General features: G+C 71.0%; 56 protein-coding genes (2 of these 56 running past the window's edge). 36 read left to right on the forward strand and 20 right to left on the reverse strand.

All coding sequences use genetic code 11. The annotated features are described in order from the left end of the window. The 5 genes from kdpA to ACICHK_RS22700 all read left to right on the forward strand — a co-directional run. On the forward strand, positions 1–507 hold the 3' end of the coding sequence (gene kdpA, locus ACICHK_RS22680) for a potassium-transporting ATPase subunit KdpA (RefSeq protein WP_406838329.1). 1173 nt of this gene lie to the left of the window's left edge; the window shows 507 of its 1680 coding nt (coding positions 1174–1680); its start codon lies beyond the left edge, outside the window; the stop codon is at positions 505–507. After that, on the forward strand, positions 504–2642 hold the full coding sequence (kdpB, locus tag ACICHK_RS22685; RefSeq protein ID WP_406838330.1) for a potassium-transporting ATPase subunit KdpB: 2139 nt from the start codon (positions 504–506) through the stop codon (positions 2640–2642). The genes kdpA and kdpB overlap by 4 nt, the downstream gene beginning before the upstream one ends. A 24-nt stretch (positions 2643–2666) precedes the next feature. Continuing rightward, on the forward strand, positions 2667–3335 hold the full coding sequence (locus tag ACICHK_RS22690; protein ID WP_406838331.1) for a potassium-transporting ATPase subunit C: 669 nt from the start codon (positions 2667–2669) through the stop codon (positions 3333–3335). A 140-nt stretch (positions 3336–3475) separates the two neighbouring features. Next, a complete protein-coding gene (locus ACICHK_RS22695) occupies positions 3476–4345 on the forward strand; it encodes a peptidase inhibitor family I36 protein (RefSeq protein WP_406838332.1) in 870 nt (289 codons plus the stop codon). Between the two features lie 77 nt (positions 4346–4422). Further along, positions 4423–4815 carry a hypothetical protein gene (locus ACICHK_RS22700; protein ID WP_406838333.1) on the forward strand — a complete coding sequence of 131 codons (393 nt, stop codon included), beginning with the start codon at positions 4423–4425 and terminating at the stop codon, positions 4813–4815. Between the two features lie 17 nt (positions 4816–4832). On the opposite strand, the gene ACICHK_RS22705 is transcribed toward ACICHK_RS22700, so the two are convergent. Beyond that, a complete protein-coding gene (locus ACICHK_RS22705; RefSeq protein ID WP_406838334.1) occupies positions 4833–5537 on the reverse strand; it encodes a class F sortase in 705 nt (234 codons plus the stop codon). A 274-nt stretch (positions 5538–5811) separates the two neighbouring features. Then, the gene (locus ACICHK_RS22710) at positions 5812–6594 is read right to left on the reverse strand and encodes a hypothetical protein (RefSeq protein WP_406838335.1); all 783 of its coding nucleotides are present in this window, start codon (positions 6592–6594) and stop codon (positions 5812–5814) included. A 474-nt stretch (positions 6595–7068) separates the two neighbouring features. Here ACICHK_RS22710 and ACICHK_RS22715 point away from each other — a divergent pair, with 474 nt between their 5' ends. Next, positions 7069–7806: an SDR family NAD(P)-dependent oxidoreductase gene (locus ACICHK_RS22715; RefSeq protein WP_406838336.1), complete on the forward strand. Its 738-nt coding sequence runs from the start codon at positions 7069–7071 to the stop codon at positions 7804–7806. Between the two features lie 116 nt (positions 7807–7922). On the opposite strand, the gene ACICHK_RS22720 is transcribed toward ACICHK_RS22715, so the two are convergent. After that, positions 7923–8360 carry a hypothetical protein gene (locus ACICHK_RS22720; RefSeq protein WP_103548255.1) on the reverse strand — a complete coding sequence of 146 codons (438 nt, stop codon included), beginning with the start codon at positions 8358–8360 and terminating at the stop codon, positions 7923–7925. Between the two features lie 577 nt (positions 8361–8937). Between ACICHK_RS22720 and hemL the strand changes: the two genes are divergently transcribed. The 7 genes from hemL (at position 8938) to ccsB (ending at position 16788) form a co-directional block, all read left to right on the forward strand. After that, positions 8938–10254 carry a glutamate-1-semialdehyde 2,1-aminomutase gene (gene hemL / locus ACICHK_RS22725; RefSeq protein ID WP_406838337.1) on the forward strand — a complete coding sequence of 439 codons (1317 nt, stop codon included), beginning with the start codon at positions 8938–8940 and terminating at the stop codon, positions 10252–10254. Continuing rightward, on the forward strand, positions 10251–10952 hold the full coding sequence (locus ACICHK_RS22730) for a histidine phosphatase family protein (RefSeq protein WP_406838338.1): 702 nt from the start codon (positions 10251–10253) through the stop codon (positions 10950–10952). The genes hemL and ACICHK_RS22730 overlap by 4 nt, the downstream gene beginning before the upstream one ends. A gap of 150 nt (positions 10953–11102) precedes the next feature. Then, positions 11103–12374 (forward strand): hypothetical protein, encoded by a 1272-nt coding sequence (locus ACICHK_RS22735; RefSeq protein WP_406838339.1) that lies wholly within the window; start codon positions 11103–11105, stop codon positions 12372–12374. 66 nt (positions 12375–12440) lie between these two features. Beyond that, positions 12441–13058 (forward strand): TlpA family protein disulfide reductase, encoded by a 618-nt coding sequence (locus tag ACICHK_RS22740; protein ID WP_406838340.1) that lies wholly within the window; start codon positions 12441–12443, stop codon positions 13056–13058. Positions 13059–13108: 50 nt separating this feature from the next. After that, positions 13109–13846, forward strand: coding sequence for a cytochrome c biogenesis CcdA family protein (locus ACICHK_RS22745; RefSeq protein WP_151470796.1), 738 nt, complete (start codon positions 13109–13111; stop codon positions 13844–13846). 3 nt (positions 13847–13849) lie between these two features. After that, on the forward strand, positions 13850–15670 hold the full coding sequence (locus tag ACICHK_RS22750; protein WP_406838341.1) for a cytochrome c biogenesis protein ResB: 1821 nt from the start codon (positions 13850–13852) through the stop codon (positions 15668–15670). Then, a complete protein-coding gene (gene ccsB, locus ACICHK_RS22755) occupies positions 15667–16788 on the forward strand; it encodes a c-type cytochrome biogenesis protein CcsB (RefSeq protein ID WP_192582488.1) in 1122 nt (373 codons plus the stop codon). The genes ACICHK_RS22750 and ccsB overlap by 4 nt, the downstream gene beginning before the upstream one ends. Before the next feature lie 78 nt (positions 16789–16866). On the opposite strand, the gene ACICHK_RS22760 is transcribed toward ccsB, so the two are convergent. The 5 genes from ACICHK_RS22760 to ACICHK_RS22780 all read right to left on the reverse strand — a co-directional run bounded on the left by ACICHK_RS22760 (position 16867) and on the right by ACICHK_RS22780 (position 21370). Then, the gene (locus ACICHK_RS22760; RefSeq protein WP_406838342.1) at positions 16867–17970 is read right to left on the reverse strand and encodes a hypothetical protein; all 1104 of its coding nucleotides are present in this window, start codon (positions 17968–17970) and stop codon (positions 16867–16869) included. A gap of 128 nt (positions 17971–18098) precedes the next feature. Then, positions 18099–19163 (reverse strand): isopenicillin N synthase family dioxygenase, encoded by a 1065-nt coding sequence (locus ACICHK_RS22765; RefSeq protein WP_406838343.1) that lies wholly within the window; start codon positions 19161–19163, stop codon positions 18099–18101. Continuing rightward, a complete protein-coding gene (locus ACICHK_RS22770) occupies positions 19156–19614 on the reverse strand; it encodes a nucleoside deaminase (RefSeq protein ID WP_406838344.1) in 459 nt (152 codons plus the stop codon). The genes ACICHK_RS22765 and ACICHK_RS22770 overlap by 8 nt, the downstream gene beginning before the upstream one ends. Positions 19615–19677: 63 nt before the next feature. After that, positions 19678–20346 carry a class I SAM-dependent DNA methyltransferase gene (locus ACICHK_RS22775; protein WP_406838345.1) on the reverse strand — a complete coding sequence of 223 codons (669 nt, stop codon included), beginning with the start codon at positions 20344–20346 and terminating at the stop codon, positions 19678–19680. Positions 20347–20386: 40 nt separating this feature from the next. Beyond that, entirely contained in the window at positions 20387–21370 is a 984-nt protein-coding gene (locus ACICHK_RS22780) for a zinc-binding alcohol dehydrogenase family protein (RefSeq protein ID WP_406838346.1), read from the reverse strand. A 141-nt stretch (positions 21371–21511) separates the two neighbouring features. Here ACICHK_RS22780 and ACICHK_RS22785 point away from each other — a divergent pair, with 141 nt between their 5' ends. Continuing rightward, positions 21512–21847 carry an ArsR/SmtB family transcription factor gene (locus ACICHK_RS22785; RefSeq protein ID WP_406838347.1) on the forward strand — a complete coding sequence of 112 codons (336 nt, stop codon included), beginning with the start codon at positions 21512–21514 and terminating at the stop codon, positions 21845–21847. A 112-nt stretch (positions 21848–21959) separates the two neighbouring features. Beyond that, positions 21960–23000: a DMT family transporter gene (locus ACICHK_RS22790; RefSeq protein ID WP_406838348.1), complete on the forward strand. Its 1041-nt coding sequence runs from the start codon at positions 21960–21962 to the stop codon at positions 22998–23000. Here ACICHK_RS22790 and ACICHK_RS22795 read toward each other — a convergent pair. Together ACICHK_RS22795 and ACICHK_RS22800 are read right to left on the reverse strand one after the other, a co-directional pair. Further along, the gene (locus tag ACICHK_RS22795) at positions 22885–23790 is read right to left on the reverse strand and encodes a LysR family transcriptional regulator (protein ID WP_406838349.1); all 906 of its coding nucleotides are present in this window, start codon (positions 23788–23790) and stop codon (positions 22885–22887) included. The genes ACICHK_RS22790 and ACICHK_RS22795 overlap by 116 nt on opposite strands. A 1-nt stretch (position 23791) precedes the next feature. Then, the gene (locus tag ACICHK_RS22800; protein WP_406838350.1) at positions 23792–24190 is read right to left on the reverse strand and encodes a PLD nuclease N-terminal domain-containing protein; all 399 of its coding nucleotides are present in this window, start codon (positions 24188–24190) and stop codon (positions 23792–23794) included. A gap of 89 nt (positions 24191–24279) precedes the next feature. Between ACICHK_RS22800 and ACICHK_RS22805 the strand changes: the two genes are divergently transcribed. The 8 genes from ACICHK_RS22805 (at position 24280) to ACICHK_RS22840 (ending at position 30748) form a co-directional block, all read left to right on the forward strand. Next, positions 24280–25731: a menaquinone biosynthesis decarboxylase gene (locus ACICHK_RS22805; protein WP_406838351.1), complete on the forward strand. Its 1452-nt coding sequence runs from the start codon at positions 24280–24282 to the stop codon at positions 25729–25731. After that, a complete protein-coding gene (mqnP, locus tag ACICHK_RS22810; protein WP_406838352.1) occupies positions 25728–26630 on the forward strand; it encodes a menaquinone biosynthesis prenyltransferase MqnP in 903 nt (300 codons plus the stop codon). The genes ACICHK_RS22805 and mqnP overlap by 4 nt, the downstream gene beginning before the upstream one ends. 31 nt (positions 26631–26661) lie before the next feature. Beyond that, positions 26662–27351, forward strand: coding sequence for a UbiX family flavin prenyltransferase (locus ACICHK_RS22815; protein ID WP_151470721.1), 690 nt, complete (start codon positions 26662–26664; stop codon positions 27349–27351). 54 nt (positions 27352–27405) lie between these two features. Beyond that, entirely contained in the window at positions 27406–27861 is a 456-nt protein-coding gene (locus tag ACICHK_RS22820; RefSeq protein WP_037627278.1) for an Lrp/AsnC family transcriptional regulator, read from the forward strand. 95 nt (positions 27862–27956) lie between these two features. Continuing rightward, complete coding sequence (mqnE, locus tag ACICHK_RS22825) at positions 27957–29120, forward strand: aminofutalosine synthase MqnE (protein ID WP_406838353.1); 1164 nt, start codon at positions 27957–27959, stop codon at positions 29118–29120. A gap of 1 nt (position 29121) precedes the next feature. Then, the gene (locus tag ACICHK_RS22830) at positions 29122–29655 is read left to right on the forward strand and encodes an N-acetyltransferase family protein (RefSeq protein WP_406838354.1); all 534 of its coding nucleotides are present in this window, start codon (positions 29122–29124) and stop codon (positions 29653–29655) included. 83 nt (positions 29656–29738) lie between these two features. Then, the gene (locus ACICHK_RS22835) at positions 29739–30044 is read left to right on the forward strand and encodes a DUF4229 domain-containing protein (RefSeq protein WP_406838355.1); all 306 of its coding nucleotides are present in this window, start codon (positions 29739–29741) and stop codon (positions 30042–30044) included. 47 nt (positions 30045–30091) lie between these two features. Continuing rightward, complete coding sequence (locus ACICHK_RS22840) at positions 30092–30748, forward strand: TetR/AcrR family transcriptional regulator (protein WP_151470717.1); 657 nt, start codon at positions 30092–30094, stop codon at positions 30746–30748. A 39-nt stretch (positions 30749–30787) separates the two neighbouring features. On the opposite strand, the gene ACICHK_RS22845 is transcribed toward ACICHK_RS22840, so the two are convergent. Together ACICHK_RS22845 and ACICHK_RS22850 are read right to left on the reverse strand one after the other, a co-directional pair. After that, the gene (locus tag ACICHK_RS22845; RefSeq protein ID WP_406838356.1) at positions 30788–32143 is read right to left on the reverse strand and encodes a DUF6716 putative glycosyltransferase; all 1356 of its coding nucleotides are present in this window, start codon (positions 32141–32143) and stop codon (positions 30788–30790) included. A 217-nt stretch (positions 32144–32360) separates the two neighbouring features. Then, positions 32361–33311: a MaoC/PaaZ C-terminal domain-containing protein gene (locus ACICHK_RS22850; protein WP_406838357.1), complete on the reverse strand. Its 951-nt coding sequence runs from the start codon at positions 33309–33311 to the stop codon at positions 32361–32363. Between the two features lie 434 nt (positions 33312–33745). On the opposite strand from ACICHK_RS22850, the gene ACICHK_RS22855 reads away from it, so the two are divergent. Continuing rightward, complete coding sequence (locus ACICHK_RS22855; RefSeq protein WP_406838358.1) at positions 33746–35650, forward strand: AMP-dependent synthetase/ligase; 1905 nt, start codon at positions 33746–33748, stop codon at positions 35648–35650. Between the two features lie 14 nt (positions 35651–35664). Here the strand turns inward: ACICHK_RS22855 and ACICHK_RS22860 are convergent, their stop codons facing one another. Together ACICHK_RS22860 and ACICHK_RS22865 are read right to left on the reverse strand one after the other, a co-directional pair. Beyond that, positions 35665–35988: an AzlD domain-containing protein gene (locus ACICHK_RS22860; protein WP_406838359.1), complete on the reverse strand. Its 324-nt coding sequence runs from the start codon at positions 35986–35988 to the stop codon at positions 35665–35667. Beyond that, complete coding sequence (locus ACICHK_RS22865; protein ID WP_406838360.1) at positions 35985–36674, reverse strand: AzlC family ABC transporter permease; 690 nt, start codon at positions 36672–36674, stop codon at positions 35985–35987. Before ACICHK_RS22865 ends, ACICHK_RS22860 begins: the two co-directional genes overlap by 4 nt. Before the next feature lie 104 nt (positions 36675–36778). Between ACICHK_RS22865 and ACICHK_RS22870 the strand changes: the two genes are divergently transcribed. Next, positions 36779–37357: a helix-turn-helix domain-containing protein gene (locus tag ACICHK_RS22870; protein ID WP_151470712.1), complete on the forward strand. Its 579-nt coding sequence runs from the start codon at positions 36779–36781 to the stop codon at positions 37355–37357. A 148-nt stretch (positions 37358–37505) separates the two neighbouring features. On the opposite strand, the gene ACICHK_RS22875 is transcribed toward ACICHK_RS22870, so the two are convergent. Then, on the reverse strand, positions 37506–37709 hold the full coding sequence (locus ACICHK_RS22875; RefSeq protein ID WP_067282429.1) for a cold-shock protein: 204 nt from the start codon (positions 37707–37709) through the stop codon (positions 37506–37508). Between the two features lie 343 nt (positions 37710–38052). Between ACICHK_RS22875 and ACICHK_RS22880 the strand changes: the two genes are divergently transcribed. Both ACICHK_RS22880 and ACICHK_RS22885 read left to right on the forward strand, forming a co-directional pair. Continuing rightward, complete coding sequence (locus ACICHK_RS22880; protein ID WP_406838361.1) at positions 38053–38901, forward strand: menaquinone biosynthetic enzyme MqnA/MqnD family protein; 849 nt, start codon at positions 38053–38055, stop codon at positions 38899–38901. 100 nt (positions 38902–39001) lie between these two features. Beyond that, entirely contained in the window at positions 39002–40915 is a 1914-nt protein-coding gene (locus ACICHK_RS22885; RefSeq protein ID WP_406841290.1) for a serine/threonine-protein kinase, read from the forward strand. Between the two features lie 186 nt (positions 40916–41101). Here the strand turns inward: ACICHK_RS22885 and ACICHK_RS22890 are convergent, their stop codons facing one another. From ACICHK_RS22890 to ACICHK_RS22905, 4 genes are all read right to left on the reverse strand, one after another. Then, complete coding sequence (locus ACICHK_RS22890; protein WP_406838362.1) at positions 41102–42220, reverse strand: CU044_5270 family protein; 1119 nt, start codon at positions 42218–42220, stop codon at positions 41102–41104. Next, positions 42217–42927 (reverse strand): RNA polymerase sigma factor, encoded by a 711-nt coding sequence (locus ACICHK_RS22895; protein ID WP_406838363.1) that lies wholly within the window; start codon positions 42925–42927, stop codon positions 42217–42219. The genes ACICHK_RS22890 and ACICHK_RS22895 overlap by 4 nt, the downstream gene beginning before the upstream one ends. Before the next feature lie 131 nt (positions 42928–43058). Next, positions 43059–43661: a hypothetical protein gene (locus ACICHK_RS22900; protein WP_406838364.1), complete on the reverse strand. Its 603-nt coding sequence runs from the start codon at positions 43659–43661 to the stop codon at positions 43059–43061. Positions 43662–43725: 64 nt separating this feature from the next. Beyond that, the gene (locus ACICHK_RS22905; RefSeq protein ID WP_406838365.1) at positions 43726–48291 is read right to left on the reverse strand and encodes an FtsK/SpoIIIE domain-containing protein; all 4566 of its coding nucleotides are present in this window, start codon (positions 48289–48291) and stop codon (positions 43726–43728) included. Positions 48292–48568: 277 nt separating this feature from the next. On the opposite strand from ACICHK_RS22905, the gene ACICHK_RS22910 reads away from it, so the two are divergent. Next, positions 48569–48874, forward strand: a complete 306-nt coding sequence (locus ACICHK_RS22910; protein WP_103548283.1) for a WXG100 family type VII secretion target — start codon at positions 48569–48571, stop codon at positions 48872–48874. 68 nt (positions 48875–48942) lie between these two features. Here ACICHK_RS22910 and ACICHK_RS22915 read toward each other — a convergent pair whose 3' ends face one another. Further along, positions 48943–49635, reverse strand: coding sequence for a hypothetical protein (locus ACICHK_RS22915; RefSeq protein ID WP_406838366.1), 693 nt, complete (start codon positions 49633–49635; stop codon positions 48943–48945). A gap of 77 nt (positions 49636–49712) precedes the next feature. Here ACICHK_RS22915 and ACICHK_RS22920 point away from each other — a divergent pair, with 77 nt between their 5' ends. From ACICHK_RS22920 to ACICHK_RS22955, 8 genes are all read left to right on the forward strand, one after another. Then, the gene (locus ACICHK_RS22920) at positions 49713–50018 is read left to right on the forward strand and encodes a hypothetical protein (protein WP_151470706.1); all 306 of its coding nucleotides are present in this window, start codon (positions 49713–49715) and stop codon (positions 50016–50018) included. After that, positions 50015–51292, forward strand: a complete 1278-nt coding sequence (locus ACICHK_RS22925; protein ID WP_406838367.1) for a putative T7SS-secreted protein — start codon at positions 50015–50017, stop codon at positions 51290–51292. Before ACICHK_RS22920 ends, ACICHK_RS22925 begins: the two co-directional genes overlap by 4 nt. A gap of 42 nt (positions 51293–51334) precedes the next feature. Continuing rightward, the gene (locus tag ACICHK_RS22930; RefSeq protein WP_406838368.1) at positions 51335–51913 is read left to right on the forward strand and encodes a hypothetical protein; all 579 of its coding nucleotides are present in this window, start codon (positions 51335–51337) and stop codon (positions 51911–51913) included. After that, complete coding sequence (locus tag ACICHK_RS22935) at positions 51910–52578, forward strand: hypothetical protein (protein ID WP_151470703.1); 669 nt, start codon at positions 51910–51912, stop codon at positions 52576–52578. The genes ACICHK_RS22930 and ACICHK_RS22935 overlap by 4 nt, the downstream gene beginning before the upstream one ends. Continuing rightward, a complete protein-coding gene (locus ACICHK_RS22940) occupies positions 52575–53138 on the forward strand; it encodes a hypothetical protein (protein ID WP_151470702.1) in 564 nt (187 codons plus the stop codon). Before ACICHK_RS22935 ends, ACICHK_RS22940 begins: the two co-directional genes overlap by 4 nt. Positions 53139–53296: 158 nt before the next feature. Next, the gene (locus ACICHK_RS22945; RefSeq protein WP_151470701.1) at positions 53297–53875 is read left to right on the forward strand and encodes a hypothetical protein; all 579 of its coding nucleotides are present in this window, start codon (positions 53297–53299) and stop codon (positions 53873–53875) included. Between the two features lie 146 nt (positions 53876–54021). Then, positions 54022–54342: a hypothetical protein gene (locus ACICHK_RS22950; protein ID WP_406838369.1), complete on the forward strand. Its 321-nt coding sequence runs from the start codon at positions 54022–54024 to the stop codon at positions 54340–54342. Next, on the forward strand, positions 54339–55404 hold the 5' portion of the coding sequence (locus ACICHK_RS22955; RefSeq protein WP_406838370.1) for a hypothetical protein. Its footprint extends 323 nt past the window's final position; only the first 1066 of its 1389 coding nucleotides appear in the window; it begins with the start codon at positions 54339–54341; its stop codon lies off the right edge, out of view. The genes ACICHK_RS22950 and ACICHK_RS22955 overlap by 4 nt, the downstream gene beginning before the upstream one ends.

The raw sequence follows: 55404 nt of genomic DNA on the forward strand, positions 1-55404 counted from the left end.
GTGTTCATCGCCGGTCTGATGGTCGGCCGCACCCCCGAGTACCTGGGCAAGAAGATCGGCACCCGCGAGATGAAGCTCGCCGCCTGCTACATCCTCGTCACCCCGGCCCTGGTGCTGGTCCTCACCGCCGCCTCCATGGCGCTGCCGACCCCGCCGCACTCGGTGCTCAACCCCGGCGCGCACGGGTTCTCCGAGGTGCTGTACGCCTTCACCTCGGCGGCCAACAACAACGGCTCGGCCTTCGCCGGTCTGAACGCGAACACCGACTGGTTCAACACGACGACCGGGCTCGCCATGCTGCTGGGCCGCTTCCTGCCGATGGTGTTCGTCCTCGCGCTGGCCGGCTCGCTCGCCGGGCAGCGGCCCGTCCCGGCGACGGCGGGCACCCTGCGCACCGAGAAGCCGCTGTTCGCCGGTCTGCTCGTGGGCGCGGTCCTGATCATCACCGGTCTGACCTACTTCCCGGCCCTCGCCCTGGGCCCGCTGGCCGAGGGGCTGGCGTCATGACGACCCGTACAGAGAACCCAGAGGACTCCATGTCCACAGCCACTCCCACCCGGGCGCCCCACAGCGACGTCCCCGTCCCGCACAAGCCCGCCGGGGGCCGGGCCGGCGCGGGCCTGTTCGACCCCGAGCAGCTGATCACGTCGTTGCCCGAGGCGTTCCGCAAGCTCGACCCGCGGGTGATGGTCAAGTCGCCCGTCATGTTCGTCGTCCTCGTCGGCTCGGTGCTGACGACCGCCTTCTCCTTCGAGGACCCGGGGGACTGGTTCGGCTGGACGATCAGTGCCTGGCTGTGGCTCACCGTCGTCTTCGCCAACCTGGCGGAGGCGGTGGCCGAGGGGCGCGGCAAGGCGCAGGCGGACACCCTGCGCAGGGCCAGGACCGACACGGTCGCCCGGCGGCTGCTGAAGGACGGTTCCGGTTGCGAGGAGCGGGTGTCCGGCACGGATCTGACGATCGGTGACCTGGTGGTCTGCGAGGCGGGCGACGTCATACCCGGCGACGGCGATGTCGTCGAGGGCGTCGCGTCCGTCGACGAGTCGGCGATCACCGGCGAGTCGGCGCCCGTCATCCGGGAGTCCGGCGGTGACCGCTCGGCCGTCACCGGCGGCACGAAGGTCCTCTCCGACCGGATCGTCATCAAGATCACGACCAGGCCCGGCGAGACCTTCATCGACCGGATGATCGGCCTGGTCGAGGGCGCGGCCCGGCAGAAGACGCCCAACGAGGTCGCGCTCAACATCCTGCTGGCCTCGCTGACGATCGTCTTCCTGCTGGCCTGCGCCACGCTGCCGCCGCTCGCGGACCACGCGGGCACCCATCTGACGACGGTCGTGCTGGTGGCCCTGCTGGTCTGTCTGATCCCGACCACCATCGGCGCCCTGCTCTCCGCGATCGGCATCGCCGGCATGGACCGCCTCGTGCAGCGCAACGTGCTCGCCATGTCCGGACGGGCGGTCGAGGCCGCCGGCGACGTGTCGACGCTGCTGCTGGACAAGACCGGCACCATCACGCTCGGCAACCGGCAGGCCGCCGAGTTCGTGCCGGTGGCGGGGACGACCGGGGCCGAGGTCGCCGACGCCGCCCAGCTCTCCTCCCTGGCGGACGAGACCCCCGAGGGCCGCTCGATCGTCGTCCTGGCCAAGGAGCGGTACGGACTGCGCGAGCGCCACCAGGGCGAGCTGAGCGGTGCCGAGTGGATCGCCTTCACGGCGCAGACCCGCATGTCGGGTGTCGACCTCGAGGGGCGCAAGGTCCGCAAGGGCGCGGCCGGTTCGGTCATCGCCTGGGTCGGGGAGCGGGGCGGCACGGTCTCCGGGGACGCCGGCCCCCTCGCCGACCGGATCTCCGGGGCGGGCGGCACCCCGCTGCTCGTGGCCGTCGAGGACACCGACGGCGCGCGCGTCCTCGGTGTCATCCACCTCAAGGACGTCGTCAAGAACGGCATGCGCGAGCGGTTCGACGAGCTGCGCCGCATGGGCATCAAGACCGTCATGATCACGGGCGACAACCCGCTGACCGCCAAAGCCATCGCGGAGGAGGCGGGCGTCGACGACTTCCTCGCCGAGGCCACCCCCGAGGACAAGATGGCCCTCATCAAGCGGGAGCAGGCGGGCGGCAAGCTCGTCGCGATGACCGGCGACGGCACCAACGACGCCCCCGCGCTGGCCCAGGCCGACGTCGGCGTGGCCATGAACACCGGGACCTCGGCCGCCAAGGAGGCCGGGAACATGGTGGACCTGGACTCCGACCCGACCAAGCTCATCGAGATCGTCGAGATCGGCAAGCAACTGCTGATCACCCGGGGCGCGCTCACGACGTTCTCCATCGCCAACGACGTCGCCAAGTACTTCGCGATCATCCCGGCGCTGTTCGCAGCGGTCTATCCGGGCCTGGACGAACTCAACATCATGCGCCTGTCCTCGCCCGACTCCGCGATCCTCTCCGCCGTCGTCTTCAACGCGCTGGTCATCGTCGCGCTGGTGCCGCTCGCCCTGAGGGGGGTGCGCTACCGCCCGATGAGCGCCGACAGGATGCTCCGCCGCAACCTCGGGATCTACGGCCTCGGCGGCCTGATCGCGCCGTTCGTCGGCATCAAGATCATCGACCTGATCGTCTCCCTCGTCCCCGGGCTGTAACTCCTCGAAAGCGTGCTGATCCCCATGAACAACTCCGTAACCAACACAGCCCGGTTGCTCGGGGCGTCCCTGCGCGCGCTGCTGGTCCTGACCGTCGTGTGCGGTGTGCTGTACCCGCTCGCCGTCACCGGCGTGGCTCAGGGGCTGTTCAACGGCAAGGCGAACGGCTCGGAGATCAAGGCGGACGGCAAGGTCGTCGGCTCCTCGCTCATCGGGCAGCGGGGGTACACCCTGGACTACTTCCAGCCGCGCCCCGCGAACGGGCTCGGCGAGAACTCCGTCAACACCCGCTACGAGCTGCTCCTGTCCGGCGCCACCAACCTCGCCGCGGACAACAAGGACCTCGTCCGGCAGGTCGAGGACGCCAGGGCGGCCGTCGTCGAGGACAACTCGGTGCCCGGCCACCCGGTCAGGCCCTCGGACGTCCCCGCCGACGCCGTCACCTCCTCCGGCTCCGGCCTCGACCCGGACATCTCCCCGCGGTACGCGGAACTCCAGGTCTACCGGGTCGCCGAACGCAACCACCTCTCCGTCGCCCGGGTGCGGAAGCTGGTCGACGAGCACACCGAGGGACGCACCCTCGGCTTCATCGGCGAACCCAGGGTCAACGTCCTCGAACTCAACATCGCGCTCAGGGGACTTGTGACGCACGAAGTGACGAACGGTGACTCAACTCACATGTCCCGCAAGTGACCTGACGTCCCGTCTGCCCGTCTTGGGGGAGTGGCCGGATGGCTCTCCGGCAGGGGGCGGGCACCCGGGGTGACGATGATCACCCGGCGTTGCGCACTTTCCGCGAAAAGAGTCATGTTCATGACCATATAGTCGGACACATGCGCAAAATGATCTATGTCGGAATCGCCGCCGTGACCGCGGCCATGATGTCCACGCCGGCCACCGCCGCCACCCTCGGCCACGGCACCTCGTCGTCCACCGGAACCAAGCCGATATCCGGCCTGCCGACCACGCGTGGGGAAACCCGGCCGCACGCCTCCCCCGCGGACGAGGACACGCACGGCGGCGTCATCGCCGACTACAACGGGAAGAAGATCAACCTCGCCGAGGGCTGGCAGGGTGCCGAGGTCTGCGGGGAGGACCCGGTCACGGGCGAGGCCAAGTGCTGGGACTCCGTCGAGGAGTCCAACCGGGACGCGGCCGGGTCCGGTTCGGCGCACGCCTCGTCGGCGCGCGGGAGCGGCGAGAAGGCCGGACGGAACACGAAGTCCGGGATGACCGCCGCGGCCCGTCCCGCCGCGGCCCCGGCCGACGACGACACGGGCGGCGACGACTACACCGACGACGCCACCGGTGACGGCGGCAGCACCACGGCGACCCCCGACCCGGCCGAGGAGAACGGCCCCGGTTCCGGTGTCATCTCCAAGCTGTACACGGCCTGCCCGGCGGGCAACGTGTGCCTGTGGGCGGACGCCGGCTACAAGGGCCGCATGTTGAAGTTCCCGACCCACGACACCGCCAAGACGCGCCACCTCTCCGAGTGGGGCTTCCGGGACAAGACGTCGAGCGCCTACGTCAACCGCCCGCAGCGGGGCGTCGAGTGCTACGACATCCGCACCGGAATGCCGGATCCGCGCCTGTTCCTGGGGGCCGGATACTCCCTCTACAAGAACTTCAAGGGGTACGACTACCCCTGGCTCGCGGGCGGCGGCAACTGGAACGACAAGGTCGACGCCATCAAGTACTGACCCGACCCCGACGGTCCACCCCTGAGGGCGGGGGCCCGACCGGGCCCCCGCCCTCATCCCCCCACAAGGAGACGATCGTGATCATCCGCCGTGCCGCCGCCCTCATGGCCCTTCCCGTCCTCACCGTGTGCCTGCTGGCCACGGCCTGCACCAGCGAGGCCCCCGAGGAGTCGGCGGTCCCGGAGAAGTTCCCCGCGGCCGGTGACAGCGCGGACATGAAGTCCGACGCGAAGGCGCTGCGCGACTACGGCAAGGCCCACAGGCTCGCGCGGGTCACCGAGGACGTCGAGCGCATCCAGGAACGCACCGACGGCCACGCCCTGATCTCCACCGACATCGGGGCCGAGGACGACGCCCTCGGCAAGGCGGAGAAGGTCGCCGCGGCCTACCGCGCCTACGCGAAGGACAGGGGCAAGACGGTCTCGGTGACCGTCTACAACGTCTACGGCGACTCGCTCGTGACGCGGTAGCCGGACCGCCCGCCCGGTCAGACGAGATGGGCGAAGACCACCAGGTTGTCGGTGTAGTCCATGACGGTGTGGTCGTAGGTGCCGGCACAGGTGATGAGGCGCACCTCGGCGTCGGGGGCGTCGGCGTACACCCGGTCGTCGGGGAAGGCGTTCTTCGCGAAGGTCTCCGCGCTGTCGACGACGAAGGACGCCGTCCGGCCGTCGGACCGTTCGACGCTGAACCTGTCGCCCTTCTTCAGGTCTCCGAGACCGGCGAACACGGCGGCGGAGGTCTTCGTGTCGACGTGCCCGGCGATGATCGCCGTACCCGTCTCACCGGGGGAGACGCCCTTGGCGTACCAGCCGACCAGGTTCGTGTCGTTCGCGGGCGGGGGCTGGAGCTTGCCCGTGTCGTCGATGGCGAGTTCGGTGAAGGGCGCGTCCACCGAGATCTTCGGGATGAGCAGCCGGGTCGGCTCGGCCCGCGGGAGGTGCTTCCCGGCCGGGCGGTCGTTCGAGGCGGAGGCCGATGCCGAGGACACGGGCGGGTGCGAGTGGGCCGGGGCCGCCGCGGCGCGGGAGGCGGGGGAGGGGCCGGACGGCCCGTCCTGGAGGTGGAGCACGTTCGTGGCCAGCAGGACCGCGACACCGGCGCACCACACGACCCACATCGCACGGCGTCTGAAGGTCCGCTCGGGCGACGTGTACGGGGTCTCGGCGGGAGAGGACAACCGGGCTGCCATCGGGTACCACCTCATCGGGTCGGGGCAGCGGAGCGGATCGGTAGGGAGCGGCAGGGAGAGGAGGGGACAGCGGGACCGGTGGCAGAGGCGGGGGCGGTGGAGGGAGGACGAGCGGCAAGAGCAGTACGAGCGGCTGAGGCAGCAGAGGCAGCAGAGGCAGTAGAGGCGGTAGAGGCGGCAGTGGTGGAAGGGGCGGGGGAAGCGGAAGCAGGGACCGGGCGGGCCGCCACGGGGTGAGGGGTGGCGGCCCGGACCGCTATGTCGTCAGGCATGGTCAGGACGCACCACCCTCGGTGTTCCTACGGCGCAGCATGTACACGCCCGCCGCTGCGAGGCCCAGGACCCCGACTCCGCCGGCCGTGATACCGGACGACGTGGCGAGACCGCCGCCACCGGTGTGGACGCCGCCGTGCGGCTTGCCCTCGGAGTCCTTGCTGCCCGAGTCCCACGAGCCCTTGCTGCCCGAGTCCCACGAGCCCTTGCTGCTCGAGTCCGACGAGCCCTTGTCCGTTCCGGAGCCCCAGGAACCGCTGCCGCTGTCGGAGCCGGCGGAGTCCTTGTCCTTGTAGGTCTCCGGGTCGTACTTCTTGTCGTACTTGGCGGAGTCGTCCGTCGTGACGGACGTCAGCGCGCCGCCGCCGGTGTGCACGCCCCCTTCCGGCTTCTGGTGGTGCCAGCTGGGCTTGCCGTGGCCGCTGTCGCTGGGCTTGCCGGGCTCCTCCTTGCCCGGCTCCTCCTTGCCGTAACCGGAGTCCTCGTGCTCCTTGCCGTAACCGGAGTCGGACTGCTCCTTGCCGTAGCCCGAGTCGGAGTGCTCCTTGCCGTATCCGGAGTCGGACTGCTCCTTGGAGGAGCCGGAGTCGGAGTGCTCCTTGCCGTATCCCGAGTCGGACTGCTCCTTGGAGGACGAAGAGGAGGAGGAGGACGAGGGTGAGGAGGAGGAAGAGGAGTCGCTGTGGTCCCAGTCGCCGGCCGTCGCGGCGTACGCGCCGGGAGCGCCGATCGCGAGAGCGGCGGTGGCCGTCGCGGCGGCCAGGAGCATGCGGGCAGATCGCATTGTCGGAGTCCTTCCGTCAGAACCAGGTAGCTGACCTCGTGTCAGCAGGCGAAAACCCGGTGCGACGTGATCAACCGTCAATCCGATGTGCGAAGCGCACCACCCGGGGAGCTCACCCGGCCCACGGCCGAGGCCCTGCCCGTCGGCTTCCCCGGCGATCGCCCGGAGGTGGACCGACCTCTCTGACCTGCCCATTCACCGTTTTTCCCGGGAGTCCGGGCCCCTTGAGCAGCGTTTTGCGCATGACCCGATCGGCGGCGACACGTCTGCTTCGCCGGATGCGCCGTGCGAGGTGCCGACCGTCAGATTCCTTTGCCCCGGCGGCTCTTGTCCCGGGACGCCCGTGTGCGGGGGGAGGGGGAGCCACGGGCGGGTCATGCCCTTACGGCGGCCGGGGCGTCCGGCGGCGTGGGAGAACACGGGCGGAACCTTTCTCCGGCACACTGATCGTCCGCGGTGCGGAGAGGAGCGGCCATGGGGAGCGGGCGGAAGGTCACGGTGGTGACCGGCGGCGGCCGCGGTATCGGCGCCGCCGTCTGCAGGCGGCTGGCCCTGGAGGGCCACGACGTCGTCATCGGCTACCGGTCCGACCGCGAGTCGGCCGAGGAGGTGGCGCACGCCGTCGTGGAGGCGGGCCGGCGCTGTCTGCCGGTGGCCGTGGACACCTCCGACGCCGCCGCGGTCGACGGACTCTTCGACGCGGCGGCCGCCGGACTCGGTCCGGTCACCGGGCTGGTGAACAACGCGGGCGTCAGCGGCCCCAACGGACCGCTGGCCGACGCCGACCCCGACGGCATGCGGGAGGCCCTGGCGGTCAACGTCCTCGGCTACCTGCTCTGCGCGCGCCGTGCCGTACGGGAGATGACCGCGTCCGGCGGGGGCGCGATCGTCAACGTCTCGTCCGCCGCGGCGACCCTCGGCAGCCCGGGGCAGTACGTCCACTACGCGGCGGCGAAGGCAGCCGTCGACACGCTGACCATGGGCCTGTCCAAGGAGGTGGCGGCCGTCGGCATCCGTGTGAACTGTGTCGCCCCGGGCACGGTCTGGACCGACTTCCACGAGGACCCGCAGCGCCCGGCCAAGGTGGCCGCCGTCATCCCCATGGGCCGGGCGGGCCGGCCGGAGGAGATCTCCGGCGCGGTGGCCTGGCTCCTGTCGGACGACGCCTCGTACACGACGGGGGCGGTCCTGCGGGTCGCGGGCGGGCTGTAGCCGGGGCCCCCGGTGGCCCGCCCCGCGGGGACCGGGGCCGGGGCGCCGGAAGAGGGTCCCGGCACACGGAAAAGGCGGGGTCCGGAAACCCCGCCCGCTGCCGTGAGGGCCCTGGGTCAGGGCCACACCAGGCAGTACGGCTGGTGCCCCGCCTCGTGCAGGCGGTTCGAGAAGTCCTGCCACTCGTGCAGCAGCTGGTAGACGTTGAATGCGTCCCGCGGGCCGCCCCGGTCCGGGACGGTGGACCAGATGAAGGCGGCCGCGCCCACGGCCTCCTCGCCTATGCCGCGGATCGGGTCGACGACGGTCATCGGGAGCTTGACCACGGCGTAGTCGGGGTGCAGGACGACGAGCTCGAGCGGCGGCACCTTGCTCAGGGGGACGCCTTCTATGCCGGTGAGGACCATCGCGGCCATCGTCTCCGGCTTGATCTTGGTGAACATGCCGTTCATGCCGAGTTCGTCGCCGCCGAGTTCTTCGGGGCGCATCGAGATCGGGACCCTCGCGGCCGTCGCGCCGTCCGGCGCGCCGAAGTATTTGTACGTCACCCCCACTCGGCCACCATTCCCGCTCTCCGCCCGCAGTCGCTCGACCGCGCGGTCGATCCGTTCGTCGGGGTCACTCTGTGATCCCTGCACCTGTCCTGCTCTGCCGGCCGCTTCCTCCGCCTCACGCCGGTGCTTCCCCCGCCGGGCACGCCGAGGGTTGAGGTCATCGGTCCCCTCGCCCAGTCCGCCACCGCGATGCATATCTCCACCCGACTGCTTTTCTAAGTCGCGCGACCCCCGCCACGCAACCCGATCATCGTGACAGTGACCTCCCCCACGGTCGCACGCCGAAACGTGCGCCGAAACACCTGTCCGCGGGATCTCGCGGCCCCTGAACACCGTCGTTCATGTGAGCTGTCCGTTCGTGTCCCAGTTTCGCAGATGGCCGGGGGAAGGGACCCGGTTGTCGTCCCGGGCTCCGTCACACCGGCCCGGCGATGGCCGGGATCATTCCTCTGTGGAGCCGTACGTCGGGCCGGGGCGCTCCGTTCACGGCGCCCCGCTCTTCCCCTCACGGCCCACCGGGACCCCTGGCCTACCCTGAGGAGGTCACTAGCCCCCGGAGACGGAGACGTCGCAGGTCATGACCGAACTGCCTTATCCCTACGAAGCCCCAGCCTCGCAGTCGCTGTTCGACCGTGCGGCGGCCGTCACACCAGGTGGCGTGAATTCTCCGGTGCGGGCCTTCCGCGCCGTGGGCGGTACGCCCCGGTTCATGGTGTCCGGTACCGGACCGTACCTGACCGACGCCGACGGCCGCGAGTACGTCGACCTCGTCTGCTCCTGGGGTCCGATGATCCTCGGGCACTCCCGCCCCGAGGTCGTCGCCGCCGTTCAGGAGGCCGTCGCGCGCGGTACGTCCTTCGGTACGCCCGGTGAGGGGGAGGTCGCCCTCGCCGAGGAGATCGTCTCCCGTGTCGAGCCCGTGGAGCAGGTCCGGCTCGTCTCCAGCGGCACCGAGGCGACCATGTCGGCCATCCGGCTGGCCCGCGGGTTCACCCGGCGCACGAAGGTGATCAAGTTCGCCGGCTGCTACCACGGCCACGTCGACTCGCTGCTCGCCGCGGCGGGCAGCGGGGTGGCGACCTTCGCGCTGCCCGACACGCCCGGCGTGACCGGCGCCCAGGCGGCCGACACCATCGTCCTGCCCTACAACGACCTCGAAGCCGTGCAGGCCGCGTTCCACGCGCACCCCGGCGAGATCGCCTGTGTGATCACCGAGGCCTCGCCCGGCAACATGGGCGTGGTGCCCCCCGCGCCCGGTTTCAACCAGGGCCTCAAGGACGCCTGCGCGAAGAACGGCGCCCTCTACATCTCCGACGAGGTGATGACCGGCTTCCGCACCAGCAGGGCCGGCTGGTACGGGATCGACGGCGTGCGTCCCGACCTGATGACGTTCGGCAAGGTGATGGGCGGCGGCTTCCCGGCCGCCGCGTTCGGCGGTCGCGCGGACGTGATGGAGCACCTGGCGCCGGCCGGGCCGGTGTACCAGGCGGGCACGCTCTCGGGCAATCCCGTCGCCACCGCCGCCGGGCTCGCGCAGCTGCGGCTGCTCGACCGGGCCGCGTACGACGAGCTCGACGCGGTGTCGGCGCGGATCCGGGCGCTGGTGACCGAGGCGCTCGCCAAGGAGGGTGTGACCCACCGTCTGCAGAGCGCCTCCAACATGTTCTCCGTCTTCTTCACGGGACGCGAGGTGCGCGACTACGAGGGCGCGAAGGCGCAGGAGTCCTTCCGCTACACCGCGTTCTTCCACTCGATGCTGGCGCAGGGCGTCTACCTGCCGCCGTCCTCGTTCGAGTCGTGGTTCGTGTCGACGGCCCATGACGACCAGGCGGTTCAGAGGATCGCCGACGCCCTTCCGGCGGCGGCGCGGGCAGCGGCGGAGGCCACGGCATGAGCGAGAACAGCGGCAAGAACGGCGCGGGCGACATCACGGTCGTCCACCTGATGCGGCACGGCGAGGTCGCCAACCCGGACGGGGTGCTCTACGGGCGACTGCCCGGGTACCACCTGTCGGAGCTGGGGCGGCAGATGGCCGAGCGGGTGGCCGAGCACCTCACCTCGCGCGACGTCACCCACGTCGTGGCCTCGCCGCTGGAGCGGGCGCAGGAGACGGCCACGCCGATCGCGAAGGCCCACGGGCTCGACCTGGCGACCGACGGGCGGCTCATCGAGGCCGACAACGTCTTCCAGGGCAAGACCTTCGGTGTCGGGGACGGCGCGCTGCGGCGTCCGGAGAACTGGAAGCACCTCGTCAACCCCTTCAAGCCGTCCTGGGGCGAGCCGTACGTGGACCAGGTCGTGCGCATGATGGGGGCGTTGGACGCCGCCAAGGACGCGGCGCGCGGCCACGAGGCGGTGCTGGTGAGCCATCAGCTGCCGATCTGGATCGTCCGCAGCTACGCGGAGAAGCGGCGGCTGTGGCACGACCCGCGCAAGCGGCAGTGCACCCTGGCGTCCCTGACCACCTTCACCTACCGCGGCGACAAGATCGTGTCCGTGGGCTACACCGAGCCCGCGCGCGATCTGGTTCCGGCTCATCTCCTCGCGGGCGCCAAGCCGGTGAAGGGGAAGACCAAGGCGTTCGGGGCCTGACGGTCCGGAACGAAGAGCGGTCCAAATGGGCGCATATTCGTAAAATCGTATAAGTCCGAGCGCGTTAAACGGAACCCCCGTCTTCGTCGTGCCCTCTCATGGGATACAAGCTGAGAGTCAGCTGAGAGGGTGCGATGAAAAGAGGACCGTATGCGCAACGTCAGCCGAAGAGGAATGATCGGCCTCGGTGCGGGTGCGGCGGGCGCGCTCGGACTCGCGGCGTGCGGTACGACCTCGGGCGAGAAGGCCCCGCGACACCCTGACGCCTCCTCCTCGGCCTCGTCCGCCACCGGCCGGCCCGGCGCCCCGAAGAAGAAGCCGGTCATGCGTCTCATCGGCGACGGCTCCACCGCCTACACGGGCAAGCAGCCGCGCCAGCCGGAGGCCCCCGTGCCGCTGGAACCCGGCGAGACCCCGCCGCAGTTCGTGGTCTTCTCCTGGGACGGGGCCGGAGAGGTCGGTACCGGCCTCTTCGACCGCTTCCTCCAGCTCGCCAAGGAGAACGACGCGCACATGACGTTCTTCCTCTCCGGGCTGTACCTGCTGCCCGAGTCGAAGAAGCGTCTGTACGACCCGCCCAACAACCCCCGCGGCGCCTCGGACATCGGTTACCTCAGCGACGAACACGTCCGCTCCACCCTGAAGCTGGTCCGTCAGGCCTGGCTCGACGGCCACGAGATCGGCACCCACTTCAACGGCCACTTCTGCGGCGGCTCCGGCTCGGTCGGCAACTGGACGGCCCGGCAGTGGACCAGCGAGATCGAACAGGCCAAGTCCTTCGTCAAGGAGTGGCGCACCAACACGGGCTGGACCGACCTGCCCCCGCTGCCCTTCGACTACGAGAAGGAGCTCATCGGCGCCCGCACCCCGTGCCTGCTCGGCCAGGACAACCTGCTGCCCGCCGTCAAGGAGCTCGGCTGGCGCTACGACGCCTCCTCGCCCGGCGGTGTCCAGCGCTGGCCGCAGAAGAAGCAGGGGCTGTGGGACCTGCCCCTGCAGGCGATGCCCTTCCCCGGTCACCGCTTCGAGGTCCTGTCGATGGACTACAACATCCTCGCCAACCAGTCGATCGCCACCACCCGGGCGCCCTCGTACAACTACCCGGGCTGGCGCACCCAGGCGTCCGCCTCGTACGTGGCGGGATTCAAGCGGGCATTCGAGACGAACCGGGCGCCGTTCTTCATCGGTAACCACTTCGAGGAGTGGAACGGCGGCATCTACATGGACGCCGTCGAACACGTCTTCACCCACATCGCCCGGGAGAAGGAGAAGGGCTCCGACGTGCGCATGGTCTCCTTCCGGCAGTTCGTGGACTGGCTGGACGTCCAGCGGCCCGAGGTGCTGGCGAAACTCCAGTCGATGGACGTGGGGGAGGAACCCGCCGGCGGCTGGCACCGCTACCTCCGGGGACAGGCCGCCTGAAATGCGGGTTTCCGCCCGCAAGGGGGGTGCGGAAGATCCCCGAAACGGGCATGCGAAACTTTTCACATGAGTGCCGCCTGCCGCGCAGACCAGCGCCCGAACCGCCCCCGCGCCGTCCTTCGAGTCGCGGGGGCCGCCCTTGCCGCGCTCGTCCTGTCCGCGTGCGGCTCCGGCGGCACCTCCGGCGGCGGTGGCAACAGCGGTTTCGTCTCCGGCAAGGACGGCATCTCCACCGTCGCCAAGGGGTCCAGGGACACCGCCCCGGACCTCTCCGGCAAGACCGTCGACGGCAAGCGGGTCGACGTCGCCGACTACAAGGGCAAGGTCGTCGTCCTCAACGTGTGGGGCTCCTGGTGCCCGCCGTGCCGCGCCGAGACGCCCAACCTCGTCAAGGTCGCCAAGGAGACCGCCGCCGAGGGCGTGCAGTTCGTCGGCATCAACACCCGTGACGCCAGCATCTCCCTGCCCCGGGCCTTCGAGAAGGAGCAGGGCGTCCCGTACCCCAGCCTGTACGACCCGACGGGCAAGCTGATGCTCCGCTTCAAGAAGGGCACGCTCAACCCGCAGACGATCCCCTCCACGATCGTCATCGACCGGGACGGGAAGATCGCGGCCCGCACGCTGCAGGCGCTCAGCGAGGACAAACTGCACGAGATGCTCGACCCCGTCCTCGCGGAGAAGTGACCGACGTGTCCCTTCTCCAGACGACCACGAACCTCGCCGCCGAGACCGACATGAACACCACGGTCTACAGCGGCGCCCTGCTGCTCGCGCTGCCCCTCGCCGTGCTCGGCGGGCTCGTCTCCTTCTTCTCGCCGTGCGTCCTGCCGCTCGTACCCGGCTATCTGTCGTACGTCACCGGGGTCAGCGGCACGGACCTGGCCGAGGCCCGACGGGGGCGGATGGTCGCGGGGGCCAGCCTGTTCGTGCTCGGCTTCACCGCCGTGTTCGTCTCCGGCGGCGCGCTGTTCGGCTACTTCGGCTCGACGCTGCACGAGTACAACGGCACGCTGAGCAAGGTCCTCGGCGTGCTGATGATCGCGATGGGCGTGTTCTTCATGGGGCTGATGCCCTGGCTCACCCAGCGCGAGTTCCGCTTCCACAAGCGGCCGGTGACCGGGCTCGCGGGAGCGCCGATACTGGGCGCGCTCTTCGGCATCGGCTGGACGCCGTGCCTGGGCCCGACACTCACCTCCGTCAACCTGCTCTCCATGGACCAGGCGAGCGCCGGGCGCGGGGCCATACTGACGGTCGCCTACTGCCTCGGCCTCGGAGTGCCCTTCGTCCTCGCTGCGGTCGCCTTCCGCAAGGCGCTCGGCGCGTTCGGCTGGGTGAAGCGTCACTACGCCTGGGTGATGCGGATCGGCGGCGGAATGATGATCGTGACCGGACTCCTCCTGCTCACCGGTGCCTGGGACGGCATCGTGCAGCAGATGCAGACCTGGTCCGACGGTTTCACGGTAGGGATCTGATCCATGAGCAGCACTGACACCGGCAGCACGGCCGGCCCCGGCGCCGGCGAACCGGCCGGCGAGGACGTCCTGTCCTCCCCCCGGGAGGCGCGGGAAGCCCGCGAGATCGGCGAGGCCGGGTCGCAGCTGTCCACCGCGCCCGTGGAGACGGCGATGCCCGGATCCTTCGGCGGCACGCGCGCCCCCGGAGCCCTGGGATGGGTCACCTGGACCGCCCGCGAGACCACCGGCTGGGTCCGCTGGATCTGGCGCCAGCTCACCTCGATGCGGGTCGCGCTGATCCTGCTCTTCCTGCTGTCGCTCGGCGCCATCCCCGGATCGCTGATCCCGCAGTCCGGCACCGACGCGGACAAGGTGCAGGCGTTCAAGGACGCGCACAGCGTGCTCGGTCCGCTCTACGACCGGCTCGGCCTGTTCCACGTGTACAGCTCGGTGTGGTTCTCCGCGATCTACATCCTGCTGTTCGTCTCGCTCATCGGCTGCATCGTGCCCCGCACCTGGCAGTTCGTCGGACAGCTGCGGGGCCGTCCGCCGGGCGCCCCCAAGCGGCTGACCCGGCTGCCCGCGTACACGACCTGGCGCACCGCCGCGGAGCCCGAGCAGGTCCGTGAGATCGCGCTGAAGGTCCTCAAGGAGAAGCGGTTCCGGGCGCACGTCGACAAGGACGCCGTCGCCGCGGAGAAGGGCTACCTGCGCGAGGCCGGCAACCTGCTCTTCCACATCGCGCTGATCGTGATGCTCGTCGCCTTCGCCTGGGGCCAGCTCTTCAAGTCCGAGGGCGACAAGCTGATCGTCGAGGGCGACGGCTTCGCCAACGCGCTCATGTCCTACGACGACTTCAAGTCCGGCAACCTCTTCAGCGTCGACGACCTGACACCGTTCAGCTTCGACCTGAAGAACTTCACCGGCACCTACGAGCGGACCGGCCCCAACAAGGGCACGCCCCGCACGTACCAGGCGGAACTCACCTACAGCGAGGGCGCCTACGGCAAGGAGCGCAAGACCGTCGTCAAGGTCAACGAACCGCTCGTGGTCGGCGACACGAAGGTCTATCTGACCGCCCACGGCTACGCGCCCACCGTGACCGTCCGGGACGGCAAGGGCAACGTCGTCTTCCACAACGCCGTGCCCCTGCTGCCGCTCGACTCCAACGTCACCTCGCAGGGCGCCATCAAGGTCATGGACGGCTACCGGAACGCGCAGGGCAGGATCGACCAGCTCGGCTTCTCCGCGTTCTTCGTGCCGACGTTCGCCGGGGCGGGCAAGGGCGACATGTTCTCCCAGTTCCCCGCGCTCGACTACCCCGTGCTCGCGCTGAGCGGCTTCCACGGCAGTCTCGGCGTCGATGCGGGCCTCCCGCAGAACGTGTACCAGCTCGACACGACCCACATGAAGCAGTTCAAGGACGCCAAGGGCGAGATCCTGAAGGCGCGGCTGCGGCCCGGCGAGACGATGACGCTGCCGGACGGCGCCGGGTCGATCACCTTCGACAAGGACATCAAGGAGTGGGCGAACTTCCAGATCACCCAGCAGCCCGGCAGTGACTGGGCGCTGGCCGGGGCGTTCGCCGCGATCGTCGGACTCGCCGGTTCGCTGTTCATCCAGCGCCGCCGCGTCTGGGTGCGGGCGACCACCGGCGACGACGGCGTCACCGTCGTCGAGATGGCCGGGCTCGGCCGCAGCGAGTCCGCGAAACTCCCCGAGGAGCTCGGCGACCTGGCCGCGCTCGTGCACGAACAGGCACCCACCACGTCCGACGAGGACGCGGCACCCGCCGACGCCGAACCCCCCGTACCCGCCGCCGAAGGGGCCGAGAAGCAGTGACGCTCGCCACCGCACACGACCTGGGCGCCGTGACCGAACTGGCCACCGCGACCAACGAACACCTCGCCAACGTCAGCAACACGCTGATCTACTCCGCGATGGCCGTCTACACCCTGGCCTTCTTCGCCTTCATCGCCGAGTGGCTCTTCGGCAGCCGCAGCAAGGTCGCCCGTACCGCCGGCGCGCTCACCGCGAACGGCGCGGAGGCGGCTCCGGCGGCCCCCGTCGTCACCGCGCGGAAGGGCGGCACCACCGCGGTGCTGGAGCGGCCGAAGGTCGTCACCCGGTCCGCCTCGGGCGCGCGGGACGTGCCCGACGGGCCCGGCGCCCACGGCGGGGACGAGCAGGGCGACCTCTACGGGCGGATCGCCGTGTCCCTCAGCGTGCTGGCCTGGGGCGTCGAGGCGGCCGGTGTGCTCGCCCGCGCCCTGTCGGTGCAGCGGGCCCCCTGGGGCAACATGTACGAGTTCAACATCACCTTCTCCACCGTCGCCGTCGGGGTCTTCCTCGTCCTGCTCGCGCTGAAGAAGAACGTCCGCTGGCTCGGCCTGCCCCTGATCACCACGGTCCTGCTCGACCTCGGTCTCGCGGTCACCGTCCTGTACACCGCGAGCGACCAGCTGGTCCCCGCGCTGCACTCGTACTGGCTGTACATCCACGTCTCGACCGCGATCCTGTGCGGCGCCGTCTTCTACGTGGGCGCCGTCAGTTCGGTGCTGTACCTCTTCAAGGACTCGTACGAGAACAAGCTCGTGAACGGCGGGACGCCCGGCCGGTTCGCCACCTCCGTCATGGAGCGGCTGCCCGCCTCGGCCTCGCTCGACAAGTTCTCCTACCGCGTGAACGCCGCCGTCTTCCCGCTGTGGACCTTCACGATCATCGCGGGCGCGATCTGGGCGGGCGACGCCTGGGGCCGCTACTGGGGCTGGGACCCGAAGGAGACCTGGGCGTTCATCACCTGGGTCGCCTACGCCTGCCACCTGCACGCGCGGGCCACGGCCGGCTGGAAGGGCCGCAAGGCCGCCTACATCGCCCTGATCGCCTTCGGCTGCTGGCTGTTCAACTACTACGGCGTCAACATCTTCGTCGGCGGCAAGCACTCCTACGCGGGAGTCTGACCCGCTCCGACCTCCGAGGGCCGGTCCCGCGTGACTCCTGTCACGCGGGACCGGCCCTCGTCGTAGGCCCCCGGCCGCCTACGCGGTGTCCCTGATGCACGGGGTGCCGTCGGGGGCCGGCGGCGGCAGCGGGACGAGCAGGGCCCGCGAGGACGGGGAGGGGCCGGGCCGCCAGCCGGTGGCCCGGGCCGTGTCGGACAGCGCGAGGCGGCCCGCGTTGCGCAGCGCCGGATGCGCCTGGCCCCGTAGCGCGGTGAAGAACACGGTCTGGTCCCTGATGCCGTCGGCGCGGTCGCGCAGGACCGGCTCCAGGAGTCCGAGGCCCGCGGGCTCCTGGACGTTGTCGATCAGCAGGACCGGGCGCCCCCGCCGGTGCGGGCGCCGGCCGATGCCCCCGTGCGCGTCGTCGAGGTCGGCCAGCAGCGCCCGTACGAGACGGCGTTCGGCGTGCCTGCGGGAGTCGCCGCCCGCCCGGAAGTGCCGGGAGAGCAGGATCAGCGCGAGTTTGGGGCTCCCGCCCGCGTCCGGATAGTCCCGGTACCAGCCGGCGGCCCTGCGCAGCCGGCGGTGGGCCGGGGAGACGCCCTCCGCGAAGGCCTCCAGGGTCGCCTCGACGACGGGCTCCAGCACCGGACCCGCCCCGCTCATCGACGCGACGAGCCGGGAGACCACCTTGTCCGTCCAGCGCCCCGCGAACCCCGACAGCCAGGACTCGGTCTCGCCGAGCAGCAGGAGGCGCTCCGCCTCCCGCCGGACGCGCGGCACGTCGCGGTCGCTCCAGCCGCCCGCCGCGACCGCCAGCAGTCCGGACGACAGCCGCGGGAACCCGATGCGTCCGGCGCCCCGCACCGGTTCGGCGAGCTGCCCGGCGGCCGTGGCGAGCGCCTGCCCCACCGGCGACCAGCACGCGGCCGGACGGTCCGGGGGCGGCGCGCCGAACTCGCTCTCCTCGGCGTCGAGGAGAGCGGTGGGGGTGTGCCCGCGGTAGGCGTCGCGCAGGGCGAGGAGCACGGCGGTCTTGCCCAGGCCCCGGCCGCCCGCGAAGACCACGAAGGGCGGCTCCGCGGGATGTTCGTACGGTGTGGCGCGCGGCTGGTACGGGCGCAGGCCCACCAGCCGTGACGCGAGTCCGGGCGGATCGGTGTCGAACAGCGCCTCCCGGCCGTGCAGCCCTGTGTGCACCGTTCCTCCCCCTGGTCCGTGGCCCGGTCCGTTCCCTATGTGCTGCTGTGAGTTGTATCAACAACATTTCGGAAAGGGGCGGTTGGTTCGGGATAGGGCGTTTGGTGTCCGTTCGGTTACGAAACCGTTCAACCGACAGTGATCGAATCGAGTTTCTGGCGCAGGTAGACGTGGGAATCCACCGGTTCGTACACGACTCGGCCGACGGGGGCGGGCACCGACTCGACCAGCGTTCCTGGTGTGCACTCACCGAAGTACACGAGCGAGATCAGCTCCTCGGCGGGCGCTTCGGCCGGTGGCGGCAGCACCCGGTGCCGTCCCGAACGCCACCGGTCGCCGGTCCAGCGGGCCATGAGGTCCCCGATGTTGATCGTCAGCGCCGCCGGGTCGAACGGCGCGTCCTGCCAGCCGTCCGCCTCCGTGAACACCTGGAGCCCGCCCTTGCCCGCCTGCCGGTCGAGGACGGTGACGGTGCCGAAGTCGGTGTGCGGCCCGATGCGGAACTGGCCCGGCCGCGCCTCGCCGACGACCTCCGTGCCCGGATACCAGTTGATGTTGAAGCCGTATGTCGGATGGTCCATGTGGCGGGTGAAGAAGTCCGGTTCGAGGCCGAGCGCCCGGCCGAGCAGTTCCAGGAGCAGGTTCTCCAGCCGCGCCATCTCCGCCAGGTACTCCTCGCAGAGCGCCCGCAGCTCCGGGGCCTCGGCGGGCCAGACGTTCGGCGCGTACCACTGCGCGTTGGTCACCGGGTCCTCGAACGGTTCGTGCGTCGCGAACGTCAGCGACTCCTTGAGGTCCGGCGGGGTCTCGGTGCCCTCCGCGTAGCCGTTGGCCTCGGCGCCGGGCCCGAGCCAGCCGCGTCCGCCGACCCGGGCCGCGTACGGCTGCTTGACCGCGGCGGGCAGTACGAAGAAGGCGCGGGCCGCGTCCCGCACGCGGCGGCGCAGTTCCGGGTCCACGCCGTGCCCGGTGACGAGCAGGAAGCCGGCCGTCCGCAGGGCGTCGTCGACGGTGCGGGCGAGCGCGGCACGGGCGTCACGGTCCCCGGAGAGCCACGGCCCCAGGTCGACTGTGGGGACGCCGGAGACCGCCGGACGCGCGGAGTCGGCGGCGCCGGGCGGGCCGGAAGCGGCCGGGTGCGCGGGCCGGGCGGTACCGGCTGCCGTCCCGGGGTCGTTCGTCGTGTCACTCACCGATGTCCTCGTTCCACAGGGCCGGGTTCTTCTCGATGAAGCCGCGCATCAGCGCGACGCACTCGGGATCGTCGAGCAGCATGACCTCCACGCCGTGCCCGGCGAGCCAGTCGTGGCCGCCGTGGAAGGTGGCCGCCTCGCCGACCACCACCCGGGAGATTCCGAACTGCCGGACGAGCCCGCTGCAGTACCAGCACGGCGACAGGGTGGTCACCATGGTCGTGCCGCGGTACGACCGCTGCCGTCCCGCGTCGCGGAAGGCGGCCGTCTCGCCGTGCGCCGAGGGGTCGCCGTCCTGGACGCGGCGGTTGCGGCCGCGGCCGAGGAGGGTGCCGTCCGCGCCGTACAGCGCGGCCCCGACGGGGATCCCGCCCTCGGCGAGCCCGGCGCGCGCCTCCGCCAGGGCGGTCGCGAGCCACGCGCGGGCCTGTGCCCGATCGATGCGTTCCATGCCTCCACTGTCCCGCGGGCCGCCCTCTCCCGCGGCCGGAACACGGGGGGGGGGGGGAAGCGCTCAGGGTGCCGTCGCGGGAGCCAGGGGGTCTTCGGCCCTGCGGGCCAGGATGAAGGCCTGCGGGGTCTTCTCCCGGTCGTCGGCCTCGCGGACGAGCCGGGCGACCTCGGGCAGGCCGGCCGCCCGCAGGAGTCCGGCGACCCGCTCGGGCGGGAAGCGGTGGACGTCGAGGTCCACGTCGTGGCCGTACGCGTGCTCCAGCCGGACCTGTCCGTCGCCGGCCTTGAACGCGATGAGCAGATGGCCGCCGGGAGCGAGGACACGGTGGAACTCGGCGAACATCACGGGCAGTTCGTCGATCGGCGTGTGCACGGTGGAGTACCAGACGAGCGCTCCGGCGAGCGTGCCGTCCGGGATGTCGAGACCGGTCATCGTGCCCGCCTCGAACCGCAGATGAGGATGCGCCCGCCGGGCCACCGCCACCATCCCGGGCGACAGGTCGACCCCGAACGCGTCGAGCCCGAGCCGCTCCAGATGGACCGTCACCCGCCCCGGCCCGCACCCGAGGTCCGCCACGGCCCCGCCCCCGCCGGCCCGCACCCGCTCGGCGAACACCGCCAGCATCGCCATGTCCAGCGGTTTCGCGACCGGTAGGTCCTTGAACAGCTCGGCGTAGTCGGCGGCGACGGTGTCGTAGGAGGTACGGGTGGCGTGGAGGCGGGTCGTCATGGCGGTGCAGGGTAGGGCAGGGGTCCGACGGCCAGGGTTGCTACCGCTCGGAACCGGCCACCCGCAGCAGCAGCTTGCCCGTGCTCGTCCGCGAGCCCATGAGCGTGTGCGCCCCGGCGGCGTCCTCCAGGCCGAACTCCGCCGTCACCGGCAGGGTCACCGTGCCGTCGGCGACCGTCTCGAACGCGCGCGAGGCGATGTCGCGGAGGGCGGCCGGGGCCGTTCTCGCGAGGCCCAGGATCGAGAACCCGGAGACCGACAGGCCGGTCGGGTAGAGCTCCGGCTGGCCCACCGTCCAGGGCTCCGCCGAGCTCGCGTTGCCGAAGGACACCAGCCGGCCGAAGGGGGCGAGGGAGGCGAGGCCGGCGCGGAGGGTCTCGCCGCCCACCGGGTCCAGGACCAGGTCCAGCCCGCGGCCGGCGGTCGCCGCGCGCACCTCGTCCTGGAAGGACCCCACGAACACCTCGTCGTAGCCGTGGCCGAGGGCGTACTCGGCCTTCGGCGCGCTGGACACCACGCCGTACACCGCGCCGGCCCCGGCCGCCTTCGCGAGCCGGCCCAGCACCGTGCCCACGCCGCCCGCCGCGCCCTGCACGAGCACCGTCTCGCCGGGCTGGAGCCGGCCCACCGTGTGCAGCAGCGCGTACGCCGTGGGCAGGACCGTGGGCAGGGTGGCGCCGGTGCGCAGCCCGACACCGTCGGGCAGCGGGAAGACCGTCACGGCGTCGGCCACGGCCACCTCCGCGTACGCGCCGCCCTCTGTCAGCGCCGCGACCTCCTGGCCCACCCGCAGTCCCGTGACGTCCGGGCCGACCGCCCGGACGCGGCCCGAGACCTCCAGTCCGGGCACGAAGGGGAGGCCGGGGACGCGGTAGCCCTCCGACCTCGCCTTGAGATCGGCGAAGTTCACGCCCGCGTAGGCCACGTCGATGCTCACCTGCCCCGGGCCCGGATCGGGGACCTTCGCCTCGGTGACCCGCAGCACCTCGGGACCGCCGTACTCCTGGAACTCGACCGTACGCATGGCACACCCCTGGTTGACGCTCGACTGTTCAACGAAAAGCGAACACTCGGGAGTGTATGGTTTTCATCGAACACTCTGCAAGAGGATCGGCGGATCGGCGGATCGGCGGATCGGCGGATCAGGGGAACCCAGGAGGCCGACGTGGCGGAGCGGACCAGTCACCGGGCGGCGCCCGAGCACACCCACCCCGACGAGGTCCCCGTGCTCACGGCCCTCGCCGCGCTCGCCGATCCCGTGCGCATCCGGCTCGTCAGGGAGCTGGCCGGGTCCCCGGAGTGGAGCCGCAGCTGCGGCTCCTTCGACGTGCCCGTCGGCAAGGCGGCCCTCAGCCATCACTTCGCCGTGCTGCGCGGCGCGGGTCTCGTCGAGCAGCGCGACGAGGGACCCAAGCGGGTCAACCGGCTGCGCCGGACGGAGTTCGAGGCCCGCTTCCCGGGCCTCCTCACCCTCGTCCTGCGCGAGGAGCCGACCCTCTAGGAGTCCTGCCATAGGTCCTCGCCAGGGGTCATCGGCGGTGCCGATGGGGGCATCGGCAGGACGCCCCGGTGGGCCGTGGCCCACCGGGTGCCGCCGCTCCTACCTTCGGGGCATGACCTCAGCCACCGCAGTCGAGAACAAGGGCGTCGTCCAGCTGACCGCCGCCATGATGCTCTCCGGGACCCTCGGCGTCTTCGTCGTCGAGTCCGGGGCCTCGCCCTTCAACGTCGTCTTCTTCCGCGTCCTGTTCGGGGCGCTCGCCCTCGGCGGCTACGCGCTGGCCCGGGGCTACTTCCGGGGGCACGGCTTCACCCCGCGCACGCTCGGACTCGCCGCTCTCGGCGGGGTGTTCATCGTCTTCAACTGGGTCCTGCTCTTCCAGTCGTACGAGAACACCTCGATCTCCGTCGCCACCGTCGTCTACCACACCCAGCCGTTCTACGTGGTGCTGCTGGGCGCCCTGCTCTTCCGCGAACGGCTCACCGCCATCAAGGCCGGCTGGATCGCGCTGGCCTTCGCCGGTCTGGTCCTCGTCTCGGGTGTCTCCCCGGCCGACTTCGCGCACGGCGGCGCGTATCTCACCGGCGTCGGGCAGGCGCTCCTCGCCGCGCTCCTCTACGGTCTGTCCACCCTGGTCACCAAGCGCATCAACGGCGTCCGCCCGCACCTCATCGCGCTCGTCCAGGTCGTCGTCGGCATCCCGCTGCTGCTCCCCTTCGCCGACTTCGGCGCGATGCGGGGCACCGGCGCGGACTGGGGTTGGCTGATCGGCCTCGGAGTCGTCCACACGGGACTGATGTACGTCCTGATGTACGCCGCCTACGCCAAGCTCCCGACCGCGAAGATCGCCGTGCTCGCCTTCACCTACCCGGCCGTCGCGATGGTCATGGACTGGGCGGTGTACGGCCATCACATCGGGCTCGTCCAGGCGCTCGGCGTCCCGCTGATCGTGACCGCCAGCCTGAAGGTGACGCTTCCCAGGAAGACCGAGAGCGCCAGGAGCATCATGGCCCGCCGGATCGCCGAGAACGCCTCGCTCAGCCCTGCGGGCCGGACTCCTCGGACACCAGTCGCCGGGCCCGCTCCACGAACAGCCGCGCATGGGACGGGAGCCGCTTCCCGGCCCGCCAGGCCAGTTGCGTCGAAAGCGTGAACGGCGGCTCCCAGTCGAGCCGTACGAGCTCACCCCGCTCCAGTTCGGCGGCGACCGTCACCTCGGGAAGCAGCGCGATCCCTAGGCCGGCCGCCGCTGCGCGTTTGGTCGCCTCGATCGTGCCGAACTCCGTGAAATCCACGGAGGAGCCCTCCGGGAGGCAGGAGTTGAGCTCTCGCTCGAACAGGTCCCGGTAGGCGCAGCCGGGTTCCGTGGCCAGCAGCGGGCGGCCCGGGAGAGCGGCCGTGTCCGGTGCCGTGCCGGCGAGCGGATCGCCGGGTGCGGCGACCAGCGCGAGGGGTTCCCGCGCGAGCACCGCGACCTCCAGACCCGCGTGTTCGGTCTCCGCCTCCATCAGGAAGCCGACGTCGTACGTGCCCTGGCGCAGGGCCTGGCGGGTCTCGTCGCCGATGGTCGTGCGCAGCGACAGCCGCACCCGGGGGTGGCGGTGGTGGAAGAACTCCAGGAGCGGCAGCAGCCGGTACGAGGTGAGGGACTCCATCGTGCCGACGGTGAGCGTCCCGGAGGGTTCCTCGGCGCCGACGACCGCGGCCCGCGCCTCCTCCGTCAGCTCGATGATCTGCCGGGCGTAGGGCAGCAGCCGCTCGCCCGCCTCGGTCAGTCGGATCCTGCTGCCCAGCCGGTCGAAGAGCTCCGTGCCGAGCGAGGACTCCAGGGCGCGGATCTGGCTGGTCACACTGGACTGCGCGTACGTCAGTTCGGCCGCGGCCCGGGTGAAACTCAGTACGGTCGCGACCTTCTCGAAGGTCACCAGCAGGCGCAGTTCCATGTCAGGACTCTTCGTCGGACCTGCTCTGCTCCTCGCGTCGCTTCAGTTCCTCCTCGCGGCGGCGCAGGTCCGCCTCCCAGTCCTTCAGCAGCGCCTCGTCCTTGCGGTTCTCGGCCTTGAGGGACTTCAGGAACTCGGGGTTGTCGTCGGGCGCGACGAACTCCGTCCGGTGGTTGCGGTGCCATTCGGAGGGGGTGGAGCCGCCCACGGGGCCCCGGCGGTTCCGGCCCGCGACCAGCCAGGCGATCGGACCGACCAGCACCTCGCCGAAGAGCAGGATGATGATGACCCAGACCACCTTCGGCAGGCCCTTGACCTCCTCCTCCGGCGTGTTCAGGCAGTCGATGAAGGCGTAGATCCACAGCGCCAGGACCAGCAGGAAGGGCAGATACCTGAGCATGGCCGAACGATCCCCCAGTGAGCGACGGCGGGGCGGCACGGGCCCCCCGGTGACGGGCACAGATTAGCGGGTGGCCGATACTTGGACACATGGCTTACGACGATCTTCGCTCCCTGCTCAGGGCGCTGGAGCGCGAGGGAGACCTCAAGCGCATCAAGGCCGAGGTGGATCCGTACCTGGAGGTCGGGGAGATCGTCGACCGGGTGCAGAAGGCCGGCGGGCCCGCGCTCCTCTTCGAGAACGTGAAGGGCTCCTCCATGCCCCTCGCGATGAACGTGTTCGGCACCGACCGGCGCCTGCTCAAGGCCCTCGGACTGAAGTCGTACGGCGAGATCTCCGAGAAGATCGGCGGACTGCTCAAGCCGGAGCTGCCGCACGGCTTCGTCGGCGTGCGCGAGGCCTTCGGCAAGCTCGGCGCGATGGCGCACGTCCCGCCGAAGAAGGTCAAGGACGCGCCGGTGCAGGAAGTGGTGCTGCGCGGCGAGGACGTCGACCTCGACGCGCTGCCCGCCCTGTTCACCTGGCCCGACGACGGCGGCTCCTTCTTCAACCTCGGGCTCACCCACACCAAGGACCCCGAGTCCGGCGTGCGCAACCTCGGTCTGTACCGGCTCCAGCGCCACGACAAGCGCACCATCGGCATGCACTGGCAGATCCACAAGGACAGCCGCAACCACTACCAGGTCGCGGCCCGCAAGGGTGAGCGGCTGCCCGTGGCGATCGCCTTCGGCTGCCCGCCCGCCGTGACCTACGCCTCCACCGCCCCGCTGCCCGGGGACATCGACGAGTACCTCTTCGCCGGGTTCCTCCAGGGCAAGCGGATCGAGATGGTCGACTGCAAGACCGTCCCGCTCCAGGTGCCCGCGAACGCCGAGGTCGTCCTGGAGGGCTGGCTGGAGCCGGGCGAGATGCTGCCGGAGGGGCCGTTCGGCGACCACACCGGCTTCTACACCCCGCAGGAGCCGTTCCCGGCGCTGACCATCGACTGCGTGACGATGCGGCGCCGGCCGCTGCTCCAGTCCATCGTGGTGGGGCGGCCCCCGACGGAGGACGGGCCCCTCGGCCGGGCGACGGAGCGGTTCTTCCTGCCCCTGCTGAAGATCATCGTGCCGGACATCGTGGACTACCACCTCCCCGAGGCGGGCGGTTTCCACAACTGCGCGATCGTCGCGATCGACAAGAAGTACCCCAAGCACGCCCAGAAGGTGATGCACGCCGTCTGGGGCGCCCACATGATGTCCCTGACGAAGCTCATCGTGGTCGTCGACTCCGACTGCGACGTCCACGATCTGCACGAGGTCGCCTGGCGCGCCCTCGGCAACACGGACTACGCCCGTGACCTCACCGTCGTCGAAGGCCCGGTCGACCACCTCGACCACGCCTCCTACCAGCAGTTCTGGGGCGGCAAGGCGGGCATCGACGCGACGAGGAAGTGGCCCGAGGAGGGCTACACCCGGGACGGCGGCTGGCCCGAGATGGTGCTGTCCGACCCGAAGACGGCGGCGAAGGTCGACCGTCGTTGGAAGGAGTACGGGCTGTGAGTTCAGCTTCCGCGGCGCTTCCGCAGCCGGGCCGCACCAAGGCGTTCCTGCGCCTCGTCATGATCGAGCACTCGGTGTTCGCGCTGCCCTTCGCGTACATCGCGGCGCTCACCGCGATGTTCGAGGTCGACAAGAACATCCACTGGGGAAAGCTGCTCCTCGTCACCGTCGCGATGGTCGGTCTGCGCACCTTCGCCATGGCGGCGAACCGGATCATCGACCGCGAGATCGACGCCCGCAACCCCCGTACGGCCCAGCGCGAACTGGTCACCGGCGCGATGAGCGTGCGGCACGCCTGGACCGGCGCGCTGATCGCCCTGGTCGTCTTCCTCGGCGCCGCGGCCCTGCTCAACCCGCTGTGCCTGGCGCTGGCGCCCGTCGCGGTGATCCCGATGGTCGTCTACCCGTACGGCAAGCGGTTCACGAACTTCCCGCAGGCCATCCTGGGTCTCGCCCAGGCGATGGGCCCGGTCGGCGCCTGGATCGCCGTCACCGGCTCCTGGTCCTGGGACGCGGTCGTCCTCGGCCTCGCGGTCGGCGTCTGGATCGGCGGCTTCGACCTGATCTACGCCTGCCAGGACGTCGAGACGGACCGCGAGATCGGTGTGATGTCCGTGCCGGCCCGCTTCGGCATCCCGGCCGCGGTGCGGGGCGCGCGGGTCTGCCACGCGGTGACGACGGCACTCTTCGTCTGGTACGGGGTGGCCATCGGCGCCGGAGCCTTCTTCTGGCTGGGTCTGGTGATCGTGGCGGGCGCGTTCCTCTACGAGCACTCCATCGTGAAGCCGCACGACCTGAGCCGGCTCAACCGGGCGTTCTTCCAGGTCAACGGCTTCATCGGGATCGCCTTGTTCGTGTGTGCCCTGCTCGACCTGCTGGTGCGCGGGCTGACGGTCTGAACATGGGCGGTGGCCGGATAGGCTCGACATCATGAAGCCAGGACAGACGCAGCGCCGGCCTTGGATCGTGGGGGTGTCCGGCGCGTCCGGTACCCCGTACGCGGCCGCGGTGCTGCGTTCGCTGCTGGACGCGGGGGAGAGCGTCGACCTGGTCGTCAGCAGGGCCTCGCGGCTCACGCTGCTCGACGAGACCGGCCTCCCCTTCCGCGACGCCCACTGGCGTGCCGACCTGCGCGCGTGGCTGGAGCGGGGCGCCGACGGCAAGCCCGGCACCTTCGACGTCCCCGAGGAGCACCTCGACGCCGTACGGCACTGGAGCGCGGGCGACCTGGCGGCCGGGCCCTCCTCGGGCTCGTACCCGGCCAAGGGCATGCTGATCGTGCCCGCCTCCACCGCGTGCGTGGCCGGAGTCGCCCTCGGCCTGTCCAAGGACCTGCTGCAGCGGGCCGCGAGCGTCACCCTCAAGGAGGGGCGGGGGCTGGTCGTGGCCGTACGGGAGACCCCGCTGAACGGGCAGACACTGCGTCACCTGGTCTCCCTGGACGACGCGGGCGCCGTCGTGCTGCCCGCCTCGCCGGCGTTCTACGCGGGAGCCACGCACATCCAGGACCTGGTGGACTTCGTCGCCGGGCGGGTCCTCGACGCGGCGGGCGTCGAACACGGTCTCTACCGCCGGTGGAAGGGCGAACTCGGGAGCGGCTCCCGGGACGCCACCCCCTAGACTCGCAAGATTCTCAAGACGTCTCAGACCTTTTCAGCGGAAGGCTTCGATCGCATGGACGCGGTGGACAGGCAGCTCATCCAGGCCCTGAGAGAGAACGGCCGGGCCTCCTACGCGGAGCTGGGGCGCCTCGTCGGTCTGTCGGGACCCAGTGTCACCGACCGCATCAACCGGCTGGAGGCGGCCGGCGTCATCACCGGGTACCGCGCGACGGTCGACTCGGCCTCGCTCGGTCTCGGCGTCACCGCCCTGATCGGCATCTCGCTCTCCGACGCGGCCGACCACGAGGACGTGGCCCGGCGGCTGCGCGACCTCAGCGAGATCGAGGACTGCTGGTTCATCGCGGGCGACGACTCGTTCATGCTCAAGGTGCGCTCCAGCGACGTCGACGGACTGGAGAAGACCATCCGGCGCCTGTCCGGGACCAAGGGCGTCTCCCGTACCCGCACGACGATCGTGCTCTCCACGAAGTGGGAGAACCGGGTCGGCGAGCTGCCGGAAGAGGACTAGGCACACCCCGGGGGGCGAAAGGCCCAGGTGGGGGCCTTTCGCCGACAGGGCGGGGAGTACGGTTGGCAGCGTTCGTCACAGGGAGAGGTAATCGCATGGATGTCGGGCTCAAGCGCGAGCTGGAGGACAAGGTCCGGGCCGGTGAGCGGCTGACCCGCGAGGACGGCATCGCGCTCTACGAGTCGGACGACCTGGCCTGGCTCGGCGGGCTCGCGCACGAGGTGCGCACGCGCAAGAACGGCGACGTCGTCCACTTCAACGTCAACCGCCACCTCAACATGACGAACGTGTGCACCGCGTCCTGCGCGTACTGCTCGTTCCAGCGCAAGCCGGGCGAGAAGGACGCGTACACGATGCGCATCGAGGAGGCCGTCCGCCTCGCCAAGGCGATGGAGGGCGAGAACCTCACCGAGCTGCACATCGTCAACGGCCTGCACCCCAGCCTGCCCTGGCGCTACTACCCGCGTTCGCTCAGCGAGCTGAAGAAGGCCCTGCCGAACGTCTCGCTGAAGGCGTTCACGGCCACCGAGATCCACCACTTCGAGACCATCTCGGGGCTGTCGGCCTCGGAGATCCTCGACGAGCTGATCGAGGCCGGTCTGGAGTCGCTGACCGGCGGCGGCGCGGAGATCTTCGACTGGGAGGTCAGGCAGCACATCGTCGACCACCGCACCCACTGGGAGGACTGGTCGCGCATCCACCGCCTCGCGCACGAGAAGGGTCTCAAGACCCCGTGCACGATGCTGTACGGGCACATCGAGGAGCCCCGGCACCGGGTCGACCACGTGCTGCGGCTGCGTGAGCTCCAGGACGAGACCGGCGGTTTCCAGGTCTTCATCCCGCTGCGCTACCAGCACGACTTCGTGGACATGCAGGACGGCAAGGTCCGCAACCGCCTCCAGGCGCGCACCCAGATGGCGACCGGCGCCGAGGCGCTGAAGACCTTCGCGGTCTCGCGCCTGCTCTTCGACAACGTCCCGCACGTCAAGGTCTTCTGGGTCATGCACGGTGTGCAGACCGCGCAGCTCGCGCTCCAGCACGGCGCCGACGACATGGACGGCTCGGTCGTCGAGTACAAGATCACGCACGACGCCGACAACTACGGCACGCCGAACAAGCTCACCCGCGAGGACCTGCTGGACCTCATCCGGGACGCGGGCTTCCGCCCGGTGGAGCGCAACACGCGCTACGAGATCATCCGCGAGTACGACGGACCGGACCCGGAGCGCCGCGAGGCGCCCCAGCCGATGCGGGTCTGACGTGGCGCTGGTCTTCGAACTCGATCCGGCGGTCACCCCCGAGCTCCGGGACGGCGTCGTCGCCCTCTGGGTGGACGTCTCGAACGCGGGCGGCTCCGTCGGCTTCGTGCCGCCGGTGGCCGCCGGCGACGTGCGCCCCGAACTCGTGAAGCACTTCGTCGCCATGGCGGAGGGCCGCACCCGGCTCCTGGTCGGGCGGGACGAGGAGGGCGCCGTCGCGGCGACCGCCTTCATCACCCACAACACCCACCGGCTGATGAGGCACTGGGTCTGGCTGTACACCGTGATGGTGCACCCCAGGCACCAGGGCAAGGGGTACGGCCGGGACCTGCTCGCCGCCGCCGAGGAGGCCGCGGGCCGCCTGGACGGCGTCGACGCGATACGGCTGACCTGCAGGGGCGGCGAGGGCCTCGAACGCTTCTACGCCTCCTGCGGCTACAAGGAGGTCGGACGGGTGCCCGGCGCGATCCACGTCGGGCCCGGCGACCGACGGGACGACATCACGATGCTGCTGCCCCTGGCCGTCCGCGGCTGAGGACCCGCTGCAAGATCGCTGTCCGGGCGTGCTTCACTGGACGGAGTTCTTTGGGACCGTTCGGAACGGAAGAGTGGATTGAGATGCTCCGCTACACACTGATGCGCCTTGGGATCTTCGTGGGCTGCTTCGTGGTCGTCTGGGGCCTCGTCTACTCGGGCATCGCCCCGCGAGGCCTCGGCGACTCGAACTTCATGTGGATCGTCCTGCTGGCCCTGGTGATCTCCGCGCCGATCAGCTTCGTCGCCCTGCGCGGCGCCCGCGACCGCGCCTCGGCCCAGGTCGTCGCCCGCGTCGACCGCGCCAAGGCCAACCTGGAGCGCAACCGCAACCAGGAGGACTCCGCCGTGGACGAGGCCGCCCGGGACACCGCGGACCAGGCCTCCTGAAACCGCCGTGCGCCCGGCCGCGCGGCGGCCCCTCGTAGGCTTGGCGCATGGGTGCTGTGAAGAACAAGCGGATGCCGCGCGCGGTGCGCGAACAGCAGATGCTGGACGCGGCCGTACGGACCTTCGGGCAGCGCGGGTACCGGGCCGCGTCGATGGACGAGATCGCCGAACTGGCGGGCGTGTCCAAGCCGTTGGTGTACCTGTACCTGAACTCGAAGGAAGACCTCTTCACCGCGTGCATCCGGCGCGAGGCCCAGGCGCTCACCGCGGCGGTCCGCGCCGGCGTCCGCCCGGAGCTGCCCGCTGACCGGCAACTCTGGGAAGGGCTGCGGGCGTTCTTCACCCACACCGCCGGGCATCCCGACGGCTGGTCGGTCCTGCACCTCCAGGCCCGTACGCACGGCGAGCCCTTCGCCGCCGAGGTCTTCGCGATGCGCGAGGAACTGGTCCGGTTCGTCACGCAGTTGATCGTCGTCGCCGCGCGCGAGGCGCACCGCGACCCGTCGCTGCCCGCGCGGGAGGTCGCCGGACTCGCGGAGGCGCTGGTCGGTGCCGCCGAGTCGATGGCCGCGTGGGCCAACGCCACCCCGGGCGTCTCGGCCCGGCAGGCCGCCGCCACCCTGATGAACTTCGCCTGGGCGGGCCTGGGCACCCTCATGCAGGGCCGTCCCTGGACCCCGCCCCGGGCCGCGGCGGAGGTCTGACACCCCGGACCGGCAAGGTCCCGTCCGGACCGGCCCGGATCAGCCCTGGCCCCAGCGGCGCAGGACGGGGGCGACCTTCTCGCGCCCCACGCGGTAGAGGGACTTGGCTCCGCCGCGCGCGGCCCGGCGGACCACCGTCCGCAGCGGGCCGGCGCTCCCGCCGGGCGCGGGTGCCAGCGGCCTGCCCTTCTCGTCGAGGCCGTTGCGCTCCAGGACCCCTTCGAGATACGCCCCCGCCCGCCGCGGGGAGTAGTACGGCCGCAGGGCGGGCAGCCGTCCCGGCCCCGCCAGCGCGGCGACCCGGGCGCGGGCGGCGGCGTACGGATCGCTCTTGCCGACGCCCTGCCGTGCCGCCCAGGCCGGGTCGACGCGCGGTACCGCGCCGGCGTCCAGGTCGTCCCAGGACGCGAGGCAGCCCGAGTGCACGAAGTAGTGGTTGCCGTGCTTCCCCGAGCTCTCAACTCCTCCCCCAGCCTTCGGCCGGGAGGGACCCCCAGAGCAGGGGAGACCCCGACCACGGACCCCGAAGTCGGTGAGGATCGCGGTCGGGATGCCGCGGTGCATCGACTCCAGGGCCGCCGTCGAGCTGACCGTCACCAACAGGTCGGTGCGGTCCAGGACTTCGCCCATGTTGCCGTGGACGAGACGCAGGTTGGCCGGGGCCGGCTCGGCCAACCGCTCGACGAGCAGCTGGTACGGATCGACCTCGACGTGCGTGGTGTGCTCGCCCGGGAGGCTGCGCAGTTTCATCAGCACCAGCCGCTCGGGGTGCGCTCGCGCGTGAGCCGCCGCCCGCTCCAGCAGCTTGAGCCGGGACTCCCGGCCCTTGGGCACCGACGGCTGCACGGCGAAGGTGAGCGTGAACGGCCGTTCCGCGGAGGGCACGTACGGCTCTCCGCCGAGGAAGGGCAGCGCGCACTCCACCACCGAGTCCGGGTCGACGCCGACACTCGCGAACGCGGCACGGAAACGGTCCGCGTCGTGGGAGCTGTTGGCGAGGACGAGATCGGTGCCGGCCCGGGTCATCAGCCCGTCGACCATCTTCTCGTACACGACCCCGACGTACCCGGTCACCGTGACCGGCCGCCGCTGCAGCCCCTCCCACGCGATCCCCAGCCCGTGGGTGAGCGCGAGGGGCGTGCCGCCGACCGTGGCCAGGACCACCACGTCGGCCGCGGCGAGCTCCTCGTCGTCGACCAGTTCCGCCACTGTGACCTCGCGCCGGGTGTCCGGCACGATCCCGATCTCCGTCAGCCGGCGTTCCGTCGGGGTGGCCCGGGTGCGCAGGAAGAGCGCGTCGAGGGCGTGCTCGGGCGCGATCCGCCGGGCCACGGACGCGCCCCACTTCCAGCGGGTGTCGGAGTCGGCGATGACGGCGATACGTCTGGGCGGCATGGTTCGGGAGCCTTTCCTGGCGGCGGCCGGGGGAGTGGACCGAGGCTGGGAACGGTGTCCGAGGACGGGATGAGGGGCTGCTTGAAAGCGCCTTGGCGCGCTGGGCGTGGACTGTGAGGACTTTCCCGACTAGGCCTCGCCAACTGGGAGTTGACGGAAAAGGCGCTGTGCGGCGGGGGGCTCCGGCCATGCGGTGTTCGCCCGAAGTTCATCCGTCTCACGCGTGCGGCCGTACGTCACCCCGCAGATGGACCCGGTCGCCCGAGCGGAGTTCGAAGGACGGTCCCCGCTCGGCGTACGTCACCGTCCCCGGCAGCAGTACCGGCGCCCTGAACTCGGCCCGCACGTCGACCGCCTGCCGCGGCCCGTACTCGGCGAGGCAGCGGGCGACCGTCCACATGCCGTGCGCGATGGCGCGCGGGAAGCCGAAGAGACGGGCGGTGAGGGGGTGCAGATGGATGGGGTTGCGGTCCCCGGAGACGGCGCCGTAGCGACGGCCGACGTCCGGGGCGAGGTGCCACTCGGCGACGGCGGGCAGCGGCTCGGATCCGCCGGGGGAGGGGAGCGGGGCGTACGGCGGGGGCTCATGGTGCTCGCTCCTGTCCCTGGCCCCGGTTTCGTTCCTGTTCCCGGCCCCGGCCCCGGTTTCGGTCCCGTCCGGGGTCCGGTGCCGGGCGAGATAGGTGCTCCTCGACTCCCACACGAGCCGGCCGTGGGCCCTCGCCCCGGTCAGCACGGTCGCCTCCGTGCCCCGCCGGTGCGGCGCAGACTTCTCCACCGTCACCTCGAGTTCGTACTCCTGGGTCGCGGTGGCCCCCTCGCGCCGGGTGATCTCGACCGAGGTGTGCACCAGTCCGAGCAGCGGGAGCGGGAACGCGCGCGCCGCCATGATCCGCATCGCCAGCGGGAAGGCGAGCACGTGCGGATAGGTGACCGGGAGGGCGTCCGCGCCGGTCGGGAACCCGCACGCCCGCTCGTACGCGGCGAGGTGGGCGAGGTCGATCCGGACGCCGGGGAGGACGAGCCGGGTGGCGGGGACGGGGGCGTCCGGGCGGGGCCGCTTGAAGGGGGAGAACAGGGCGCCGCGGGCCAGCAGCGGGACGAGCGAGGGGGCGGCGGTGAGGGTGCGGGTCCGCGGTTCGGGGCGGACGGGCGGCTGAGTGCGCATCGAAGTCTCCAGGCGGGCGGGGGAGGTGCGGCTCTCGGCGGGCGGTGCGGGGCAGTGCGGTGCGGTGCGGGGTTCGGCGGGCGGGTGGTGCGGGGATCGTCCGGCGTCCGGGTGGGCATCTCTTTACTCTGGAGTAAGTTACCGTGGGTAAGGCTACGTCAGGGGGAGGGTGGGGTCGAGACGCCGTGCGGAGATCCCCCGGGGCCGACAGGGCGCGAAAGGGCACAGCTACCCCGGGTAACTCCCACCTCGCCTGCGGCAAAGCGTCACAAACCCCACACTTCGGCGCCGTAGGATCCCCGTCTCACCAGGTCGCGGAGACCCGTGAACCCCCCACTCCTCAGGGCCGTACAAGGAAGCGCACCCCGCGCGCCCGCCCGAGCCCGAACACGCCCCGCACCCGCCCCGGCCTCCGGCCGACAAGGAGCCGCCCCGTGTCCAGCCCGTACTCCTCCGACTCCGTCCCCCTCCTCCCGGAGCCCGAGATCAAGCGGCTGGACGGTGTCGTGCGCGAGGTCGCGGTACCGCCGATCGTGGGCCGGGTGACACACGGCTCCCTCGCGGACATCCCGTTCGACAACGCCGCCGCCGCTCCGCTGGAGCCGGTCCTCAGCCGGAAGGCGCCGGACGGCGAGGGTTGGAGGGACGTGAGCGCCGCGGAGTTCGCCGACCAGGTCCTGGCGGTGGCCAAAGGGCTGATCGCGGAGGGGCTCGTGCCGGGCGACCGGATCGCCATCATGGCCCGGACGACGTACGAATGGACGCTCCTCGACTTCGCCGCCTGGGCCGCGGGCCTGGTCACCGTGCCCGTCTACCCGACCTCCTCGGTCTTCCAGACCCGCTGGATCCTCCAGGACTCGGGGGCCGTCGCGCTCGCCGTGGAGAACGTGGGGCAGGCGGCGGCGCTCGGCCCCGAGCGCGATCACCTGCCCGACCTGCGGCACATGTGGGTCTTCGAGAAGGGGCATCTGGAGCGGCTCGCGGAACTCGGCCGCGAGGTCCCGGACCAGGAGGTGGCCGTACGGCGCGGGATGCTCGGCCCGGACACGCTCGCCACCCTCATCTACACCTCGGGCACCACCGGCCGCCCCAAGGGCTGCGTCCTCACCCACGGCAACTTCTTCGCCGAGGTCGACAACGCCGTCGAACTGCTCCACCCGGTCTTCAGGTCCCGCACCCGGGAACCCGCCTCCACCCTCCTCTTCCTCCCCCTCTCGCACGTCTTCGGACGCATGGTGGCCGTGGCCTGTCTGCGCGCCCGGGTGAAACTCGGCCACGCGCCGGGCCTGGGGACCGAGGAACTCCTCGCGGACCTGGCCTCGTTCAGGCCGACCTTCCTGCTCGCCATCCCGTACGTCCTGGAGAAGGTCTTCAACACCGCCCGCGCCACGGCCGAACGGATGGGCCGCGGTCCGTCCTTCGACCGGGCGGCCCGGATCGCCCAGAAGTACGGCGAGGCGGTCGAGGCCGGGCAGCACGGCACCGGTCCCGGACCGGGCCGCTCCCTGCGCGCGGCCCGCGCCCTCTACGACCCCCTGGTCTACCGCCGCATCCGGGCCGCCCTCGGCGGCAGGGTCCGGCACGCCATCTGCGGCGGCTCCCCGCTCGGCCGCCGGCTCGCCGCCTTCTACGCGGGAGCCGGGATCGAGATCTTCGAGGGGTACGGACTGACCGAGACCACGGCCGCCGCGACCGTCACGCCCCCGCAGAAGCCGCGCCTCGGCACGGTGGGCCTGCCCCTGCCGGGCACCCGGGTGCGGATCGCCGCCGACGGGGAGGTGCTGCTGTGCGGCGCCCAGGTCTTCCGCGGCTACTGGGACCCGCACGCGGGCGGTGTCGTCGACGCCGCCCCGGACGGCTGGCTCGCCACCGGCGACATCGGGGAACTGGACGACGGCGGCTATCTCGCCATCACCGGCCGCAAGAAGGAGATCCTGATCACCGCGGGCGGCAAGAACGTCGCCCCGGCACCCCTGCAGGACTTCCTCCGCTCCCATCCGCTGGTCTCCCAGTGCATGGTCCTGGGCGACCGCCGCCCGTTCGTCTCCGCGCTCGTCACCCTCGACCCCGAGGGCATCGCCCACTGGCGCCGGATGAACGGCAAGCACCCGGTTCCCCCCGAACTCGTCACGGAGGACCCGGACCTGCTGGCCATCCTGCAGCGCGCCGTCGACGAGGCCAACCGGCTCGTCTCGCGCCCCGAGTCCATCCGCCGCTTCACCGTCCTGCCCGTCGACTTCACCGAGGAGGCCGGCCACCTCACCCCCTCCATGAAGCTGCGGCGCGCGGCGATCGAGAAGGACTTCGGCGAGGAGATAGAGGCCCTGTACGCGACGTAGTCCCGGGGCGGGACCTAGCCGACCCCGGCCATGCGCAGCCCCGCCGTCGTGATCGCGGCTCCCAGCACCACCACCGCGAACGGGGCCCTCCGCCAGGCCAGTACGCCTCCCGCCAGCACTCCGGCGGGCCGGGCCCATCCCGCGAAGGCGTGGGACTCGGTGAGCGCGCCCGTCGCGAGCAGCGCGACGAGCAGGACCACCGCCCCCGCGGACAGCAACGTCCTCACCCGGGGGGAGAGTTCGACCCGTCCGTGCAGCAGGGGTCCGGCCAGCCGGAAGGCGTACGTCCCGGCGGCGAGGGCGAGGACGGCGGCCAGGACCGGTGCCGTGCTGCTCATGCCGCCCTCCCACCCAGGAGCAGCAGCCCGGTGAGGGCCGTCAGTACGGGCACCCCCACGGGGACGAAGGGGGTGAGCGCCAGCGCCACCGCGGCTCCGGCGAGCGCGGCCCGCCGTACGGCCGCGTCCTCGCGCAGGGCCGGCAGGACCAGCGCCACGAGCACCGCGGGAAACGCGGCGTCGAGTCCGTAGCGTCCGGTGTCGCCCAGCGCGCCTCCGGCGAGGGCGCCGAGCAGGACGCACAGGTTCCAGGAGGCGTAGAGCCCGAGCCCCGAGATCCAGAAAGCGGCCCGGCGGCGGGCGGGGTCCGGCTGGGCGAGGGTGAAGGCGACGGTCTCGTCGGTCACGAGGTGGGCGCCGATCCAGCGGGTGACGCGACCCCGCCCGATGACCTCGGCGACCGCCAGACTGAAGGCCGCCGTACGGGTGTTGAGCAGCAGTCCGGTGGCCGCCGCGGCGACGGGCCCGCCTCCGGCGAGGAGTATTCCGACGGCGCTGAACTGGGCGGAGCCCGCGTACACCAGCAGCGACATCACCACCGGCACCCACACCGGCAGCCCGCCCGCGACGGCGAGGGCCCCGAAGGAGACGCCGACGATCCCGCCCGCGAGACAGACGAGGCCCACGTCCCGCAGCAGACGCGTGTCGGGTCGTGTGCCGAGTGGTGACCGGTGCAGCGAACGCATGTTTTCTACAATGAACAGGAAGCATGGTGTTCGTCAAGGCGAACGATCGGACCGGCAGAGAGAACGGCGGAGGCGGCGATGGGCGGAACGACGAGGAGAGCGACATGACCGACGACGGCTCCGGCGCCTCTCCGGCCCGCCTCCCCCTCGACTGGATCGCCGCCTCCCTGCGCCGCGAACGCGTGCGGGCCGGCCTCTCCCTGTCCGAGCTGGCCAAGCGTGCCGGGATCGCGAAGTCGACGCTGTCCCAGCTGGAGGCGGCGAGCGGCAATCCGAGCATGGAGACGCTGTGGGCGCTGGGTGTCGCCCTCGGCGTACCGTTCAGCGCGCTGGTCGAGCCGCCGGCCCCGGCCGTCCAGGTGATCCGCGCCGGCCAGGGGCCGACCGTCCACTCGGAGCAGGCCGCGTACGCCGCGACCCTGCTCTCCGCGAGCCCGCCGGGGGCCCGGCGCGACATCTACCACCTGCGGGTGGAGCCCGGCGCGGCCCGGGAGTCGGACCCGCACATCCCGGGAACCGTGGAGCATCTGATCGTGGCCGCGGGGCGCCTGAAGGCGGGGCCGCGCGGCGAGCAGGCCGAGCTCGGCCCCGGCGACTACATGGCGTACCGGGGCGACGTGCCGCACGCGTACGAGGCGCTGGAGCCCGGGACGACGTTCGTGCTCGTGATGCAGCACGTGTGAGCGGGCGGGCGGCGCGGCGGGCGGGGCGGGGGGAGCGCGCGGGGCGCCGCGAGGGCGAAAGGCAGGAGCCCCGCTGCCGGCTGGCGCGGGGCTCCTTGGGTACTGCTATCAGGTCCGGATCGAAGCATCGGCTCGGGGAGCCGAATACTTACATCGGGGTGACGTTCTCCGCCTGCGGGCCCTTCGGACCCTGCGTGACGTCGAAGGAAACCGCCTGGTTCTCTTCGAGGGAGCGGAAACCGCTCGCGTTGATCGCGGAGTAGTGGACGAAGACGTCCGGGCCGCCGCCTTCCTGGGCAATGAAACCAAAGCCCTTTTCGGCGTTGAACCACTTCACGGTTCCGGTAGCCATAAGCCCTCCTTGGGCCCAAAGGGTTGCCCTGCTCCAGAACCTGCGATTGTGTAAACAACTGCATACGTCTGAAAACGACGAGAGCCCGCGGTCACATGCTCCGCAGGCTCTGTACTGCAAGGGAAACCAAACTGCAACTTGCGGCGAGCCTAGCACGCAGGCAGCCGAAAGCAATAGAGGCGAAGATCACGTCATTCGGACGGGTGGTCCGTGCTGGTCAAAGGCCTGACGTGCGTTGACTGCGAGGTGTCACGACGGTTGACACGAGGGGTCGGGATGGTTTCCACCCGCACACGCCGACCCTGAAGCCTGCACCGTATCGCATGGGGGCTAGCCTCGCGATGTGGACAATTCTCGCACCCGGCCGCGCGTCGGCCACATCCAGTTCCTGAACTGCCTGCCCCTGTACTGGGGGCTCGCGAGAACGGGCACGCTCCTCGACTTCGAGCTCACCAAGGACACCCCCGAGAAGCTCAGCGAGCAGCTGGTGCGAGGGGATCTCGACATCGGGCCCATCACGCTCGTCGAGTTCCTCAAGCACGCCGACGACCTCGTCGCCTTTCCCGACATCGCGGTGGGCTGCGACGGCCCCGTGATGTCCTGCGTGATCGTCTCTCAGGTTCCCCTCGACCGGCTGGACGGCGCCCGCGTCGCCCTCGGCTCGACCTCGCGGACCTCCGTGCGGCTCGCCCAGCTGCTGCTGGCCGAGAAGGTCGGGGTGCGGCCCTCGTACTACACGTGCCCGCCCGACCTGAGCCTGATGATGCAGGAGGCCGACGCCGCCGTCCTCATCGGTGACGCGGCGCTGCGCGCCAACCTGCTCGACGGGCCGAAGTACGGGCTCCAGGTGCACGACCTCGGCGCGCTGTGGAAGGAGTGGACGGGCCTGCCGTTCGTCTTCGCCGTGTGGGCGGCCCGGCGCGACTACCTGGAGCGCGAGCCGCTGCTCACCCGCAAGGTGCACCAGGCCTTCCTCTCCTCCCGGGACCTCTCCCTGGACGAGGTCTCCAAGGTCGCCGAGCAGGCGGCCCGGTGGGAGGCCTTCGACGAGTCCGTCCTGGAGCAGTACTTCACCACGCTCGACTTCCGCTTCGGCGGCCCCCAGCTGGAGGCCGTACGGGAGTTCGCGCGCCGGGTCGGCTCGACGACCGGGTTCCCGGAGGACGTGAACGTACGGCTCCTGCAGCCGTGAGACCCCGGCCGCCCCCGGTCCCGTCCGTTCCGGGACCAGGGGCGGTCACGGCACTACGCTGCTGGGCAGTGTGTACGGGGGAGGGGGAACCGTGAGTGCCATGCAGCCGCTCGGAGCCGACGAACCCACGGCCGTGGGGCCCTACCGGCTGCTCGGCCGGCTGGGTTCCGGCGGCATGGGGCGCGTGTACCTGGGACGCAGCGCGGGCGGCCGTACGGTCGCGGTCAAGATCGTGCATCCGCACTTCGCGCTCGACGAGGAGTTCCGCGCCCGCTTCCGCCGCGAGGTCGAGGCCGCGCGGCGGGTCGGCGGCGCGTGGACGGCGCCCGTCCTGGACGCGGACCCGGAGGCACCGGTCCCCTGGGTCGCCACCGGTTACGCGGCCGGCCCCTCCCTGACGGCCGCCGTGGCGGACGGCGGACCGCTCCCGCCCCACTCCGCGCGCGTCCTCGGCGCCGGTCTGGCCGAGGCGCTCACGGCGGTCCACGCGCTGGGCCTCGTCCACCGCGACGTCAAGCCCTCCAACGTGCTGCTCACCCTGGACGGCCCGCTCCTGATCGACTTCGGCATCGCGCGGGCCACGGACGGCACCGCCTCGCTGACCTCGACGGGGGTCTCCGTCGGCTCCCCCGGCTACATGTCCCCCGAGCAGATCCTCGGCAAGGGCGTCACGGGAGCGGCCGACGTCTTCTCGCTCGGCGCGGTCCTCGCGTACGCGGCCACCGGCGAACCCCCCTTCCCCGGCGACTCCTCCGCCTCCCTCCTCTACAAAGTGGTGCACGAAGAACCCCGACTCGACTCCCTGGAAGGCGAGTTGCGCGAGCTGGTGGCGAACTGCCTGGCCAAGGAGCCCTCGGCGCGGCCCGCTCCGGGCGAGGTGGCCCTCCGGCTCGCACCGCAGGGCGCCGCCCGGCTGGTCGCGGCGGGCTGGCTGCCGGGCGCCCTGGTCGAGCGGGTGAGCCGAAGCGCCGTACAGCTGCTGAACCTCGACGCGACGGGAGCCGCGGGGGCCGCGCCCTCGGGGCCGTTGGGCTTCAGCAGCCCCTCGGTCGAGGCCGGGCAGGCCGGCCAGGTCGGGCAGGCAGCCGGGACCGGCTCTCGGGCCGTCCAGGGCTCGGGGTCCGGCTCGGGCTCGGGGTCCGGCTCCGGATTCGGTGAGGCGGTGTCCGGGGGGACGGCCGGGACGCCGGGACCGGGCGGCGGCTTCGGGCCGCCTCCGCCGGGCTTCGGGCCGCCGCCCACGATGCCCGCGTACGTACCGGGGCAGGACGCGGGCCCGGACGCGGGACCCCGGGACGCCGTGCACCGCGAGGAGACACCGGACCGGCGGACGTCCGACCGGCCGGGCAGGCTCTCGGTCAGCGTGGCGGCGACCTCCGCGCCCGGGGCGGGCGGCCGGGGCCGCAGGATGAGCTGCACGGTCGCGCTCGCAGTCGCGGGCGCGCTGGCGGCGGTGACCGTGGGATCCGCGTTCCTCTTCGACCTGTTGCCGGGCGGCGACAAGGGCGAGGGCAGCGTGGCGGGCGGGCGCCCGTCGGCCACGGCGAGCCGGAGCGCCTCCCGCACGGGACCGAGCGCGACCGCCGAGGAGCCGGGCTCCACGGGGACCGCCCCGGAACCGGCTCCGACGACGAGCGCGTCCGGTCCCGACGAGCAGCTGTCGACGGTCCCGGCCTCCTATCTCGGCACCTGGGAGGGCGACGGTCTCGGCCTCGGCGGCACCCTCCCCATGGGCACCTTCCGCGTCACCGTCCACCGGGCCGCCGTGGGACAGGAGCTGGGCACCTTCCGGCAGACCGACCAGATCGGCGGCATCTGCGACGACGTCCTCGTGCTGAAGAAGGTCACGAAGAAACAGCTCGTCGCCACGAGCGTGGCCTCGGAGTCCAACCGTGACGTCTGCACCAAGGGACGGCACGAGGTCCGGCTGACTCCCGTCGGCAGCGACCTCACCTACGAGACGGACAACGCCGAGGCGGGGGATCCGGTGGCCCGGATGAACAAGGTGGGCTAGGTCCTGCGCCGGAAGTCCCCGGAGAACCCCGGTAGTTGCCGTGCGCTGCCGGTGCCGGTGCCGGTGCCGTGCCGACGCCGTGCCTCGCCCGCCGGGGCCCGCACGGCACGGTGGCCGCCGTCCTCCTGGGACGGCGGCCACGGGGCCGGTGAGCAGCGGTGCGTCTCAGCCTGGGGCGGCGGGACCTCAGCCCTTCTGCCCGGGGGTCTGCTTCATGCCGTCGACGATCGCGCGCCTGGTGATGGCGCTGGTGTTGCGGACGGTGCCGGGCTTGAAGGCGACCCCGTCCTGGGTGACCGGCTTGACCTGCACGGTCCGCTCGCCGAGGAAGACGTGGGTCTTCTTGTCGAAGATCCACTCCTCGCGTTCGCCGCCGGTCTCGTCCAGCCGCGCCACCGCGACGCCCGAGCGGCCGAGCGCGTCCTTGGCGTCGTTCACCACGACCACGCCCGGGATCTTCGCGGCGGCCTTGAACAGGGCCGGGTAGAGCTCCGCGGGCGGGTAGCTCTCGCCGAGCAGGTCACCGATCGTGGTGAACGCCTCCTGGTCGGGGGTGTTGCCCTGTCCCGCGGTCTCCTTGTAGATCAGCTTCAGCAGCTCGTCGGGGTCGGTGGTCAGCCGGGTCAGGGAGTCGTACGACGGGCTGTTCAGGGTGGCCTCGGGGGTGTTGCCCTGCTCGTCGGGCAGGCTCAGCGTCTCGCCCTCGGCGCTCTCGTTGGAGGCCGCGTCGATCAGCCACCCCTTGGTGCCGTCGGCGGACCGCCAGACCTGGCGCCGGTGCAGCGCGTAGCTGGCGAGGCGGCTGTCGTCGCCGACCGTCTTCACGAAGGTGTCGGACGTCTGGGACTCGATGTAGACGTACTGGCCGGGCCCGACCGTGGGGTGGGTCTCCTCGGCCGCCGCCAGTGAGACCTGGTCGATCAGCTGCGGAAGGCCCTTGGTGGTCGTGGCGCCGACGGGGACGATCATCGCGGGTCCGGTGGCGAGTTCGGTGCCGGGTCCGGCGGCGCCACCGCCGTGCACGCCGTTGTCGACCAGCAGCGTCCCGGCGACGACCGCGCCGGCCAGCGCCATCGCGGGCAGCGCGAACGCCGGGCGCAGCAGGCGGAACCCTCGGGACTTCGGCTGGGCGGGGGCGGCCTTCGTGGTGCTCGCGTCCCGCCGGGTGTCCTGCTGGATGTGGGCCATCAAACGCTCCTTGTGGAACTGGTGACGGCCCGCCGGGAGATCGCGCGCAGTCTTCGGGAGGAGAGGCGCGCTCTCCTCCCACTCGGCCGGATTCTGCCGGGACTGGGTCGCTTTCATCGATTTCCTTCCGATACGGGCCGGATCGAGTGGATGTGTTCTCCTCTTGTCTGTCGATCCGGCCGGCCGAGTTCCCGATTTCCTCGTACGGGTTTTCCCGTGCGTCCTTCGGCGCGGTGGTCCGGGTACGGGACCGGCGCCGCCCGGGCGGCAGTCCGGCCGCCGAGTTCGGCCTCGGTGAGTTTGCGCAGTTTGGCGCGTGCGCGGGAGAGACGTGAGCGCACCGTCCCGACGGCGATGCCGAGCGCCTCGGCCGCGGCCGTGTACTCCAGCCCCTCCCAGAGGCACAGCGTCAGGACCTCGCGCTCGGGTCTGCGCAGCGCGGCGAGCGCGCGCAGGGCGGCGGCGATGCGCCGTCGGTCGTCGAGCCGGCCCGCCACCTCGTCGGCGTGGTCGGGCAGCGCCGTCTCGGCCTCCGCGGCGGCGTTCGCCGCGGCCCGGTAGCGCCGGTTGCTGCGGTGGTGGCCACGGGCGACGTTGACCGCCACGCCCAGCAGCCACGGCCGCAGGCTGCCGCCTTCGGCGCTGACCCGGTCACGCAGCCGCCACGCCTCCATGAAGGTCTCGGCCATCACGTCCTCCGCCGCGGTCCAGTCGGCGGTGAGGCGGAAGGCGTGGTTGTACACGGCGCGTGCGTAGCTGTCGTACAGCTCGGCGAACGCGCTCGGATCCCCGGCCCGTATCCGGGTACGCATGTCAGTGCTCACCCTCGTTGACTGTCGATCCGTGCACCCCGGGTTCCCGTGATCCGCGTCACACGGGGCGGCGGAGGTGTCGGCGGGCCGCCGGACGCCGGCCCCGGGGGCGGGCTCGGAGCGGGGGGCGGGAGGCACGGGGCTCAGGCGGACGGGGTCTTCTCGTGGGCGTTCGCGATCCTGACGAGCACGGTGATCAGCGCGGCGGCGACGAGCACCGTCGAGAGCAGGCCGACGGCCCAGACATACGGGTACTCGACGTGGACCCAGCAGGGGTTGCCCCTGCTGTGGCACGCGGAGCCCCAGTCGCGGTGGTGCCTGGGGCGGAAGGTGGCGAACACGACCACGGCCCACAGGAAGCAGGCGGCGACTCCGGGCAGCGAGGCGAGCACCCAGCCGAGCGAGCGGAGCGGGCTCGTCCTCCACTTCATCCTGTCGAGTGTCACGATCACCGTGGCCAGTCCGAGGGGCAGTGCAGCCCCGACGGCGGCCGCGAAGCCGTAGCCGTTGCCGGGCCAGGCGGGGGCCGTGTCGCCCCAGAGTTCGGATCCCCAGGTCATGACCATGAACGTGAACCCGACGGCTGCGGCCATGGCGGCCAGAAGGATCAGGCAGCCACCGGACGCCTCCCCCCGGGACGCCTTCTCCCTCGCCTGCGCCCACGCGGACGGCCGCCGCCGCACGTGCTCGTAGCGCAGGGCCGCCCCGGCGGCCTTCCGCCGCTTGGGCTTCGCCGATCCGCTCACCGGCCGCTCCCCCTCGTCCTCTTGCCCTTCCTGCGGTGTGTCCGACCGTGGCCCGGCCCGCGGCTCACATCGGCGTCGTCACCGTCAGCGGCTCCCCGTCGCCGAGGTGCAGCAGGCCCTTGCCGGGGGCGACCGGGCCGCCGACCATGCTGCGGTTCGTGCGGATGCCGATCAGCTCGCCCGCGGAGGAGTCCTGCGGACACAGCAGGATGCCGCGGCGGCCCTTCTTCATCTCGACCTGCCAGCCGGAGAACCCGCTGCACACGTCCTCCTCGTCACCGGCGATGACCAGACCGAGACCCCGTTCGGCGCCGCGCTGCACGATCCGCTTGAAGACCGTCCCGGCGTCGCAGTCCTCCAGGACCTCGCCGTCGTCGACCAGCACCACGACCGGCTCCTCGGGCGTCGCGGAGTCGATGGCCTCGCGCAGGTCGTCGCTCTCGATGTCGTCCTCGTCGAAGACCTTCAACACGCCTTCCTCGCCGTCCAGTTCACGCAGCGGCGACGGACGCGGCGCCGCGACGACCAGACGTACGCCCTGGGCCAGGTACGAGCGCGCCATGTTCATCAGCGTCGTACTGCGCCCGGACTTGGCGGGGCCCGCGACGACGAACGTCGGCACGCCCCGGGAGAGGTCGGGGCCGAAGCCCATGACGTCGTCGCCGCCGATGCCCACCAGGCTCCACAGCCGGGAGCGGGAGGCCTCCGGGTCGCGCATCTCCCACGCCTCGGCGAAGCCGATCCGGGTGGGCAGCACGTCGACCCTGAACGGGCGCCGCGCGCGCGGCAGTCCGGCGTCCCGTACCGCGGCGGCCTCGCCGATCGCCGTGAGCGCCGCGGCCTGGCCCTGGCCGGTGGAGTCCTCCGTGAGCAGGGCGAACTGGGTCTCGGTGCCGTGCTCGTTGCGGTAGCCGCGGCCGGGCGGGATCTCCTCGGGGACCTTGCGCGCGTTGACGCCGATCAACGAGAAGTCGGAGCGGTCGGCGAGCCGCAGGGCGTACTTGTCCTCGGTGAGCGAGCCGATCCGGGTGGAGAGGATCTGGCGGTCACCCGTCATCACCAGGTGCAGTCCGACGCTCGCGCCCTCGCGCATCATCGCGGTGAGCTGGTCGGTCAGGTCGCCGTGGTCGTACTCGCCGAGCGTCGGCAGCCAGCCCTCCCACCGGTCGAGCAGCACCACGATGTGCGGGAGCCGCTCGTCCTCCGCCGACGCGGCCCGCTGCTCGCCGATGTCCGCGAAGCCCTTGTCCGCCAACAGGTCTTGTCTGCGGGTCAGTTCACCTTTGAGGCGGGTGATGAGACGGACCGCGCGCTCGGTCTGGTTGCGGCCGACGACCGCGCCGCAGTGCGGCAGCCGGGTCAGCGCGTTGAGCGCGCCGTTGCCGCAGTCGATGCCGTAGAGGTGGACGTCGGCCGCGGAGTGGGTACGGGCCAGCGAACCCGCGATCGTCCGCAGGATCTGGGAGCGTCCGCTGCGGGGGGCGCCGCCGACGAGCAGGTGCCCGAAGGAGGCGAAGTCCACCACGACGGGCCGGCGGGCCTGGTCGGCGGGCAGGTCCGCGACGCCGTACGGGGCGGGTGGCAGCTTGCCCGGACCGCCGGAGAACGCGGGCACGGTGATCTCGTCGAGCAGCAGCGTCTCGGAGAGGGCGGGCAGCCAGGGGCTGTGCTGGGGCGGGATGCCGAGGGCCCGGTTCGCCTCGCGCACGGCGTCGACCAGCACCTTGAGGTCGGTGATCTCCTCCTCCTCGCGCTGCTCGGCCTTCGGCTTGACCAGCGCGGCCCGCCCGAGGTCCGACCAGCCGAGCTGCCCCGCCCAGGGCGCGAGCACCGCCGGATCGGCGGCACCGGGCCGGCGGCCGCCGACGCGTCCCGACTGGAACGGCACGAGCGAGGCGTGCCCGAGCCGGACGTAGGCGCGGCCGGGCGTGCTCTTGGAGATGTGTCCGGCCTCGGGGGAGTCGATGACGTCGCTCGACTCGCCGCCGTCGGTGACGCGCAGCGCTATCCGGAGGTTGGTGTTGGCCCGGATCTCGGGCGAGACGACACCGCTGGGCCGCTGGGTGGCCAGCAGCAGGTGGATGCCGAGCGAACGGCCCCGCTGGGCGATGTTGACCAGCCCCGTCACGAAGTCGGGCAGGTCGCGCACCATGGAGGCGAACTCGTCGATGACGATGAGGAGCCGGGGCACGGGCGCGTGCGAGGGGTCACGGCGCACGAGGTCCTGGTAGTCCTCGATGTCCTTGGCGTCGGCGGCGGCCAGGATGTGCTCGCGCCGCTTGAGCTCCGCGCCGAGCGATTCCAGCGCCCGCTCGACGAGATGGGCGTCGAGGTCAGTCACCATGCCGACGGTGTGCGGGAGTTGGACGCAGTCCTTGAACGCCGAGCCGCCCTTGTAGTCGACGAGGACGAAGGTCATGTTCTCGGGGGTGTTGGCGACGGCCAGCGACGCCACGATGGTCTGGAGCAGCTCCGACTTCCCGGAGCCCGTCGTACCGGCGATCAGGCCGTGCGGGCCGTCGCGCCGCATGTCGATGCCGAACGGGCCGTCGTACGACTCGCCGATGACGGCCGTCGTCGACTGCCCGCCCAGGCGCCAGCGCGCGCCGATCGCGTCCCCGGTCGGCGGCTCCAGCTGGAGCACGTCGAGCAGCCGGCTGGCACCGGGGAGGGCCGAGTCCTCGGTCTCGCCGCTGATGTCGCGCAGCGCGGACAGGGCACGCGCGAGCCGGGAGCACCAGGCGGCCGACACGAAGTCGGGCCGTACGTCCTGTACGCGGGCGATGCCCGTCTGCTGGACGCGCAGCCGCAGTTCGAGCGCCTTCGGCGCCTCCGTGGCGGAGTCGTCGGTCCCGGCCGCGTGCCAGGCGTGGAAGGAGGGGAAGCCGCCGGGGACGGCGGGCGCGGCCGCGGCGGGCCGCCGCTCGTCCGCGTGCTCCTCGGGCCGGGGCTCCGCGACGACGACGGCCTGGCACTCGCCGGGCAGGAACCGTTCCTCGGCGTCCAGGCAGATCGCGTACACGGACATGGCCGGGCCCTCGCGCAGCAGCCGCACCACCCCCGGCATGGACCGCAGCCGCCGGGACCCGTCCCAGACGACGACGATGTCCGGATCGCCGAACGAGGCCTTGTTGCCGTTCTGCCGGGCGGCCTTCTGGCGGGCGTCGAGGAGCTGGGTCAGCTCACCGATGCGGGCGCCGACGGTCTCGGCGTCCGTGCCGATGAGGACGTTGGCGTCCTGGGCGCCGGCGGGCCTGCTGTGCGGCAGCCAGCGCACCCAGTCCCAGCTGTCCTGGCCGCCGTTCTCCGTCAGGACGTAGAACTGGACGTCCAGCGGGCTGTGCAGCGCCGCGGTCTGCGCGACGGCCCAACGGCCGAGGGCCCGGGCCGAGTCACCGGGTCCGGCGATGCCGACGACACCGCGCTCGGCCAGCGGGAGGGCGACCGGCGTGTCCTCGATGGTCCAGGTGACCTGGCGCTTGTGGTCGTCCTGCTCGGGATCGTCGAGCACGACCTCGGACGGCAGCCGTCCGGTGCCGACGCGCAGCAGCAGGTGGTCGGCGTCCGTGCGGCGCCGCTCCCACAGCCGGGTGCGCGGTCCGGTGCCCAGGGACAGCACGGTCGCCGGGTCGGGGACCGCCCGGCGCCGGTCGAGCCGTTCGGCGACCAGCGCCTCCTTGGCGTCCTTCTCGATCCGCGCCTTGTGCTCGTTGTACTCCTTGACCTGCTTGGCGTGGGACTTGCGGCCCTGCTTCTTGTCCATGAGGTAGTTGCCGAGCATGATGAGCGGGCTCAGCAGCGCCATGATCATGTAGTACCAGCGCCCGAAGACCAGCACCATGACGACGGCGCTGACGAGCGGCGTCAGCGCCATCAGCCAGGGCAGCGGCCGGGCCTCGTAGTCCCGTACGGGACTCGGCAGCCGGAACTTCGTCTCGCGCTCCGGCGGACGCAGCCGCGGCGGCCGGTTGTAGTCGAGACCGGCACCGTCGTCCGACCACTTGAGCGCGGCGTCGGGCTGGGCGTAACGCTCCAGCTGGAAAAGGGAGTTGCCGACCGCGATCTGGGCTCCGAGGGGCCAGTCGTCACCCTCGCGCTCCTCGAAGGGCTCGCCGTCGAGGGTGACGCCCTCCTTCTCCCCGTGCACGGCGACACCGCACGTCCCGTCCGTTGCAACTGACAACGTCAGCGCCCTTTGCGGAAGTTCGGGATCGTCGACGCGCACGTACGACGCGGCCCCGGCGCCGATGTCGTACCGGCCGATCCCGAGCCGGTGCACGGCACCGGCCGCCGGGCCGCCCGCCACCCGCAGTTCGACCAGTCCGGTCGGCTCGCCGGGCAGGCATCCGGCCGGGTCGTGCAGGCTCACGACGGCGCCCTCGCGCAGCGGCGAGGTGGCGATGGTCGCGGCGGGATCGACGGGATACCCGTCGACGTACGCGACCGGCGCGCCGGTGCCCGCGGCTCCCTGGTGCTGCCCGATGGGGATGATCTGCGCACCGCCGCCGTAACCTACGTGTTCCGCGAGCTCTTTGGTGATGTCCCCCACCGAGGACTCGGGATCCGCGTCGAGAACCACGTCGGCGGTGGCGCCGCCGAGCGGGTCGACGACGGTCAGAGTCAACCGCACGCTCGTCCTCCCCCAGACACCGATGGCCGCTTCCGGAACGCCGGCCACAGTGCTCCCGACCATAGCCGCTCACCGCTTCCCGCAGGCAACGGCCCGTGTGGGGGAACCACGAAGACCCCGCCCGGGAACCGGGCTTGGTGCGCGCTCGTGACACAACCGGGGTGTGCTGCTGCAAGCGCCGTAGTTAAGCTGCTTGCTCGACGCGGACGATCGCACCATCCGCATCAGGAGCCACGGGGGTTGGCCCTGCGGCGAGTTGAAGCATGGAGGACGCCACATGGCCGGCGGCAAAGACGCGGACATCACTTACGAGAAGATGCGGCACGCTGCGAAGCGACTCGGCCACGAGAAGGAGAAGATGGAGGACAAGCTCCACGGCCTCGACAGCTACATCGACGGCCTCGTCGCCGACGGCTACACGACGGCCAAGGGCTCCCAGGCCTTCGACGACTCCTTCAAGGAGTTCACCAAGGGCATGAAGGACACCCTCGAAGGCCTCAAGGGGATGGCCAAGTTCCTCGAGGACGCGGCGAAGGCGTACGAGGACCTGGACGACCAGCTGGCCAAGGGGGTCAAGGGCTAGGGCCGTTCCCGGCCCGCGTGCCGCTCGAGTGCGATGGGGCACATGCCGTGCCCCGTCGCACCGTCGTTTCAGACGTCGGAGACGCCGGAACGATCGGCCCGCGGCTGCCGCATCAGGTGCATGTGGACTTCGCTGCGCTGCTCCTCCGTGGTCAGCATCAGCCAGGAGCCGTCCGTGAATCGGATACGGAGCTTCCGGTTGTCGTGCGCGGGCAGGGGGTCCTCGACGACCGCGGCACCCGCCGGGATCTCGGCGACGACGCGCATGCGGTCCTCTCTCCGGACGGACACGCGCTTGGGCGGGGCGGCCAGCACGATGCGGCCCTCTGTCAGCACGACGAAACGTTGGTGGTGGGAGGAATGGCTGTACCAGCGCAGCAGGAACTGGCCGGCGGCCTTGTTCCAGTCGCCGTCGAACGTCGCGTCGAGGCCCTGCTCGGCGATGGCCTTGTCCCGCCTGTCGATGTCCAGGTCCTCGGCGCGGGCGCGGGCGCGCTCCTCCTTCGTCGACAGGAGGCGCTTGAGGGCTTCCTCGCCGGAGGCGAGAAGGGTGAACAGCATGGCGATGGGCATGAACGGCGCGACGAGTACCGCGCCGAGCAGCCCGAGCGGCCGCAGGAACGCCGGCCGCAAGGGGCCGCCGCCGGCGGCCTGGTGCACGTCCCGGGGAGGTTCCGGGATCCGTCCTATCGCGCACCACGCACCGGCGTCCGGTACCACGCCGAGGCGGTTGCGTGCTGAGCGGTCGCTGCTCCTGGACAACGCGTCCCACCTTCCTCGCTGCCTGCGGGGCGAAGTATCGCAGCAGTGTCTCATGTTCACGATGGGGGAATTCGTCAATGGGTGACAGGACCGCTTACGACCTGGGCCTGATCAAGGAATGCTCGCGATCGCTGGGCAAGATTCACCGTGAGTTCGAGCAGCACGGCAATCCGGCGGACGGTTACGACGACGCACTCGGCCATGGTGGATTGAAGGACGCCTTCGGCGACTTCGGCGACACCTGGAAGAAGACGCGCAAGAACCTCATGAAGGAAATAAAGAAGCTCTCCGAAGCGACATCGGTCGCGGCGCAGAAGTACGAGGAGATAGACCACGAGTTGGCGAAAGCCATTTCGGGGGCGAAGGGGAAGGGCAAGCAGTGAGCAGGCGATCGAGTGACTGGCCGCCCCTGTGGGACGAGGACCCGACACCCGGTGACCCTCACGAAGTGGCGGCACTCGGGCGCAAGTTGCGCAAGACGGCCGAGATGATCGACGAACAGGCCCGGGTCATCAAGGCGTTGTCGTCCGTGGAGGGATGGGACAGCGACGCGGGGCGAGCCTTCAACGAAGTGGCCGACGGCGCGGGCGACCGGCTGCAGAAGGCGTTCGAGCGGTACGACGAAGCGGCGAAAGCGCTCGGCGAGGACGTCGTGGACGGAGAGTCGAAGGAGTTCGCCGGAGAGCTGCACCGCGCACAGCGGAAAGCCGACAAGGCGCTGGCGGACTACCGGGAGGCCAAGGACGATCACGACATGGCGGAGCGGGAGGTGAAGAAATTCACGGACAAGCACCTCGTCAGCGAGATCCCCGAGGCGGACAGGCCCGAATACGAACGCTGGAAGAAGAAGCAGAACGAGGCGCTGCACCGGATCGGCCAGGCCCGCAAGGAGGTCAAGGACGCCAGGGACATTTTCGACGATGCCGGAGACCGCGCCGCCCGGCACATCAAGGACGTCGTGCACCACGATGCCGTCCGGGACCCCGGCGGCTTCATGAACTGGCTCGCCGACTGGGCGGACACGTTCTCCAACCTCTCGGCCATTCTCTCGGTGCTGGCGGTGGTCTGCGCGTTCGTTCCGCCGCTGCAGTTCCTCGTACCCATTTTCGCCACTCTCGCGGTCCTCTCCAGTGCCGCGGCGCTGGCCGGTCACGCGTACGACATGTCCGTGCGCGGCGGCAAGGTCGACTGGCTGAAGCTGGGCACCGACACCCTGGGCATCCTTCCCGGACTGGGGGCCCTCAAGGGTTTCCGGGCCCTGGTCGGCCTCAAGGGCGTGGCGAAACTGCGGGCGTTCGGGAAACTCGGCACTTTCGGGTCCTTCAGGGGTCTCGCCGCCGTGGACGGGATCGGCCACAACTTCCTCAACGGCGTGAGTGTGACCCTGACCAACAAGACGCTGGCGGGCGGGCTGAAGCTGGGTCAGAAGCTCGGTGTTTCCGGCCTTCCGGAGAAGTTCGTGCCCATAGGCGGCAAGGAGATCACGGCCGCCATCAAGGGGACGGGCCTCGCGAGTGCCCTTCACCGGATGTTCAGCGGTGAGAACGGCGGGACCACCGGATACCAGCCCCCGAAGCCCGCACCGACTCCGGTGCCCACGCCGAGGCCCTCTCCCGGTCCCTCGCCGAAGCCCTTCCACGCCGCGCTGGCCGCCTAGCCGGCGTCCGCGGCGACACAGCCTGAGAGGAGCAGGGAACTGATGAGTGACACGAGCGAACTCGGAGAATGGGAGTTCATCGGCCGCAGGGGCGGGGAGCCGGCCCGGCTGGTGCCCGGCACGGTGATCGCCGCGGTTCCCGGGGCGCGGAGCCTGGCCGAAGAGGCGGGCCGCGAGGTCGGCTTCGACTTCCTGGACGACGAGGCGGTGCTCCGGATGCTGCGGCTCCGGCACCAGGACGAACAGGAGATGTTCAGCGCCGGCTTCAGGACCGGGGTTCCGCTCGCGCTCATCGGCTTCGGGGCGGCCGTGTACTGGGGTGGCGTGGCCCAGTACTGGGAGTCGGGCAGGGCCCAGCTCGGCTATCTCACCGCGGCCGCAGTCGTCGTACTGGTCCTGCTGGGTCTGTGGATCCGGGCCGCGGTGGTTCATTGGGGCGACCCGGTCCGGCAGAATCTCCGGGCCCGGGCTCATAGGTACCGTGCGGTGGCACACATCGCCCGCGAAGAGGGAGCGGACGTCCCCGCGCACTATCCGCACTACGGTCCGTATCCTTTCGCCGCCACGTACCGTCCGGGCGCGGAGGAAGCGGGCCTTCCCGATGGAGAAGAACAGTCATGACCGCGATATCGGCCGAGGGCCGACTCCGGGGCCCGGCAGGTGAGAACGGCATCGACGTCCGCTGGATCATGCCCGAGGGCTTCTTCGAGATCCCCCTGGACGCGGAGGACCTGGACGAGACCGCGGACCAACTGATGGAACTCGCCCGCGGTGTGATGCCGGAGGCCGACTTCGACGTGCAGCTCCAGTGGGCCGTCATGTGCGCGGCTCACTACGACTCCTTCGTGGAAGCCGGAGTTCAGTACGCGGGATTCGTCCTCACCGAGGTGGAGGGCACACGGTGTACGGCCACGGTGACGGTGAGCATGATCGACCTCGACGCCCGGGCGGGATCGAACCCGGTCGGATTCATGGGGACCTCGATGCGGCACCTCGGCATCGGGCAGGTCAGCGAGATAGAACTGCCGTGTGGCCCCGCCGTCTGCTGCATCGGAGACCGGAGGGGAAGCCTGGACGGCAGCCTCACGGAGTCGGGCCAGGACGAGACGGTCCGGACGTCCTTCATCCAGGTCCAGGTTCCGCTGGCTAACGGGACCGCCGTGGTCATGGAGATGGGAACCCCGACGCCCGAAGGGTGGGACGTGTTCTCGTCCATGTTCGCCGGAGTCGTGAAGAGCGTGCGCCTGTTCGATGCCGAGGGCGAGCCCGTCGTGATGCCGGGATGACGACCGGACCGGACGTATCGGCGCGTCCCAAGGACTACCGGCTGCTCGTTCCGCGCGAGTGGTTCAGGATCGACCTGGTCCAGGACCGGTGGCGCAAGCAGCTCAAGACGTTCGTGGACCTTCAGGCGGAGGGCAAGAACTGCCCGGCGGAGGTCAAGCAGGAGGCATGGGCCGGCCTTCGCAACACTGCCGAGTCCGCCGTCGCGAACGGTGCGCTGGAGTTCTTCCTGCGGCCGGAGCTGCACGACGGCAGCATCATGCCCGTCTCGCTCGTCGTGTCGCTGATCCCCAGGCCGGGCGCTCCGACGCCCGGGGACCTCCTGGCCCTGTTCGAGGAGAGGGAGCACCGGAGCGGACGCGGTGCCGAGGTGTCGATCGTCGCCCTTCCGGCTGGTGAGGCGGTCCGGATCCGCTCCCGGACCACCCTGGACCTGTACGTCCACATGCCCGGAACGGCGGGCTATCTGGCACTCGGCTTCGTCGTACCCGTCACCGGTGTCACCGGCCCCATGGAACGCCTGTGCACCTCGATAGCAGAGTCCCTGCGCTGGATCATGTGATCCCCGGGAACCGGCTGCCGTGAACGGGGTGATGTCCGGTCCGCCCCCCAGCACCGGACGTGAGCCCCGGACCTCAGGGTCCGTCCGGAACTCCCCGCCGACGCCGCCCGGCCTCGTTACACGCTGCACCGGCGCCTTCTGAACATGGAGAGAACGACGTGGGTGACTATCACGCCCTCGATCCGGGACAGTTCGTCGACGACCAGGGAACCGTGCACGACATGGTTCCTTCGGAAGTCATCGCCGCCGTTCCCGCCGCCAAGGCGGCGGCGGAGCGGTTCGGGCGAGAGGTGCGCTTCGACTTCCTGGATGACCGGGCCGTCCACTGGATGCTTTTCCAGCGGCGCCAGGACACGGAGAAGGCTGGTGTTCTCGGCTGTCTCGCCGCGATTCCGCTCTTCGTGTTCGTGTTCGGGGCGTGGCCTTTCTGGGACCTGGTCGCATCCGGTGGGTCCCGCCGGTTCCAGATCGCTTTCGTCGTCGTCGACGTGCTGATCGTCTGCGTCTCTTCGGTGGGGACCTACCTGGCGCGGCGCCGAAGCCTGCTCGATCCGACCGACAGGAACGTGCGATGCAGGGCCCGCCTCTATCGCAAGATCGTCGTGGTCGCCCGTCAAGGCGGTGCCGATGTACCGCGCCTGTATCCCTACTACGGGATGTACGCCTCGTCCCGGAAGTTCTACCCCGACGCCCCTGAGCGCCCCGTCCCGCAGCGACGGGGCCCCATTGGCCGGTAGAGCCCCTTGGCACCCACCCCATGGGTGACTGGGTGTGCTTGAGTAGGCACTTTAAGTGAGATGCTTGCCCGGTGCGGACGGTCGCACCGTCCGCATCAGGAGCCACGGGACTTTTCCCTGCGGCGAGTTGGGGCATGGGGGACGTCATGGGTGACGGAAGCGATCGCACTCGGCTTGATCTCGATGCGATCAGGGAAATGGGAACGGGCCTCAGCGGCGTCAAGAAAGCCTTCGAGGGTCTCGGAAGGCTGAGCGAAAAATACGAGGACGACTTCGGCAGCAGTGACCTCGCGGACAAGTTCGGCGACTTCGCGGAGAACTGGAAGATCAGCCGCGAGAAGCTGGCCGGCGAGATCGATGCCCTTGCGCAGATCGCCAAAGCCGCCGCGAAGGCGTACGAAGACATCGATCATCAACTGGCTGAGGCCGTCCGTGGCGCCCAGGACCCCAAGAAGAAGGGGAAGTGACGATGGCGGGACGGCCCCGCGACTGGCATCCGGTCGCCGACAGCGATCCCGTCCCGGGTGATCCGGACCGCATGGCCGCTCTTGGAAGGCAATTGCGCAAGACCGCCGAGGAACTTGACCGGCAGATCCGCAACCTCAAGGCGGTCGTCGATGTCGACGCCTGGGACAACAAGTCCGGCAGGGAGTTCCGGGAGAAGGCCAAAGGCAACGTCAAGAAGCTCGAAGCCGCCTTCGGGCGATACGACACGGCGGCCACGGCGATCGGTTCCGAAGTCGTCGAGGTCGGAGGAGGATATCAGGACAAACTTCACGCCAGGCCCCACGATTACGCATCCGATCTGAACCGTGCCCAGGAGATCGCCGATGCGGCACTGAAGGACGCCCAGGACGCCGACGAACGCAAAGGGGCCGCTCAGAAGAAGCTGGACGGCCTGTCCGACAAGGACAAGAAGAAGGAAGACGCCGACAAGGACCGCAAGGACCTCGAGGACAAGCGTGACGCCGCGGGTGGCGAGATCGACACGGCCCGCGAGAAGGTCGACGCGGCCAGGAGGATCCGGGACGACGCGGCCAAACGGGCCCGCGAAGCCATCGACGACATCATCAGCCACGACTCCCTGAGGGACGGCTTCTGGGAGACTCTGGTCGACAAGGTCGCCAAAGTCGTGTCGCTCATCGCCACGGTGTGCGGAATTCTCTCGCTCGTCGTCGGATGGATTCCGGTGATCGGGCAGGCGCTGGCGGGAGTCCTGGGTGCCATCGCCATGATCGCCACGCTGATCAATTTCGTGGCTGCCTTCATCCAGGTTCTCCAGGGGAACGCCGAGTGGATGGACCTGGGGGTCGCCGCGCTCGGGTTCCTCATGATGGGCGTCGGCAAGGGCTTCACCAGGATTGCCGGCAAGTTCGCCGAGGGGGCACTCGGCAGGCTGGGCAGGGCCGGTGCGGCGAGGACCGTCCGGCAGGTGAGTCGTGCGAACAAGAACCTCCGGAGGATTTCCGGAAAGTCCTTCAAACTCGGCAAGGGCGATGTGTGGAAGTCGCTCAAGGAGCCCTTCATCG

The organism is Streptomyces sp. AHU1 (genome assembly GCF_045343905.1).
GTDB lineage: Bacteria > Actinomycetota > Actinomycetes > Streptomycetales > Streptomycetaceae > Streptomyces > Streptomyces triticiradicis.

Bases quoted from the DNA above. Each gene is read 5' to 3' on its own strand.
- ACICHK_RS22780 (WP_406838346.1), bottom strand. From the start codon at position 21,370: ATGCGTACGGTCGAGTTCCAGGAGTACGGCGGTCCCGAGGTGCTGCGG.
- ACICHK_RS22705 (WP_406838334.1), bottom strand. From the start codon at position 5,537: ATGGCAGCCCGGTTGTCCTCTCCCGCCGAGACCCCGTACACGTCGCCC.
- ACICHK_RS22940 (WP_151470702.1), top strand. From the start codon at position 52,575: ATGACGACCGGACCGGACGTATCGGCGCGTCCCAAGGACTACCGGCTG.
- ACICHK_RS22935 (WP_151470703.1), top strand. From the start codon at position 51,910: ATGACCGCGATATCGGCCGAGGGCCGACTCCGGGGCCCGGCAGGTGAG.
- ACICHK_RS22840 (WP_151470717.1), top strand. From the start codon at position 30,092: ATGGGTGCTGTGAAGAACAAGCGGATGCCGCGCGCGGTGCGCGAACAG.
- ACICHK_RS22695 (WP_406838332.1), top strand. From the start codon at position 3,476: ATGCGCAAAATGATCTATGTCGGAATCGCCGCCGTGACCGCGGCCATG.
- ACICHK_RS22795 (WP_406838349.1), bottom strand. From the start codon at position 23,790: ATGGAACTGCGCCTGCTGGTGACCTTCGAGAAGGTCGCGACCGTACTG.
- hemL (WP_406838337.1), top strand. From the start codon at position 8,938: ATGACCGAACTGCCTTATCCCTACGAAGCCCCAGCCTCGCAGTCGCTG.
- ACICHK_RS22870 (WP_151470712.1), top strand. From the start codon at position 36,779: ATGACCGACGACGGCTCCGGCGCCTCTCCGGCCCGCCTCCCCCTCGAC.
- ACICHK_RS22820 (WP_037627278.1), top strand. From the start codon at position 27,406: ATGGACGCGGTGGACAGGCAGCTCATCCAGGCCCTGAGAGAGAACGGC.
- ACICHK_RS22885 (WP_406841290.1), top strand. From the start codon at position 39,002: ATGCAGCCGCTCGGAGCCGACGAACCCACGGCCGTGGGGCCCTACCGG.
- ACICHK_RS22775 (WP_406838345.1), bottom strand. From the start codon at position 20,346: ATGACGACCCGCCTCCACGCCACCCGTACCTCCTACGACACCGTCGCC.
- ACICHK_RS22865 (WP_406838360.1), bottom strand. From the start codon at position 36,674: ATGCGTTCGCTGCACCGGTCACCACTCGGCACACGACCCGACACGCGT.
- ACICHK_RS22750 (WP_406838341.1), top strand. From the start codon at position 13,850: ATGAGCAGCACTGACACCGGCAGCACGGCCGGCCCCGGCGCCGGCGAA.
- ACICHK_RS22735 (WP_406838339.1), top strand. From the start codon at position 11,103: ATGCGCAACGTCAGCCGAAGAGGAATGATCGGCCTCGGTGCGGGTGCG.
- ACICHK_RS22800 (WP_406838350.1), bottom strand. From the start codon at position 24,190: ATGCTCAGGTATCTGCCCTTCCTGCTGGTCCTGGCGCTGTGGATCTAC.
- ACICHK_RS22745 (WP_151470796.1), top strand. From the start codon at position 13,109: ATGAACACCACGGTCTACAGCGGCGCCCTGCTGCTCGCGCTGCCCCTC.
- ACICHK_RS22850 (WP_406838357.1), bottom strand. From the start codon at position 33,311: ATGCGCACTCAGCCGCCCGTCCGCCCCGAACCGCGGACCCGCACCCTC.
- ACICHK_RS22910 (WP_103548283.1), top strand. From the start codon at position 48,569: ATGGCCGGCGGCAAAGACGCGGACATCACTTACGAGAAGATGCGGCAC.
- ACICHK_RS22710 (WP_406838335.1), bottom strand. From the start codon at position 6,594: ATGCGATCTGCCCGCATGCTCCTGGCCGCCGCGACGGCCACCGCCGCT.
- ACICHK_RS22860 (WP_406838359.1), bottom strand. From the start codon at position 35,988: ATGAGCAGCACGGCACCGGTCCTGGCCGCCGTCCTCGCCCTCGCCGCC.
- ACICHK_RS22920 (WP_151470706.1), top strand. From the start codon at position 49,713: ATGGGTGACAGGACCGCTTACGACCTGGGCCTGATCAAGGAATGCTCG.
- ACICHK_RS22805 (WP_406838351.1), top strand. From the start codon at position 24,280: ATGGCTTACGACGATCTTCGCTCCCTGCTCAGGGCGCTGGAGCGCGAG.
- ACICHK_RS22815 (WP_151470721.1), top strand. From the start codon at position 26,662: ATGAAGCCAGGACAGACGCAGCGCCGGCCTTGGATCGTGGGGGTGTCC.
- ACICHK_RS22845 (WP_406838356.1), bottom strand. From the start codon at position 32,143: ATGCCGCCCAGACGTATCGCCGTCATCGCCGACTCCGACACCCGCTGG.
- ACICHK_RS22690 (WP_406838331.1), top strand. From the start codon at position 2,667: ATGAACAACTCCGTAACCAACACAGCCCGGTTGCTCGGGGCGTCCCTG.
- ACICHK_RS22835 (WP_406838355.1), top strand. From the start codon at position 29,739: ATGCTCCGCTACACACTGATGCGCCTTGGGATCTTCGTGGGCTGCTTC.
- ACICHK_RS22875 (WP_067282429.1), bottom strand. From the start codon at position 37,709: ATGGCTACCGGAACCGTGAAGTGGTTCAACGCCGAAAAGGGCTTTGGT.
- ACICHK_RS22730 (WP_406838338.1), top strand. From the start codon at position 10,251: ATGAGCGAGAACAGCGGCAAGAACGGCGCGGGCGACATCACGGTCGTC.
- ACICHK_RS22790 (WP_406838348.1), top strand. From the start codon at position 21,960: ATGACCTCAGCCACCGCAGTCGAGAACAAGGGCGTCGTCCAGCTGACC.
- mqnE (WP_406838353.1), top strand. From the start codon at position 27,957: ATGGATGTCGGGCTCAAGCGCGAGCTGGAGGACAAGGTCCGGGCCGGT.
- ACICHK_RS22930 (WP_406838368.1), top strand. From the start codon at position 51,335: ATGAGTGACACGAGCGAACTCGGAGAATGGGAGTTCATCGGCCGCAGG.
- kdpB (WP_406838330.1), top strand. From the start codon at position 504: ATGACGACCCGTACAGAGAACCCAGAGGACTCCATGTCCACAGCCACT.
- ACICHK_RS22770 (WP_406838344.1), bottom strand. From the start codon at position 19,614: ATGGAACGCATCGATCGGGCACAGGCCCGCGCGTGGCTCGCGACCGCC.
- ACICHK_RS22740 (WP_406838340.1), top strand. From the start codon at position 12,441: ATGAGTGCCGCCTGCCGCGCAGACCAGCGCCCGAACCGCCCCCGCGCC.
- ACICHK_RS22890 (WP_406838362.1), bottom strand. From the start codon at position 42,220: ATGAAAGCGACCCAGTCCCGGCAGAATCCGGCCGAGTGGGAGGAGAGC.
- ACICHK_RS22950 (WP_406838369.1), top strand. From the start codon at position 54,022: ATGGGTGACGGAAGCGATCGCACTCGGCTTGATCTCGATGCGATCAGG.
- ACICHK_RS22715 (WP_406838336.1), top strand. From the start codon at position 7,069: ATGGGGAGCGGGCGGAAGGTCACGGTGGTGACCGGCGGCGGCCGCGGT.